This window comes from Mangrovibacter sp. MFB070 (genome assembly GCF_000705335.1).
In the GTDB taxonomy this organism is placed as follows: domain Bacteria; phylum Pseudomonadota; class Gammaproteobacteria; order Enterobacterales; family Enterobacteriaceae; genus Mangrovibacter; species Mangrovibacter plantisponsor.
In genome coordinates this window covers 173,015-230,685 of record NZ_JJMI01000050.1, presented here as the reverse complement: position 1 = coordinate 230,685, position 57,671 = coordinate 173,015, and the positions used below count along the sequence as shown (strand labels likewise).

Annotated in this window: 60 protein-coding genes and 1 riboswitch (2 of these 61 running past the window's edge); of the genes, 30 read left to right on the top strand and 30 right to left on the bottom strand. The window is 49.7% G+C overall.

What is annotated here, in order from left to right:
• From DT73_RS22035 to DT73_RS21955, 17 genes are all read right to left on the bottom strand, one after another.
• A protein-coding gene (locus DT73_RS22035; protein WP_036115343.1) for an energy-coupling factor ABC transporter transmembrane protein crosses the window boundary here: on the bottom strand, positions 1-349 show its 5' portion. 329 nt of this gene lie to the left of the window's left edge; the window shows 349 of its 678 coding nt (coding positions 1-349); it begins with the start codon at positions 347-349; its stop codon lies off the left edge, out of view.
• Positions 336-617 (bottom strand): energy-coupling factor ABC transporter substrate-binding protein, encoded by a 282-nt coding sequence (locus tag DT73_RS22030; protein WP_036115251.1) that lies wholly within the window; start codon positions 615-617, stop codon positions 336-338. Before DT73_RS22030 ends, DT73_RS22035 begins: the two co-directional genes overlap by 14 nt.
• A complete protein-coding gene (gene cbiM, locus DT73_RS22025; protein WP_036115249.1) occupies positions 614-1,351 on the bottom strand; it encodes a cobalt ECF transporter S component CbiM in 738 nt (245 codons plus the stop codon). Before cbiM ends, DT73_RS22030 begins: the two co-directional genes overlap by 4 nt.
• Positions 1,336-2,067: a cobalt-factor II C(20)-methyltransferase gene (locus tag DT73_RS22020; RefSeq protein ID WP_036115246.1), complete on the bottom strand. Its 732-nt coding sequence runs from the start codon at positions 2,065-2,067 to the stop codon at positions 1,336-1,338. The genes cbiM and DT73_RS22020 overlap by 16 nt, the downstream gene beginning before the upstream one ends.
• Positions 2,064-2,861, bottom strand: coding sequence for a sirohydrochlorin cobaltochelatase (locus tag DT73_RS22015; protein WP_036115242.1), 798 nt, complete (start codon positions 2,859-2,861; stop codon positions 2,064-2,066). Before DT73_RS22015 ends, DT73_RS22020 begins: the two co-directional genes overlap by 4 nt.
• Positions 2,858-3,682, bottom strand: a complete 825-nt coding sequence (locus DT73_RS22010; protein ID WP_051691513.1) for a cobalt-precorrin-6A reductase — start codon at positions 3,680-3,682, stop codon at positions 2,858-2,860. The genes DT73_RS22015 and DT73_RS22010 overlap by 4 nt, the downstream gene beginning before the upstream one ends.
• Positions 3,679-4,404 (bottom strand): precorrin-3B C(17)-methyltransferase, encoded by a 726-nt coding sequence (locus DT73_RS22005; RefSeq protein ID WP_036115239.1) that lies wholly within the window; start codon positions 4,402-4,404, stop codon positions 3,679-3,681. The genes DT73_RS22010 and DT73_RS22005 overlap by 4 nt, the downstream gene beginning before the upstream one ends.
• Positions 4,404-5,459, bottom strand: coding sequence for a cobalt-precorrin 5A hydrolase (cbiG, locus tag DT73_RS22000; protein ID WP_036115234.1), 1,056 nt, complete (start codon positions 5,457-5,459; stop codon positions 4,404-4,406). Before cbiG ends, DT73_RS22005 begins: the two co-directional genes overlap by 1 nt.
• A complete protein-coding gene (locus DT73_RS21995; protein ID WP_036115231.1) occupies positions 5,440-6,207 on the bottom strand; it encodes a cobalt-precorrin-4 methyltransferase in 768 nt (255 codons plus the stop codon). Before DT73_RS21995 ends, cbiG begins: the two co-directional genes overlap by 20 nt.
• Entirely contained in the window at positions 6,200-6,769 is a 570-nt protein-coding gene (locus tag DT73_RS21990; RefSeq protein ID WP_036115226.1) for a decarboxylating cobalt-precorrin-6B (C(15))-methyltransferase, read from the bottom strand. The genes DT73_RS21995 and DT73_RS21990 overlap by 8 nt, the downstream gene beginning before the upstream one ends.
• Positions 6,762-7,364 carry a precorrin-6y C5,15-methyltransferase (decarboxylating) subunit CbiE gene (gene cbiE, locus DT73_RS21985; RefSeq protein ID WP_036115222.1) on the bottom strand — a complete coding sequence of 201 codons (603 nt, stop codon included), beginning with the start codon at positions 7,362-7,364 and terminating at the stop codon, positions 6,762-6,764. The genes DT73_RS21990 and cbiE overlap by 8 nt, the downstream gene beginning before the upstream one ends.
• Complete coding sequence (gene cbiD / locus DT73_RS21980; RefSeq protein WP_036115219.1) at positions 7,361-8,497, bottom strand: cobalt-precorrin-5B (C(1))-methyltransferase CbiD; 1,137 nt, start codon at positions 8,495-8,497, stop codon at positions 7,361-7,363. The genes cbiE and cbiD overlap by 4 nt, the downstream gene beginning before the upstream one ends.
• Positions 8,490-9,125, bottom strand: coding sequence for a cobalt-precorrin-8 methylmutase (locus tag DT73_RS21975; protein ID WP_036115218.1), 636 nt, complete (start codon positions 9,123-9,125; stop codon positions 8,490-8,492). Before DT73_RS21975 ends, cbiD begins: the two co-directional genes overlap by 8 nt.
• A gap of 15 nt (positions 9,126-9,140) precedes the next feature.
• Positions 9,141-10,112, bottom strand: a complete 972-nt coding sequence (cbiB, locus tag DT73_RS21970) for an adenosylcobinamide-phosphate synthase CbiB (protein ID WP_036115332.1) — start codon at positions 10,110-10,112, stop codon at positions 9,141-9,143.
• The gene (locus tag DT73_RS21965; protein WP_036115216.1) at positions 10,112-11,494 is read right to left on the bottom strand and encodes a cobyrinate a,c-diamide synthase; all 1,383 of its coding nucleotides are present in this window, start codon (positions 11,492-11,494) and stop codon (positions 10,112-10,114) included. The genes cbiB and DT73_RS21965 overlap by 1 nt, the downstream gene beginning before the upstream one ends.
• A gap of 92 nt (positions 11,495-11,586) precedes the next feature.
• Positions 11,587-11,759, bottom strand: a riboswitch (cobalamin riboswitch).
• 536 nt (positions 11,760-12,295) lie between these two features.
• The gene (locus DT73_RS21960) at positions 12,296-13,198 is read right to left on the bottom strand and encodes a PocR ligand-binding domain-containing protein (RefSeq protein WP_036115214.1); all 903 of its coding nucleotides are present in this window, start codon (positions 13,196-13,198) and stop codon (positions 12,296-12,298) included.
• Between the two features lie 836 nt (positions 13,199-14,034).
• Positions 14,035-14,847 carry an MIP/aquaporin family protein gene (locus tag DT73_RS21955; protein ID WP_036115210.1) on the bottom strand — a complete coding sequence of 271 codons (813 nt, stop codon included), beginning with the start codon at positions 14,845-14,847 and terminating at the stop codon, positions 14,035-14,037.
• A gap of 614 nt (positions 14,848-15,461) precedes the next feature.
• On the opposite strand from DT73_RS21955, the gene pduA reads away from it, so the two are divergent.
• The 23 genes from pduA to yjjJ all read left to right on the top strand — a co-directional run bounded on the left by pduA (position 15,462) and on the right by yjjJ (position 34,676).
• A complete protein-coding gene (gene pduA / locus DT73_RS21950; RefSeq protein WP_036115207.1) occupies positions 15,462-15,749 on the top strand; it encodes a propanediol utilization microcompartment protein PduA in 288 nt (95 codons plus the stop codon).
• A complete protein-coding gene (pduB, locus tag DT73_RS21945; RefSeq protein ID WP_036115206.1) occupies positions 15,746-16,558 on the top strand; it encodes a propanediol utilization microcompartment protein PduB in 813 nt (270 codons plus the stop codon). The genes pduA and pduB overlap by 4 nt, the downstream gene beginning before the upstream one ends.
• Positions 16,559-16,575: 17 nt before the next feature.
• On the top strand, positions 16,576-18,240 hold the full coding sequence (gene pduC / locus DT73_RS21940) for a propanediol dehydratase large subunit PduC (RefSeq protein WP_036115202.1): 1,665 nt from the start codon (positions 16,576-16,578) through the stop codon (positions 18,238-18,240).
• A 10-nt stretch (positions 18,241-18,250) separates the two neighbouring features.
• Positions 18,251-18,931, top strand: a complete 681-nt coding sequence (locus DT73_RS21935; protein WP_036115199.1) for a propanediol/glycerol family dehydratase medium subunit — start codon at positions 18,251-18,253, stop codon at positions 18,929-18,931.
• Between the two features lie 11 nt (positions 18,932-18,942).
• Positions 18,943-19,473, top strand: coding sequence for a propanediol dehydratase small subunit PduE (pduE, locus tag DT73_RS21930; RefSeq protein WP_036115196.1), 531 nt, complete (start codon positions 18,943-18,945; stop codon positions 19,471-19,473).
• Between the two features lie 17 nt (positions 19,474-19,490).
• The gene (locus DT73_RS21925; RefSeq protein ID WP_036115194.1) at positions 19,491-21,317 is read left to right on the top strand and encodes a diol dehydratase reactivase subunit alpha; all 1,827 of its coding nucleotides are present in this window, start codon (positions 19,491-19,493) and stop codon (positions 21,315-21,317) included.
• The gene (locus DT73_RS21920) at positions 21,314-21,655 is read left to right on the top strand and encodes a glycerol dehydratase reactivase beta/small subunit family protein (RefSeq protein WP_036115191.1); all 342 of its coding nucleotides are present in this window, start codon (positions 21,314-21,316) and stop codon (positions 21,653-21,655) included. The genes DT73_RS21925 and DT73_RS21920 overlap by 4 nt, the downstream gene beginning before the upstream one ends.
• 30 nt (positions 21,656-21,685) lie before the next feature.
• Positions 21,686-21,961 (top strand): propanediol utilization microcompartment protein PduJ, encoded by a 276-nt coding sequence (gene pduJ / locus DT73_RS21915; RefSeq protein ID WP_036115188.1) that lies wholly within the window; start codon positions 21,686-21,688, stop codon positions 21,959-21,961.
• Positions 21,962-21,984: 23 nt separating this feature from the next.
• Complete coding sequence (locus DT73_RS27110; protein ID WP_036115186.1) at positions 21,985-22,572, top strand: BMC domain-containing protein; 588 nt, start codon at positions 21,985-21,987, stop codon at positions 22,570-22,572.
• Between the two features lie 11 nt (positions 22,573-22,583).
• Entirely contained in the window at positions 22,584-23,213 is a 630-nt protein-coding gene (locus DT73_RS21905; protein WP_036115183.1) for a phosphate propanoyltransferase, read from the top strand.
• On the top strand, positions 23,210-23,770 hold the full coding sequence (gene pduM / locus DT73_RS21900) for a PduM family microcompartment protein (RefSeq protein WP_051691512.1): 561 nt from the start codon (positions 23,210-23,212) through the stop codon (positions 23,768-23,770). The genes DT73_RS21905 and pduM overlap by 4 nt, the downstream gene beginning before the upstream one ends.
• A 3-nt stretch (positions 23,771-23,773) precedes the next feature.
• Complete coding sequence (locus DT73_RS21895; protein ID WP_036115181.1) at positions 23,774-24,049, top strand: EutN/CcmL family microcompartment protein; 276 nt, start codon at positions 23,774-23,776, stop codon at positions 24,047-24,049.
• Positions 24,050-24,066: 17 nt separating this feature from the next.
• Positions 24,067-25,119, top strand: coding sequence for a cob(I)yrinic acid a,c-diamide adenosyltransferase (locus DT73_RS21890; RefSeq protein WP_051691511.1), 1,053 nt, complete (start codon positions 24,067-24,069; stop codon positions 25,117-25,119).
• A 20-nt stretch (positions 25,120-25,139) separates the two neighbouring features.
• On the top strand, positions 25,140-26,531 hold the full coding sequence (locus DT73_RS21885) for an aldehyde dehydrogenase family protein (RefSeq protein WP_036115179.1): 1,392 nt from the start codon (positions 25,140-25,142) through the stop codon (positions 26,529-26,531).
• 14 nt (positions 26,532-26,545) lie between these two features.
• A complete protein-coding gene (locus DT73_RS21880) occupies positions 26,546-27,658 on the top strand; it encodes a 1-propanol dehydrogenase PduQ (RefSeq protein ID WP_036115176.1) in 1,113 nt (370 codons plus the stop codon).
• A complete protein-coding gene (locus DT73_RS21875) occupies positions 27,655-29,028 on the top strand; it encodes a 4Fe-4S dicluster domain-containing protein (protein ID WP_036115174.1) in 1,374 nt (457 codons plus the stop codon). The genes DT73_RS21880 and DT73_RS21875 overlap by 4 nt, the downstream gene beginning before the upstream one ends.
• 3 nt (positions 29,029-29,031) lie before the next feature.
• Positions 29,032-29,589, top strand: coding sequence for a BMC domain-containing protein (locus tag DT73_RS21870; RefSeq protein WP_036115172.1), 558 nt, complete (start codon positions 29,032-29,034; stop codon positions 29,587-29,589).
• On the top strand, positions 29,589-29,945 hold the full coding sequence (gene pduU / locus DT73_RS21865) for a propanediol utilization microcompartment protein PduU (RefSeq protein WP_036115168.1): 357 nt from the start codon (positions 29,589-29,591) through the stop codon (positions 29,943-29,945). Before DT73_RS21870 ends, pduU begins: the two co-directional genes overlap by 1 nt.
• 2 nt (positions 29,946-29,947) lie before the next feature.
• The gene (locus DT73_RS21860; RefSeq protein ID WP_036115166.1) at positions 29,948-30,382 is read left to right on the top strand and encodes a EutP/PduV family microcompartment system protein; all 435 of its coding nucleotides are present in this window, start codon (positions 29,948-29,950) and stop codon (positions 30,380-30,382) included.
• A gap of 3 nt (positions 30,383-30,385) precedes the next feature.
• The gene (locus tag DT73_RS21855) at positions 30,386-31,606 is read left to right on the top strand and encodes an acetate/propionate family kinase (RefSeq protein WP_036115163.1); all 1,221 of its coding nucleotides are present in this window, start codon (positions 30,386-30,388) and stop codon (positions 31,604-31,606) included.
• On the top strand, positions 31,603-32,355 hold the full coding sequence (cobA, locus tag DT73_RS21850) for a uroporphyrinogen-III C-methyltransferase (RefSeq protein ID WP_036115162.1): 753 nt from the start codon (positions 31,603-31,605) through the stop codon (positions 32,353-32,355). The genes DT73_RS21855 and cobA overlap by 4 nt, the downstream gene beginning before the upstream one ends.
• A 44-nt stretch (positions 32,356-32,399) precedes the next feature.
• Positions 32,400-33,263, top strand: a complete 864-nt coding sequence (locus DT73_RS21845; protein WP_036115327.1) for a GHMP kinase — start codon at positions 32,400-32,402, stop codon at positions 33,261-33,263.
• A gap of 108 nt (positions 33,264-33,371) precedes the next feature.
• Positions 33,372-34,676 carry a type II toxin-antitoxin system HipA family toxin YjjJ gene (yjjJ, locus tag DT73_RS21840; RefSeq protein ID WP_036115159.1) on the top strand — a complete coding sequence of 435 codons (1,305 nt, stop codon included), beginning with the start codon at positions 33,372-33,374 and terminating at the stop codon, positions 34,674-34,676.
• A gap of 138 nt (positions 34,677-34,814) precedes the next feature.
• On the opposite strand, the gene DT73_RS21835 is transcribed toward yjjJ, so the two are convergent.
• From DT73_RS21835 to DT73_RS21825, 3 genes are all read right to left on the bottom strand, one after another.
• On the bottom strand, positions 34,815-35,687 hold the full coding sequence (locus tag DT73_RS21835) for an NAD(P)-dependent oxidoreductase (RefSeq protein ID WP_036115156.1): 873 nt from the start codon (positions 35,685-35,687) through the stop codon (positions 34,815-34,817).
• A 332-nt stretch (positions 35,688-36,019) separates the two neighbouring features.
• Positions 36,020-36,766: an alpha/beta fold hydrolase gene (locus DT73_RS21830; protein WP_036115153.1), complete on the bottom strand. Its 747-nt coding sequence runs from the start codon at positions 36,764-36,766 to the stop codon at positions 36,020-36,022.
• 108 nt (positions 36,767-36,874) lie between these two features.
• Positions 36,875-37,390 carry a hypothetical protein gene (locus DT73_RS21825; RefSeq protein ID WP_036115150.1) on the bottom strand — a complete coding sequence of 172 codons (516 nt, stop codon included), beginning with the start codon at positions 37,388-37,390 and terminating at the stop codon, positions 36,875-36,877.
• A gap of 560 nt (positions 37,391-37,950) precedes the next feature.
• Here DT73_RS21825 and DT73_RS21820 point away from each other — a divergent pair.
• Positions 37,951-39,009: a fimbrial protein gene (locus DT73_RS21820; protein ID WP_160173989.1), complete on the top strand. Its 1,059-nt coding sequence runs from the start codon at positions 37,951-37,953 to the stop codon at positions 39,007-39,009.
• 48 nt (positions 39,010-39,057) lie between these two features.
• Here DT73_RS21820 and DT73_RS21815 read toward each other — a convergent pair whose 3' ends face one another.
• Positions 39,058-40,047: a hypothetical protein gene (locus DT73_RS21815; RefSeq protein WP_152552561.1), complete on the bottom strand. Its 990-nt coding sequence runs from the start codon at positions 40,045-40,047 to the stop codon at positions 39,058-39,060.
• A 334-nt stretch (positions 40,048-40,381) separates the two neighbouring features.
• Positions 40,382-41,353: an acyltransferase gene (locus DT73_RS21810; RefSeq protein WP_072007003.1), complete on the bottom strand. Its 972-nt coding sequence runs from the start codon at positions 41,351-41,353 to the stop codon at positions 40,382-40,384.
• A gap of 744 nt (positions 41,354-42,097) precedes the next feature.
• Here DT73_RS21810 and DT73_RS21805 point away from each other — a divergent pair.
• From DT73_RS21805 to DT73_RS21780, 6 genes are all read left to right on the top strand, one after another.
• Positions 42,098-43,126 carry a glycosyltransferase gene (locus DT73_RS21805; RefSeq protein WP_036115139.1) on the top strand — a complete coding sequence of 343 codons (1,029 nt, stop codon included), beginning with the start codon at positions 42,098-42,100 and terminating at the stop codon, positions 43,124-43,126.
• 304 nt (positions 43,127-43,430) lie between these two features.
• Positions 43,431-44,495 (top strand): dTDP-glucose 4,6-dehydratase, encoded by a 1,065-nt coding sequence (gene rfbB / locus DT73_RS21800; protein ID WP_036115136.1) that lies wholly within the window; start codon positions 43,431-43,433, stop codon positions 44,493-44,495.
• Positions 44,496-44,510: 15 nt separating this feature from the next.
• The gene (rfbA, locus tag DT73_RS21795) at positions 44,511-45,377 is read left to right on the top strand and encodes a glucose-1-phosphate thymidylyltransferase RfbA (protein WP_036115133.1); all 867 of its coding nucleotides are present in this window, start codon (positions 44,511-44,513) and stop codon (positions 45,375-45,377) included.
• Between the two features lie 27 nt (positions 45,378-45,404).
• A complete protein-coding gene (gene rfbD / locus DT73_RS21790; RefSeq protein ID WP_036115131.1) occupies positions 45,405-46,295 on the top strand; it encodes a dTDP-4-dehydrorhamnose reductase in 891 nt (296 codons plus the stop codon).
• 11 nt (positions 46,296-46,306) lie between these two features.
• Positions 46,307-46,855, top strand: a complete 549-nt coding sequence (rfbC, locus tag DT73_RS21785; protein ID WP_036115127.1) for a dTDP-4-dehydrorhamnose 3,5-epimerase — start codon at positions 46,307-46,309, stop codon at positions 46,853-46,855.
• A gap of 139 nt (positions 46,856-46,994) precedes the next feature.
• Entirely contained in the window at positions 46,995-47,975 is a 981-nt protein-coding gene (locus DT73_RS21780) for an acyltransferase family protein (RefSeq protein WP_036115124.1), read from the top strand.
• A 37-nt stretch (positions 47,976-48,012) separates the two neighbouring features.
• On the opposite strand, the gene wzzB is transcribed toward DT73_RS21780, so the two are convergent.
• The 8 genes from wzzB to DT73_RS21740 form a co-directional block, all read right to left on the bottom strand.
• Positions 48,013-48,978, bottom strand: coding sequence for an LPS O-antigen chain length determinant protein WzzB (wzzB, locus tag DT73_RS21775; RefSeq protein ID WP_036115121.1), 966 nt, complete (start codon positions 48,976-48,978; stop codon positions 48,013-48,015).
• A gap of 206 nt (positions 48,979-49,184) precedes the next feature.
• The gene (gene gndA, locus DT73_RS21770; RefSeq protein WP_036115118.1) at positions 49,185-50,594 is read right to left on the bottom strand and encodes an NADP-dependent phosphogluconate dehydrogenase; all 1,410 of its coding nucleotides are present in this window, start codon (positions 50,592-50,594) and stop codon (positions 49,185-49,187) included.
• 122 nt (positions 50,595-50,716) lie between these two features.
• Positions 50,717-51,883 (bottom strand): nucleotide sugar dehydrogenase, encoded by a 1,167-nt coding sequence (locus DT73_RS21765; RefSeq protein WP_036115115.1) that lies wholly within the window; start codon positions 51,881-51,883, stop codon positions 50,717-50,719.
• Positions 51,884-51,899: 16 nt separating this feature from the next.
• Positions 51,900-53,336, bottom strand: a complete 1,437-nt coding sequence (gene wbaP / locus DT73_RS21760) for an undecaprenyl-phosphate galactose phosphotransferase WbaP (RefSeq protein ID WP_036115114.1) — start codon at positions 53,334-53,336, stop codon at positions 51,900-51,902.
• A 45-nt stretch (positions 53,337-53,381) separates the two neighbouring features.
• A complete protein-coding gene (locus DT73_RS21755; protein ID WP_235234573.1) occupies positions 53,382-54,563 on the bottom strand; it encodes a glycosyltransferase family 4 protein in 1,182 nt (393 codons plus the stop codon).
• Complete coding sequence (locus DT73_RS21750; protein ID WP_036115111.1) at positions 54,541-55,740, bottom strand: glycosyltransferase; 1,200 nt, start codon at positions 55,738-55,740, stop codon at positions 54,541-54,543. Before DT73_RS21750 ends, DT73_RS21755 begins: the two co-directional genes overlap by 23 nt.
• Before the next feature lie 10 nt (positions 55,741-55,750).
• On the bottom strand, positions 55,751-57,244 hold the full coding sequence (murJ, locus tag DT73_RS21745; protein WP_036115108.1) for a murein biosynthesis integral membrane protein MurJ: 1,494 nt from the start codon (positions 57,242-57,244) through the stop codon (positions 55,751-55,753).
• Positions 57,245-57,251: 7 nt separating this feature from the next.
• Positions 57,252-57,671 carry the 3' portion of a glycosyltransferase family 4 protein gene (locus DT73_RS21740; RefSeq protein ID WP_036115106.1) on the bottom strand. It continues 732 nt past the right edge of the window, so the window shows 420 of its 1,152 coding nt (coding positions 733-1,152); its start codon lies beyond the right edge, outside the window; it ends in the stop codon at positions 57,252-57,254.

Below are 57,671 nucleotides of genomic sequence, written 5' to 3'. Positions count from 1 at the left end.
AACCACTTTGCCAGGCGAGCGCCAGCCCGGGCTGGCTAACCCCAAAAGACACGCTCCCAAGGTGAATACCCCACAGAACCCCGGCTGGCTCACGGGTAACCGTTAATGCCAGCGCCAGCGACGCCACCAATAAAAATGACAGCGGCAGGCTCATCCAGCGCAGCCAGCGCCAGAGTGAAACCTTTAATAACCAGCAGGTTAGTGCCGCCAGCACCACCAGTTCAATTAACTGGCCGGCAGGTGGCAGGGCCATTGCCAGCACAATAAACACCAGCCAGCCCAGAAACTTGGCAACCGGGTCTTTGTCGCGCCAGCGGCTCTGGTAACTTAACCGGTCAATCCCGCTCAGCACGGCTCGCCTTCCCTTTCCAGTAACCGAGGATGTAAAAAATGACTGCTGTGCCCAGCGCACCCTGCAAAGTAAATAACAGGCTTTCTATTTCACCGCTGGCGGGTTCATACAATGGCTGAAACCAGGGGTGATACGCAGGGTCTATCACTTTTATTTGTTCTTCCGCCTGGTTATCCGAACCGCCATATTCACCGCCATGGTTAATAAAGAACGGCATCACCATGAGCGCCACCACCAGCACAATCAACGTCACTGTTTTTTTCATTGCAGTGCCCCCCCTGATGTAATGAGGTGGCGTTTGGTGAGCTGGTCATAAATCAGTACCGTCAGGAACCCTTCGGCAATGGCAATAGGAATTTGAGTCAGGCAGAAAATGCCCATAAATTTCAGTGTGGAACCGGCCGCGCCATTTACCGGGTCCGGGAAGGCCACCCCAAGCTGCACTGAAGTAACAAAATAGGTCACTAAGTCTGCCACCACGGCACACAGGAACACCCCGACGTCGTTACGCAGCCCGGTTTTACAGGCAAGCCGCCACACCAGCCAGCCCGCGAACGGCCCGACCACCGCCATGGAGATCCCGTTTGCCCCAAGCGTTGTCAGCCCGCCGTGAGCCAGTAACAGCGCCTGGAAGAGCAGCACAATGGCCCCCAGCAAGGACACAACGCCGGGCCCAAACAGAATGACTGCCAGCCCGACACCAGTTGGGTGTGAGCAACTGCCGGTTACCGAAGGGATTTTGAGTGCCGAAAGCACAAAAATAAACGCGCCGCACAACGCCAGCAGCACTTTCTGGTGGCTGTCCTGGCTGACAATCTGGCGCAACCGCACCAGCCCGTACCACAGGCAGGGTAAAAACAACACCCACCAGGCCAGCGCCCACAGTGGCGGTAAAAAGCCTTCCATGATGTGCATGGCAAAGGCCTGTTCCGGGGCCAGCAGCATCAGAATGCCCAGCGCCAGGCCACTAAAAGACAGCCGTTTTAACTGTTGTTCCATGATTCACTCCTGATATCCCACTGCTTATTGACCAGAATGGTCGAAAAGTAGGGAAGCGGTTCATCGTCCGGCACTGCAGACAAGTCACGCCAGCAACGCTCACCCGGCAAGGTGGCTTCGGCCATCATCACTGCATGGTCAATCACGCCGCAGGACTGCAACAACGCTTTAATTGCCGGGAAGCGCCCGTAAACTTTCATCATTACCACGCAATCGTGGCGCTCCAGGGTGTCGCGCAGGTGTTGTTCACTGGCGTTACAGGCAACAATGGCCAGTGACTGCTGGTCCATTGCCAGCGGCAGCGCGGCGGCAGAGGCAATGGCTAACACCGATGTCACGCCAGGGACAATTTCCAGCCAGTCCGGGCGGCCAAGGCGTGCCAGTAACCACACCCAGGTGCTGAACAGCATGGCATCGCCCAGAGTAATAAACCCTACCTGTTTACCCGCCTGAACTTCGCGCGCCAGCGTGCCAGCCACTTCATCCCATACCGCAGCTTTGGCATCGTTATCTGCACTCATCGGGAAATGGCAGGTGTGCACTTCGGTGGTTTCACTCAGCCAGGGGCGCACAATGCTCAGCGCCAGGCTGTCTGCGCCTTTACGCCCTGCCGGGGCATACAGGCAGTCCAGCTTGCCAAGAATGCGTGCGGCCCGCACAGTAATCAGGTCGCTGGCGCCAGGACCGGTGCTGATGGCATATAACCGCCCACTCATGCCGCCACCTCCTGAGTACCCGCTGCCAGAGCCTGCTGCAAATGGGCAACAAACCGGCTGCGAATCGCCGGGTTTTCCCCCAGCCCTTGCAGGCACACTTGTGCTGGAATGCCTGCCGCGGCAAAACAACTTTTCCATGAATCGGGCGCATCAGAAGCCATATCGTTAATGGCATGGTCACCGGCCACCAGCATCAGCGGCATCAGAACTACCCGGCGTACCCCTTGCTGTTGCATGCTGTGAACCAGTTGCCCCACTTCCGGGTAACTTTCCACCGCGCCAACCCGGGCAGGGAAATGGCAGGCCTGCATCATATGATCCAGGCAGGCATAAGCCGCAAACGCATGATGACTGGCGCCATGCCCCATAAACACCACTTGTTCGTCGTCAGCTAATGGCGGCATCTGGCTGCGCAGTGCCAGCATCAGTTGCTGGTAATCTTCAAAAGTGCTGAGCAGTGGCGTGCCAAGCGACAGGCGGGCGAAATGCCCTTGCCAAAGTGCGGCATCCCGCACCACTTTTTCGTATTCGTCGCCATTAATGATGTGCAGCGACTGAATGGCGACATCCTGGTAGCCTTGCTCTGCCAGTTGTTGCAAGGCCTGCGCGGGTGACGGTATCACCAGCCCGTCGCGCCTTGCCAGCTTGCGGATAATCATGCCGGAGGTAAAAGCACGCAACAGCGTGCGGTCCGGGCAACTGGCCGCCAGCGCCTGCTCACAGGCAACAATATTTTTCTCCAGCGTATCGTGGTAGCTGGTGCCAAAACTCACCACCAATAATGCTTTTTTCATACTGTTGTTCTCCTGTTACTTAGCGCACTGTGTTGCGGGTTAAACGGTGATGCCAGCCAGTCCTGTAACTTGCGGGTAAAGGCCTCCGGCCCGCCCAGCACCTGGGTTTCCGGCACGCTTTCCTGGGGCCGGGTCACCACAATGCAGGGGATGGCGGCCTGAAGAGCCGGTACAATTTTGTCGAGGTAGCCGCCCTGAATGCCGGATTCTTTGGTAATCACCACATCCGGGGAGCAAAACTGATACAGCGCCTGGTTAAATGCCGCGTTAAACGGCCCTTTCATGGCAAAAATATTCTCCGGGCCAAGGCCCAGTTGCTCGCACTGGGCAATGACAGACGCCACGGGCAGAACACGCACCAGCCAGGTTTTGCCCGGCAGCCCTGCCTGCCAGCGGGCCAGGTCTTTACTGCCTGTGGTTAACAACACGCGCGGGCCCAGTGCCCCGGCGATGCCACAGGCTTCTTCAATATTTGCCACCTTGTGTAATAACGGGTGGGAAACGCAATCCAACTGGCTGGGGCGGCGATAACGGCTGTAGGCGATACCGGTTTGCTGGCAGGCCTGCCAGGCATTACGGCTAATTTCCTGGGCATAGGGGTGGGTGGCATCAACCAGCCAGTTAACCCTGAGGCTTGCAAGTAATTCAGCCAGTTGCCCGGCATCCAGCCGCCCGCACAACACGGAACCTTTGCGCACCTGAGCCAGCCGGGCTCCGGCTTCTGTCGCGACAGACAGGGTGTAAGGCACCGCCGCCATTTCCAGTTGCTGGCAAATCGGCGTGGCATCGCTGGTGCCGCCCAGAACCAGGACATGGTTCATAGCCGGTAACCACGCGGTGTTATCATCAGCCCGTCTTTTACATAGGTAGTGGCATTTCCCACCACCACCAGGCTGGTCATATCGACCGGGTCATAATCCATATCCGCAAGCGTTGTCAGCCATTTTTCTTCTTTCTTGCGCCCGGCGGCTTTCACCACACCAACCGGAGTAGCCGGGTTTTTCACCGTCATCAGCAAATCAAAGGCGCGCGCCAGGTGGCCCTCACGCCCGCGGCTGCGCGGGTTATAAAAACAAATCACAAAGTCTGCTTCCCCGGCGGCAATAATGCGTTTTTCAATTACTGGCCAGGGCGTGAGTAAATCGCTCAGGCTGATATGGCAAAAGTCGTGCATCAGGGGGGCGCCGAGCAACGCAGCAGCAGCGATGCTGGCAGTCATTCCGGGCACGACCCGCACTTCAATACCCGCCTGTTGCTGGCTCACCAGTTCTAAAATCAGGCCAGCCATTCCGTAAATACCGGCATCACCGCTACTGACCAGAGCCACGTTGTGGCCTTCTTTGGCAAGGTCAATCGCCGTTTGGCAGCGCTCGATTTCTTTGCACATACCGGTTTTAATCACCTGTTTATCGCCAGTAAACGCTTTCACCAGGTGGGTGTAGGTTTTGTAGCCCACGATAATATCTGCCGCCGCCAGCGCTTCAGTGGCTTCGACGGTCATCATGGCCTGGGAGCCCGGCCCTATTCCGATTACGGTTAACATCAGTGCACAACTCCTAAAGTCAGGGTAACGCCTTGTTCACGCAAGGTTTCCCCAAGTAAATGACCACCACTCATCAGCCAGGCGACCGGGCCGGAAACACTGCCGACCCCGGCAACCTCGCGCACAAACGCCGAAACAGGGAAATGCGCTTCGCCAGGTTGTAGTTCGTTAGCGGAAAAAATTTCAAATGGCACCTGGTAACATTGCGCAAGTGCCTGCAGGCCAGGTTCGTCCTGCTTCAAATCGATACTGCCAATGGCGCGTAATGCGAGTGAATCCAGGCGGCGGGCCTGCAACTGTTCAGCCACCAGTTTGTGCAACACAGTGAAAGGCGTATTCCGGCGGCAACCAATACCCGCGACAATGCGGCGGGGAACCAGTTTAAAGACCGGGCAGTTAACTTCTGGCAGGGTATCGCGCAGCGTGACGCACACCAGCGCATCGAGCCGGGGTAACGCGCTCAACTCAGCCACGTTGATAAACCCGTCAGTGGTCACCTGGTGCTGTTGGCTGGCAAAGTCATCATCCCACCACAGCCCCACCCGCTGCCCGCTCACCAACATTTGGTTGATGGTTTTTACCCCTTCACGCAGGTTTTCCATACCGGCGTCCAGTTGGCTTGCCAGGGTGTCCAGAGCCGCCAGACCATTCACATCTGTTGCCGTGGTAATTACCGGGTCTGCCCCCAGTACACCGGCAAGGTAGCAGGCCAGAGCATTCGCCCCGCCCATATGCCCGGAAACCAGGCTAATCACATGCTGGCCGCGCTCATCAATAACCACTACCGCCGGGTCAGACATTTTGTCTTGCAGAAGTGGCGCTATCATGCGCACCGCAATGCCCGTCGCACCGATAAAAATTAATGCGGAATGCACCGGGAACGCGTCTTTTACGGTTTGAGCGAAGCTGGTCATAAACGGGCGAAACCCCGTTTTCAGTAACCGTTCACTGGTAAAACAGGTTATTGGTAATACAGCCCGCAGCCGTTCTGCCAGTGCCACGCCACCAGGCGTCAGGCAGAACAACACCAACGATTCAGGCCTGACGGTATTCATGGCTAAACCCGGCATCATAAAGTTTGGAGTAGTGGTATTCCTCGCCCAGAAACGCCCCCACCAGTATTAGTGCGGTTTTGCGTATTCCGGCGGCCCTTACTTTTTCGCTGATATCTGCCAGCGTCCCCCGTACTACCAGGCGCTCCGGCCAGGTGGCTTTGTACACCACAGCTACTGGGGTTTCTGGTGGGTAACCGCCCTCTGTCAGGCGCTCCGCCACCCGGTTAATTCGCTGCACGGACAAGAAAATCGCCATGGATGTCTGGTGGGCGGCAAAGCTCTCCAGTTGCTCTTTCTCTGGCACGGGTGTGCGCCCTTCCAGGCGAGTGATTATCAGGCTCTGGGAAACTTCCGGTACGGTGTATTCCACACCGAGATCTGCGGCGGCACCCAAAAAGGCACTGACCCCGGGCACCACTTGCCAGCTAATCCCCCGCGCAGACAGCATTTCACCTTGCTCGCGCACCGAGCCATAGAGTGATAAATCCCCGGTTTGCAGGCGAACCACACACTTGCCATTGCGCACACCGTCTTCCATCAGGCCAATAATGGCTTCCAGCGCCAGGCTTGCGCTGTCGTGACATTGCGCCTGCGGGCACCACTCAAGCAGTTCCGTATTAATTAACGACCCCGCATAAATGACGATGTCGGCCTGCTGTAACAGCCGGTAGCCTTTCAGCGTAATCAGCTCTTTGTCGCCAGGGCCTGCGCCAACAAACCAGACGCCCGGAGATGCCAGTTCAGACATGGTTGCCCTCCTTCAGGCAGGAAATCACAAAAGTTGGATTGTTCGGTTTGAAATAGTGCCCTTCACCCAGCGCCACCATAGATGATGCCTGGATCTGAACGCACTCCAGCGCACTGACAGGCAGGTTGCCAAGCAGTGTGAATGCCTGCATCAGGTTTTCATGCAGAATAAAGGTCATGACCAGGCGGCCACCGGGAACCAAATGTTCCAGTGACCAGTGCAGTAAGGACGCCAGTTGGCCACCACTGCCGCCAATAAAAATGGCATCGACCTGTAAATCGCAACTGACCGGTGCCTGTGCCGCTATGACCTGCACATTTTCACAGGCGAAATGGCTGCGGTTGGTGTGCAACAGCGCCAGCGCCGCTGCATCCCGTTCAATAGCAATCACCTGCAACCCGGGCCAGGTCATCGCGGCTTCCAGCGATACACTGCCAGTGCCTGCGCCCACATCAATAAAGGTTTCCGCACTGTGCAGTTGCAGGCGGGAGAGAACCAGCGCCCGCACCGGCTCTTTGGTCATGGGCACGCGCTCACCGCGCAAAAAATGGGCATCATTCATTGAGGATCACCACAACGTTCATATCAAAGTCTCCGGTTACCACAGATGCGGGCAACCGCCGGATACGCTCATTCTCCAGCGAGAGGTTTTCACCAATGATCATGGTGCGGTGCCCTGCGCCCCAGGCTACCAGGTGACGGGCGATTTGCGCCGGGCCATTGTTGCGGTCTGTTACCATGGCCACTTTGTTGTGGCGCAGCAGGTTTTCGTAATCCACTTCCCGCCCGTGGCTGCTGGTCAGCCAGATGTCGTTCATGTCCACTCCGGCTTTAGCACACAGGTATTGCATGGCGCTTACTCCGGGGATCACATCAATATTTTCACGCCCAAAATGGCAACACAGGCGCTTACCAATCCCGAACAACATTGGGTCGCCAGACGCGAGCAGCACGACATCCTGCTGCTGTACGCCTTCCAGCCACGCCACCAAAGCGGCGATATCTGCCGTGAGCAGGTGTGTTTCGCCTTCAAATGCTTCAAACAATTCGAGATGCCGCCTGCCGCCGACCAGCACGTCTGCACAGGCGATGGCCTGGCGTGCCTGTTGTGTCAGCAATGCAAGGTTACCAGGCCCAATGCCCACGACAGTAATCATTGGAATGCCTCCTGAATCACCGCCAGAGGGCGGCTACTGCCAAGCAGTTGTTGTTCAAACGAGAAAAGAATGGCGTCGCACTGCGGGGGAGACTGGGTGAAGCGCAACATGTCCTGGACCCGGGCACAAACCCGTTGTGCCAGCTCAGGGTAAATCCGTGTGTAACCCGCGCAGTCAATCAGTGGCAGCGCGGCTTCTGTGGTGTCGCATTCACTGACTGCACGCAACAACGCCAGCGGCGCGCCCATCAGCGCAAGGTGGGCGACCAGCACCTCCATCCGGGCATCGGCAATATGGCTGTGGGTATGAAAAATACCGGCGGCGACTTTGATCAACTTGCCCGGGTGCCCAACCAGCAAAACGCGTTTAAACCCCAGCCGCACAGTTTCCTGAACCATGTAGCCAACAAAGTTGCTCATGGTGACCACCATACCCGGGTCCAGGTGCAGGCTTTCCCGCACAAAGCGCTCGCCATGGTTGCCCGGCACCAGAATGACATTCTCCCGGCCTTCTGCGCGTTTTTGCTCCAGCTCAATCACCAGCGCCCGTTTCCAGCTCTCTTCAGACATCGGCGTGACTATGCCCGTCGTGCCAATAATGGAAATGCCCCCCTGAATACCGAGCCGGGCATTCATGGTTTTCTTTGCCCGGTCTTCCCCTTCCGGTGCGAAAATTTCAACTTCGGCCCCACGTTGCGGCCCAATGACTTCACGCACCGCGGCTTCTATGGTTTGCCGGGGTGTGCGGTTAATGGCTGGTTCCCCCGGCGCCAGGCCAATTCCCGGGCGGGTAACCACGCCGATGCCTGCGCCGCCTTTCAGCGTGATTGCCCCCGAGTCATTCAGGCTAACCCGGGCAAAAATCAGCATACCGTGGGTGGCATCAACATCATCGCCCCCGTCTTTACGAATGGCGGCGGTGGCCTGCTGGCCTTCAATTACCGGCAATTCCACATTCAAGTGCAGGGTGATACCAGACGGCGTGGTAATAGAAACCTGGTTAATTACCTGCTGGCGCAGCACCATTAACGCTGCAACCCGGGCGGCGGCGGTTGCGCAGGAACCGGTGGTATAGCCTTTGCGCAAGGCTTTCCCGTTGTGCCAGACAGTATCGGCCAGGCTGAAATCAGTCATCGCCCGCCTCCATGGTGTAGAGCACGGCGTTAACAATGGCCGCAGCCACATTGCTACCGCCTTTGCGCCCACGGGCTGCAATGCCCGGCAGGCCACTGTCTATCAGGGCCTGTTTGGATTCAGCCGCCCCCACAAAACCCACCGGTACGCCAATGACTGCGGCAGGTTGTTCACCACTTTCCAGCAGGCGGAATAGCGCTGTGGGCGCATTGCCAAAAACAAAGATTTTCTCGCCCGGCATAGCCAGAGCGACATCAACCGCTGCCATTGAGCGGGTAATACCTTTTTCTTTTGCCACTGCCGCCACTTGTGGGTTGCTGATAAAACAGTGGCTGGCAACATGGTGCCGGGCAAGGCGGGTCTTGTTGATACCGGAGAGCGCCATGGTGGTGTCGGTAAACAGCGTACAACCGCGGCGCAGGGCGGCATCCAGCACAGTAATGATTTGTGGTGAAAACCATAAGGTTTCCAGCCAGTCGAAATCTGCCGTGGTGTGAATAACCCGTTTGATAACCGCTTCCTGGCGTGGGTCACTACACTGCCAGCCGGGGTGTTCAGCGGCAATTATCTCGCTGATTATCTCGAAGCTGCGGCTTTCAATGAGCAAAGGTTGTTGAATGTAGTCCATTGGGTTCTCCTGCCATCACACCGTGAGCGTGAAGGCGATACGGATAAGGGCAAACAGCACCAGTGCCAGGCCGGAAGCGACCATCAGCATGCGCACGGACGCCGGGATGTCATCCGGGGTTATTTCGCGCAGGTTTTCGCCAATCCAGGGTTTCTCTACCCGTTCGCCAAAATAGTTATTTGGCCCGCCAAGGCGCACCCCCAGAGCCCCGGCCACCGCGCCTTCAGACCAGGCGCAATTCGGGCTGCTGTGCTGTTTTCTGTCGCGCCAGCCAATACGCAACGCGCTAAGGCCATTGAACTGGCAGAGCCTGGCTGCCGCACTCAGCAACAGCCAGCCAATGCGTGCGGGCAGGTAATTGGCCACGTCATCCATACGTGCAGACACCAGGCCGATATCTTTGTAACGTGCGTTTTTGTAACCCACCATGGAATCCAGGGTATTCACGGCTTTGTACGCCATTGCCAGCGGCGCACCGCCCAGCATCAGGAAAAACAGGGGGGCGATAACACCATCAACACTGTTTTCTGCCACCGTTTCGACCACTGCCCGGGTAATTTGCGGTGGCTGGAGTTGCGAGGTATCACGCCCGACTATCCAGCTCAGTTTTTCCCGGCTCAGCGGTAAATCCCCTTTGCGCAGAGCCTGCTCAACTTCCCCGGCACTTTCAGCCAGGCAACGCCCGGCCAGCAGGGTAAAGATCATCCAGGTATTGACCACCCAGCCGAGCAGTGGATGAACACGTTCTGCCAGAACCAAAACACCCCAGCTGACACCACCCGTAACCGCCACCACTACCAGCCACATCACACCGCCCCCCCAGCGCAATGCCCGGGGTGAATGGCAAACATGGCGGACAGCGCGCTGCAGCAGGTTAACCAGGTTGCCCATCCAGCGCACCGGGTGAGGCCAGTGGTGCGGGTCACCCAGCCAGTAATCCAGCAGAGCGGCAACACACCAGGCGGAAAGCCAGGAAAACAGTGACATCATTGCAGGCTCCTTGCGGTAGTGAACCAGCGGTTAAGCATGGCCGGGCGCTGGGCAAAATGGAGGTGCAGGTAACTGGCAAAGGTGTTGCCCTGCTGCCAGCCGCCTTCCCACTGGCGCACCACCTGGCCGTCGCGCACTTTGCGGCACTGTTGGCGGGTGGGCAGTGAAGTGGTGAATTCAGAGTAATGAAATTCATGGCCGCGCAATGTTTCACCTGCTGCGGCGAGCAGGGTGTCGTGGCTTGCAGTTGCTTCGCAATACCCAAACCGCCTCAGCCGGTTACCCATGGTGCTGTGCCCGGCCAGCACGCCGCACATGGGGTGCGTTTGCCCGTCTGCATCTGCCAGTGAGCCACCCAGGTACATTAACCCGCCGCACTCGGCATACACGGGCACCCCGCGCGCCGCTAGCTGTTTAACGGAATCCCGCATTGCGCTATTCGCCGCCAGTTGGCTGGCAAACATTTCCGGGTAGCCGCCCCCCAGCCACAGCATGTCACAGGCGGGCACTTGTGCGTCTTCCACCGGGCTGAATGGCACCAGCCGGACGCCTGCCTGTTCAAGAATGTCGAGGTTATCCTGGTAGTAAAAGTGAAAGGCATCATCCTGCGCAATGGCCATGGTCAGCCCGCCGGCCAGGGCCTGGTCCGGGAGTGATAACGGTGCGCAGAGCTGGCTTTGCAAAGGGCGGCAACAGTTAAGCAGAGCCGGGAGGTTAACCGTTTTTTCCAGCACGGCAGCCAGTTGCTGCCAGGGTGCCTGGCTAACCCCTGAAGCAGACGCGCCCACTAACCCCAAATGGCGGGATGGCAGGTGGAGTTCAGGCAGTTCAGGAACATAGCCCAGCACCGGTACGCGGCAATAACGGCCAAGCGCGGCACTAAGCTGGCGGAAGTGATTATCGGTATTGACCCGGTTGATTATGACCCCGGCAATGTTGACGCCCGGGGCAAAATCACAAAAGCCATTAAGGGTTGCCGCCAGAGAGGTGGATACGCCTTTGCCATCCATCAGCAAAATGACAGGAACACCCAGTAAACGCGCAATACCTGCGGTTGAGGCACAAAACGGGTCAAGGCCCAGGCCATCGAACAGGCCCATAACCCCTTCGATCACCCCAAGTGAGGTGGTTTCCATGGCCCGGCTGAACAATGCCCGAACGGTATCATCCGGCAGCATCCAGTTATCCAGATTGCGTGATTTCCGGCCAGAAATGGCGCTATGCCAGGTGGTATCGAGGTAGTCAGGGCCAACTTTGAATGGCTGGGGAGCAAAGCCTTGTTGCCGCAAAAGCGCCAGCAAGCCAAGGGTTATGGTGGTTTTACCACAACCGCTTGAAGTGCCCGCCAGAATAAATGCCTGTTTTGCGCCTGTTGCCATTTTTACTTCCTTTTTGGCGGGAAATGGGCGCAACAAGCCAGGCGCATTCCCCTCAGGGCAATACGAGGCTGTAGACGCCCTTCCCTCCGAAGGTGTCATTTGCATCATCAGGCCGGTCTTCTGGCTTAGCGTCTTTCTTGCCCGCCCTTCCCAATCAGTCGATCAGTGGTATTGCGGGGTCGTCAGCATCACAGCAGCGGGGGCTGCGAGGGGTTTGCACCCTCTTCCCTACCTGTCAGGTAAAACCTGATGATGTCGGTTAAACTTTTTCGTACTGCACTACTTTTATGTACTGCGCTTCTTTCTGCGTTCTGTACTTTTTATGTACTGCTATTTACTGCGCTTTGGTGCGCAAACTCAGCGCCATCACGCAATCACACTTCGCTCTGGTAAATATCTCACTCAGGTAAATATCTGCCGAAAAAAGTGCTTTTTTACTGTCACTGACTATACGCCACTGAAAAAATAAAAACTGGTGCAGTTTACGGCTGTAATAACAAACAATTGTTGAGCTATAACAAATTATTGCCAGTTCTGTCAGACATATCTTAACAACAATAAGTACTTAACCAGAAAAACCCAGCCATGCAGGCAACAAAATATTGCTACCGTTAAACGTTGCTGGCTCACAGAATTTATACCTGGCAGGTGAAATAAACCCTGCGTGATCCACCCAAATATTTACTGGCAATTTATGGGTAAAAAACAGGTACAGCACCACATTACCCACATAAAACTATTGTGCCGGATATTAGCACCACACATTTACCGAATATGGGTTAACCAGACACTGAATACCGGTTAATCGGCCTCTTCTATTGCAAGGGAACGAAACATTTGTGGTGTTACCTGGTAAGTCTGGCGGAATACTTTGCAAAAATAACTGGTTTGGGAAAAACCCACATTTCTGGCGATACTGGCAATGCTCCAGTCACTGTGGCGTAGCATTTCTTTGGCATGTTCCATGCGCTGGCGGTTAACCCAGGCGTTAAAGCCAATCCCCTGATATTTTTTGAACAGCTTGCTGAAATAATAAGGGCTCAGGTACACGTGTGCAGCCACCTCTTCCAGGCGCAGTTCCTGTGACAAATTCGCTTCAATGTAGCGCAGCGCTTTTTTCATTTTGCTTTCATGGGGGTTTTGCGCACGGCTTCTGCCTGCTGAAGGTGGTACGTCTTCGTTATCGGTAATCACCAACAAACTCAGTTGTTTTTTCAGGCAGTTTTCTACAATCAAACGTAATAAGTCAGCAGATGCCGTTAACCGGGCATAATCCATTTCAGGTACTTTTTTGTATTCATTCACCAACTCAGGGTCTGTGCGCCAGTGGTCATCAACCGGGTGCAGGATATCGACCATTTCAATATCATCCGGAACACGTACTTGCCCGCACAGCACAAAACCCACCAGGTGACCGGCAATAACCAAAGGTATGGAAAAATCCGTCAGCCCGGCATGGCAACGATAAATACAAGGGTTACTGCTTTTAGATGCTTCAAGGCCGCCACAGCGGTCACTCATACGGCAGCGGCTGTGCCGTTCAGGGTCCTGGCGCATCAACTGGCAAAACGGCGTGAAGTTGAAGAGCTCAGAGATCTCTTCACCGTGGATATTAACCACCACAACCGCTAAATTTGTTGCCTGTGCAAAATCCTGGGCAATTTTATTGATGAGCTCTGAGCTAAGCACACTGGCAGAAATCATGATAAAACCCTCAGTCGATTCAGTCCGTTTATCTTCCGTGATTAAGCGCCTGCCCTGACAGGCGGGTTATGTGCCCTTTTGGGCCTGTTCTGTATGCACCCCATGTACTGCGCATGAGTTTTTCATACTTCATACATCACACTTCATATCGCTGGCATACCGATATTCTGGTTCACAGGCTTGCCTGACTGTTATGCGCACAACTAATTCGCACAATTAATTCACACAACTAACGTCGTACAACTGATATCGCACAACTACCTGTGGTGGCTCTTCCTGGCGGCGCACTTAACAACCCCCGGTTAAACGGTTCCAGCCCCAATATTATCCGGCGACGCTATTAGCAGGCCCCAGGTAGAAAGTTACATTTTAGTTAATTAAAATTAGCCAAAATGTTTCACCCTAAGTATTTTTTACTGCCCGACTCATTACGTGCAGTAAATTCCTTGCAAGAGGTAGTCTCATTCTCAAATGGAATACCTCCGGCCGCCATAACAATGGTTGATAATATCAGTAACAGGCAACCTCGTAGTGGCCTGTATGTCACAAAAAACAGTAACTTTTTACATACTGAAAATGAAACTGTTCAGCAGTTTAGAACTATTTTGCTAATTCCTTTTCATTACTCAACTCGTTAATTAGCGTGACTAATAAAAACTGAGGTATTAAAAATGCGTATTACTGCTTTTGCTTGTGTGGCTGAAAACCCCCAGGAGGGAGCCTGCTTAAACATAACAGGCCACCTGGTTACCTGGGAGAAAAAATCTCAATTACATGAAAACGGATCACAAAATATTTTATAAAATTTCACCAGTTACGTTTTTTTTGCGAGCCGCTCAGACCGTTTTCTTTTCATCCGTTTTACAGGTATTACAGGGCAGGTTTTTCCCTATGAGGTAGCTATAACAGGCAGCGCCCAGGCAGGCACCCACCACAGGGGCAATAATCGGAATAAAAAAGTACGGGATATCACGCCCGCCGGTCATTGCTATTTTCCCCCAACCCGCAAAAAAGGTGAAAATTTTCGGGCCAAAGTCACGCGCGGGGTTCATGGCAAACCCGGTTAGCGGGCCCATAGCGGCACCGATAACCGCCACCAGAATACCAATCAGCAGTGGCCCCAGTGCACCACGCGGCACGCCGTTACCGTCATCGGTCAGCGCCATAATCAGGCACATTAAAATCGACGTAATCACCACTTCCACCAGCGCGGCCTGCCAGACACTGATGTCTGCCGCCGGGTAGGTACTGAAAATGCTGGCAAGTTGCAGGCTTTCCTGGCTACCACGCACCATTTGGTGGGCGGCTTCATAATCCAGGAACATGTTACGGTAGAGAAAATATGCCAGTGCCGCGCCACAGAACGCCCCGGCAATCTGGGCTATGCTGTACGGCAGCACTTTTTTACCGGGGAAACAGGCAAACAGCCAAAGCGCAACGGTAATTGCCGGGTTCAGGTGCGCGCCGGAGATCCCGGCAGTGAGGTAAACCGCCAGGGAAATACCCAGCCCCCACACCACGCAGATTTCCCACAGACCAAAGCTGGCGCCAGCCACTTTTAATGCACAAAGGCAGCCAGCACCAAAGAATAAAAACAGCCCAGTTCCCAGAAATTCAGCAATACACTGTACCTTTAGTGAATCATTCATAATGTCACCTATTTTTTACCGGATGTTTCACCGGCGTATCACTACGCCAGGCAGGGTAACTCGCTATACCGCTTTTCACTGCGACACCAGGTGCCATGCAAAATAGCAAGAGGACAACGCGTTGAACTATAGAAATGCCGGGCCGGAAAGTGTTGGCTATCTGTGATACGGGCAAGCGCAAAAATTAGCCAGGGCATAACAAATTTTTGCTCATACTTTTTTAACCATACCCTTACTGGCCTGAGATATAACGCTATATCGCCAGTTGAAATAACAACATTATTTTGCGAATAAAATATAATTTATTTGCAGCCTCCCTCTCATTTATTCGCCATGTTTAATCGGCATTTCCTTTCACAGGAGGATATTTTTGCGAGAGGCATCTCAAATATAAAAAATACAGAATAAAAATTGTAAACCTGCAATGTTAAAAACGAATAAATACTATCACAAAAAATAAATAAAACTCAATAAAATCAAAATAATATAAAATTTAATGGCAATTTTTTATTATCGCCATATTAATAATTTTCCTAATAAATACCCAACACAGCCATTATTTTCAGTTGCTTATTTGTATAGTCAGAAAATTGTAAAAGTTTGCCGAGGTTTATATGCAACAAGAAGCGCTAGGAATGGTTGAAACAAAAGGATTAACCGCCGCCATAGAAGCCGCTGACGCCATGGTTAAATCCGCAAACGTTGAATTAATTGGCTACGAGAAAATTGGTTCCGGTTTGGTCACCGTCATGGTTCGTGGCGATGTTGGTGCCGTAACCGCAGCAACCGATGCCGGTGCAGCAGCCGCAGCAGCGGTGGGCGAAGTGAAATCCGTTCATGTTATTCCCCGCCCTCACTCAGAAGTCGAAAAATTCCTACCCAGCAAGGGAGTTAGCCAATGAGTACCAATGATCTGGTGGAACAAATCATGGCGCAGGTGATTGCCAAAGTGAACCACCTGGCATCACCGGCATCTCCCCCTGAATCACAAGAACCGAGAGGAAAGGCTATGGCCGAAAAGACCTGTAGTTTAACCGAGTTTGTCGGTACGGCCCCCGGTGACACCGTTGGCCTGGTTATCGCAAATGTTGACAGCGCGTTGCTGGAAGCAATGAAGCTTGAAAAGCGTTACCGCTCAATTGGCATTCTGGGGGCACGTACCGGTGCCGGGCCACATATTATGGCCGCAGACGAAGCCGTAAAAGCGACAAACACTGAAATTGTCAGCATTGAACTGCCGCGTGATACCAAAGGCGGTGCGGGTCATGGCTCACTGATTATTCTTGGGGCAAATGATGTCTCTGACGTAAAACGCGCCATCGAAGTTGCCCTGAAAGAGCTGGAACGGACATTTGGCGATGTCTATGCCAACGAAGCCGGTCATATTGAATTGCAGTACACCGCCCGCGCCAGCTACGCGCTGGAAAAAGCATTTGGTGCTCCGGTGGGTAAATCATGCGGTGTCATTGTTGGCGCTCCGGCGTCCATAGGCGTGCTGATGGCAGATACCGCGTTGAAATCAGCCAATGTGGATGTGGTTGCCTACAGCTCCCCTGCTCATGGCACAAGTTTCAGTAACGAAGCCATTCTGGTGATTTCCGGTGACTCCGGCGCAGTACGCCAGGCCGTTATCTCTGCCCGGGAAATCGGCAAAACCGTGCTGGGTACGATGGGTGATACGCCCAAAAATGACTTCCCCTCATATATTTGATATCAGGTGAGGCACTCATGAAATCAAAACGCTTTGAAGCGCTGGCGAAACGCCCTGTAAACCAGGACGGCTTTGTAAAAGAATGGATCGAGGAAGGCTTTATTGCCATGGAAAGCCCGAATGATCCCAAACCCTCCATTACCATTCAAAACGGCGTTGTCACCGAACTGGATGGCAAACCGCAGGCTGAGTTTGATCTGATTGATCACTTTATTGCCCGTTACGGCATCAATCTTGACCGTGCAAAAGAAGTGATGGCAATGGATTCCGTCAAACTGGCCAACATGCTGTGTGACCCGAATATTAAACGCAGCGAGATTGTCCCCCTTACCACCGCCATGACTCCGGCAAAAATTGTTGATGTGATGTCGCAAATGAATGTGGTGGAAATGATGATGGCGATGCAGAAAATGCGCGCCAGACGCACCCCTTCCCAACAAGCGCATGTCACTAACGTAAAAGATAACCCGGTACAAATTGCCGCCGATGCCGCAGAAGGTGCCTACCGCGGGTTTGATGAACAGGAAACCACTGTTGCCGTCGCCCGTTACGCGCCTTTTAACGCGATTGCGCTACTGGTGGGTTCACAGGTTGGGCGCCCGGGCGTACTCACCCAGTGTTCACTGGAAGAAGCTACCGAACTGAAACTGGGTATGCTGGGCCACACCTGCTATGCCGAAACCATTTCAGTTTACGGCACCGAACCCGTCTTCACCGATGGCGATGACACGCCCTGGTCTAAAGGGTTCCTTGCTTCATCCTATGCTTCCCGTGGGTTAAAAATGCGTTTTACATCGGGCTCTGGCTCGGAAGTGCAAATGGGTTATGCGCAGGGTAAATCCATGCTGTACCTGGAAGCACGCTGCATTTACATCACTAAAGCTGCAGGTGTGCAGGGGCTGCAAAATGGCTCAGTAAGCTGCATTGGTGTGCCCTCTGCTGTGCCATCCGGTATTCGTGCAGTGCTGGCCGAAAACTTAATTTGCGCCTCGCTGGATTTGGAATGCGCATCCAGTAATGACCAAACCTTTACTCACTCAGACATGCGCAGAACCGCGCGCCTCCTGATGCAGTTCCTGCCCGGCACTGACTTTATCTCTTCCGGTTATTCCGCCGTGCCGAACTACGACAACATGTTTGCGGGTTCCAATGAAGATGCCGAAGATTTCGACGACTACAACGTCATTCAGCGGGACCTGAAAGTAGACGGCGGGTTACGCCCGGTGCGGGAAGAAGATGTAGTTGCGGTCAGGAATAAAGCAGCGCGCGCCTTACAGGCGGTATTTGCCGGTATGGGCCTGCCGCCAATTACCGACAACGAAGTGGAAGCCGCCACTTACGCCCACGGTTCCAAAGACATGCCTGAGCGCAACATCGTCGAAGACATCAAATTCGCCCAGGAGATCATCAATAAAAACCGTAATGGCCTGGAAGTGGTTAAGGCACTGGCTCAGGGCGGGTTCCCCGATGTCGCCCAGGACATGCTGAATATGCAAAAAGCCAAGCTCACCGGTGATTACCTGCACACCTCCGCCATTATTGTTGGCGACGGCCAGGTGTTGTCTGCGGTTAACGATGTCAATGATTACGCTGGCCCGGCAACAGGCTACCGGTTGGAAGGCGCTCGTTGGGATGAAATCAAAAATATCCCGAATGCGCTCGATCCCAATACGCTGGGTTAAGGGGAAAAACATGGAAATCAATGAGCAACTACTGCGGCAAATAATTGAAGATGTGCTGAAAGATATGGGAACCACAGAAACCCAGGCGTCTTTTACTCAACCTGCGGCTTCTTCCTCCAGTGCGTCAACCGCCCCTTCACAACCTCAGGGTTCATTCCTGACTGAAACCGGTGAAGCCCGGCCTGGCACCGCGAAAGATGAAGTGGTGATTGCGGTTGGCCCGGCATTTGGGTTGTCGCAAACCGTAAATATTGTGGGGATCCCGCACAAAAGTATTCTGCGTGAAGTTATTGCCGGCATTGAAGAAGAAGGCATCAAAGCCCGTGTTATCCGCTGTTTTAAATCTTCCGATGTGGCATTTGTGGCTGTAGAAGGCAACCGCCTGAGTGGTTCCGGCATCTCGGTGGGGATTCAGTCTAAAGGCACCACGGTAATTCACCAGCGTGGTTTACCGCCGTTGTCTAACCTGGAACTGTTCCCCCAGGCACCGCTGTTAACCCTGGAAACCTACCGGCAAATAGGCAAAAACGCCGCGCGCTATGCACGCAATGAATCACCACAACCAGTGCCAACCCTCAATGACCAGATGGCGCGGCCTAAATACCAGGCGAAATCCGCCATTCTGCACATTAAAGAAACCAAATACGTAGTGAATGGCAAAAATGCCCAGGAACTACGGGTGAGTTTATGAGGGAGAACAGGATGAACGCTGAAGCAATTGAAACCATGGTGCGCGACGTGCTTAGCCGTATGAATAACCTGGCTGAACATGCTCCGGGCACGTCTGCGCCGCCTTCAGGCAGCGCGAACCCCCAACAGCAGGCGCGTGTCAGTGATTACCCACTGGCAAATAAACACCCGGAATGGGTGAAAACAGCCACCAATAAAACGCTGGACGACATTACGTTACAGAGCGTGCAGGCCGGGCAAATTACCGCCCAGGATATGCGTATTACACCAGAAACTCTGCGTATTCAGGCGGCCATTGCGCGTGATGCCGGGCGTGACCGGCTGGCAATGAATTTTGAGCGGGCCGCCGAACTCACTGCCGTACCGGATGACCGTATTCTGGAAATCTACAACGCACTACGCCCTTACCGCTCCACCAAAGAAGAGCTGATAGCCATTGCTGACGACCTGGACCACAGTTACCACGCAAAAACCTGTGCAGCATTTGTGCGGGAAGCGGCTGAGTTGTACGTACAGCGCCGCAAACTCAAAGGTGACGACTGAACAGTCAGAGGGTATTTATGCGCTATATCGCAGGTATTGATATTGGCAACGCCTCTACGGAAGTGGCACTGGCCTGCCAGCAGAGCAGTGGTGAACTGCGTGTTGTAGCCAGTGCCCTGGCGGAAACCACAGGAATAAAGGGCACATTGCGCAATGTGTTTGGTGTGCGCGAAGCCCTGGAGCAGGCAAGCCAAAAAGCCGGTATTCCCCTGAGCGATATAGCGCTGATCCGTATCAATGAAGCCACACCGGTAATTGGCGATGTGGCGATGGAGACCATCACCGAAACCATCATCACTGAATCCACCATGATAGGGCACAACCCCAAAACCCCGGGTGGTGCCGGGTTGGGTGTGGGCCTGACGATTACACCGGATGAACTGATGTCGCGCCCGGCAGACCAGAATTACATTCTGGTGGTTTCCGCCGGGTTTGACTTTGCCGATGTTGCACAAATCGTTAATTCTGCACGGCGGGCAGGCTACGCCATCACTGGCGTTATCCTGCAACGCGACGACGGCGTTCTGGTCAGTAACCGGTTAGAGCACCCTCTGCCTATTGTGGATGAAGTGCAGTTTATTGAACGCATTCCGTTAGGCATGCCCGCCGCAGTTGAAGTTGCCCTGCCCGGGCGGGTGATTGAAACATTGTCTAACCCCTACGGTATCGCCACTGTTTTCAGCCTGAATGCCAAAGAAACACAGAACGTGGTTCCCATGGCACGGGCATTAATTGGCAACCGCTCCGCCGTCGTGATTAAAACCCCGGAAGGCGATGTCAAAGCGCGCACCATTCCCGCCGGCCACCTTGAGTTACAGGCCGCCGGGCGGACTGCCCGGGTTGATGTTGCCGCCGGTGCCGAAGCAATTATGCAGGCGGTTAATTCACTACCGGCACTGGACAACGTAACAGGTGAAGCCGGGTCCAACATTGGTGGCATGCTGGAGCATGTGCGCCAGACCATGGCAGAGCTCACCAATAAACCAGCCAGTGAAATTGCCATTCAGGATGTACTGGCCGTAGATACCGCCGTACCGGTCAGTGTGACTGGTGGGCTGGCAGGAGAATTCGCCCTGGAACAGGCAGTGGGCATTGCTTCAATGGTGAAATCAGACCGGCTGCAAATGGCCCGGATTGCCCGCGAAATTGAGCAGACACTGCATGTCGAAGTACAAATTGGCGGAGCGGAAGCAGAAGCCGCCATTCTGGGCGCGCTGACCACCCCCGGCACCACTCGCCCACTGGCGATTCTTGACCTGGGCGCTGGCTCTACTGATGCCTCAATTATCAATGGCGAAGGCGACATCATTGCTACTCACCTGGCAGGCGCGGGGGATATGGTCACCATGATAATCAACCGCGAACTGGGTCTGGATGACCGCAACCTGGCCGAAGAAATCAAAAAATACCCGTTAGCAAAAGTAGAAAGCCTGTTTCACTTGCGCCATGAAGACGGCAGTGTGCAGTTTTTCCCCTCACCACTTTCGCCAGATGTGTTTGCCCGCTTATGCGTGGTGAAACCTGACGAACTGCTCCCCCTTCCCGGTGACCACTCACTGGAGAAAGTGCGCCAGATACGGCGCAGCGCAAAACAACGGGTATTTGTGACCAATGCGCTACGGGCGCTCGAGCGTGTCAGCCCCGGAGGCAACATTCGCAATATTCCTTTTGTGGTGCTGGTAGGCGGCTCTGCGCTGGATTTTGAAGTACCGCAACTGATTACCGATGCCCTGGCCCATTACCGACTGGTTGCCGGGCGCGGCAATATCCGTGCCTGTGAAGGCCCGCGCAACGCGGTTGCTACCGGGTTGATTTTGTCGGGTAACCCGGGAGGTCACTTATGACCCTGGCAGAAGAGAGCCCGGCCATTGTGGTGTTTGGTTCACAAACTACCGAAGCCCACTGGCAGGAAGTGTTGTGGGGCATTGAAGAAGAAGGCATCCCCTGGGTCTGGTACCCCACAGAGGAAGAAAGTGCGCTGGCGGAATCTGCCTGGCAAGCCGCCAGCCAGTCACCATTACGGGTTGGCATTGGCTGCAACCCACAGCAACTGTTCGTGCATTACCAGCATCTGGACGCAGCCACCCCGCTGTTCCGGCTGTTAACCACAGATTCACCAGCTGAGGCCAGGCGTACCGGCCACAATGCTGCCCGGCTGGTTAAAGGGTTACCGTTTAAGTAACCCATTGATTATCAACAGGAGAAATGCAGCATGAATAACGCACTGGGTCTGGTAGAAACAAAAGGTCTCGTTGGGGCCATTGAAGCGGCAGATGCCATGGTCAAATCGGCCAATGTGCAACTTGTCGGCTATGAAAAAATCGGGTCGGGGCTGGTCACCGTAATGGTACGCGGTGATGTTGGCGCCGTGAAAGCCGCCGTGGATGCAGGCTCTGCCGCCGCCAGCGCAGTTGGCGAAGTGAAATCAAGCCATGTTATCCCGCGTCCACACAGTGATGTAGAAGCCATTTTACCCACATCAGCCTGATCTGGCAGGTAAGGGAGAACACCGTGAAAGCATCTTTGGGGTTACTGGAAGTGAGTGGTCTGGCACTGGCAATTAACTGCGCAGATGCCATGGCGAAAGCGGCCAGTGTTTCACTGGCCGGGCTGGAGAAAGCCCGTGGTGGTGGCTGGACAGTGATCAAACTGTTAGGTGATGTCGCCTCTGTTCAGGCGGCCATTACAACAGGTGCAGCACTGGCTCGCCAGCACCAGGGCCTGGTATCCAGCAAGGTCATTCCCCGCCCGGCGGAAGGGTTAGCCATTTTTATCCCCACGCCTGGCACCCCTAAAGCCCCTTCACCGGCAGGAACGCCACAACCCGGTTCAGCCCCTGTCGCTCCCCAGGCACCAACGGATGCCGGGAGCGGCACAACTGAACCTGAACCCCCGGTCTCAGGCAGCGCACTCAACACCCTGGCTGAACCGCCGCAAACCGGCACACTCAGCCAGGAAGCGCCCCCAACCGTTGGTGGTGACGTACCTGTACAGGGAGACTCGCCCCCGGCACCAGCAACCTGCAATTTATGTGCAGACCCGCTTTGCCCACGGCACAAAGGTGAGCCCCATGCACAGTGTATTCATTACTCAAAATAAGGCATAGCAGGATGGATAAAGCGAACCTGGAAAAAGTTGTCACTCAGGTACTGGATGAAATGCGGGTACGCCCGCTTCCTGTGGGTGTATCCAGCCGTCATCTGCACCTGTGCCAGGCCGACTACGAACGCCTGTTTCCCAATGAGCCGTTGTCGGTCAAAAAGAACCTGCTGCAACCCGGGCAGTTTGCCGCCACGCAAAGTGTCACGCTTACCGGCCCGAAAGGCAGCCTGGAGCGGGTACGGCTACTGGGGCCATTGCGCAGCAAAAGCCAGGTGGAAATTTCACGCAGCGACGCTCGCCTGCTCGGAATTGATGCCCCTGTGCGCCTTTCCGGTGATATCGCTGGTACACCAGGCATTCGACTCTCCAGCCCTTATGGTGAAGTGATGCTGGCACAAGGCGTAATTGTGGCGAAACGCCATATTCATATGTCGCCCCTCGATGCCCTGGTAATGGGGGTGGTACATGGCCAGGCCGTCAATGTTGCCGTGCAAAGTGCCGGGCGGTCTCTGGTATTTAGCGACGTAATGATCCGGGTTTCGGAGGCCATGCAGCTTGAGTTCCATATTGATACCGACGAAGCCAATGCCGCTGGCGCAGACCAGCCCGGCTGTGTGGCAAGGCTGGTGCGTCCATGAACCTGCCACTGCCAGGCAACCCCTCGCCAGAAAACAATACTGGCAGAGAAGTGCTTGCGCACACGCCGGATGCCCGTTGGGTTGCCAGCGTGGTTGCCGAGGTGGTTGCCCGCCTGGCTGCCCGGGAGAACCAGGTTTTCACCACCACCGCGCAGCAACTGGCTCCAGGCCTGGCACCGGCAGATTTCACACGTTATGCCGAAGTGCATATTCGCCATGCGGATAACCACTTTCTGGCGCAACTGGCAGGGCAAAGCGGCGGTTCGCCCGCCATACAAAGCGTCTTAGGGGCACTGGCCTGGGGGCTCAGGGTACAGATTTCTTTGCACCCACAATTGCTTCCCAGCCTGCCCGTTAAAGCGCTGGCAAGAATGCCTGTGTCATTCAGTGATCTGGAAGGGCACACCATTTGGTTGTTGCCACAGGCCCTGATTAGTTACCGGGATATCGCCACCAAAAAACAGGGCTGGGTGGTGGTTTCCCGCCAGGCGCACCTTACCCCTCTGGCAAAAGAAACACTGGCACCTCACCAACTTCAACTGATCAGGCAGGAGTGAAATATGCAACTGGCAAGGGTTACGGGTTCTGTAGTGGCGACACAAAAATCGCCGTCCCTGACAGGGAAAAAACTGCTGCTGATCCGCAGAGTTACCCCCGAAGCACCGTGGCAGGCAGACCAAACGCAGCGTGAAGAAGTTGCAGTGGACTCCGTTGGGGCCGGTGAAGGCGAACTGGTTCTGGTTACCGGGGGCTCCAGCGCCCGGCATGTTTTTAGCGGCGCGAACGAAGCCATCGACCTGGCGATTGTCGCCATTGTTGATACGGTTTCGCGCTAAACAGGCGGGAAACAGATATGGCTATTTACACACGCACAGGTGACCACGGCGATACCGCGCTGTACACCGGCCAGCGGGTGAGCAAAAGCCACCCCCGTGTTGAAGCGTATGGCACGCTGGATGAACTGAATGCCACGCTCAGTCTGTGTTGGTGTGCAACCGTGCGTGAAGAAAACAAAGCGCAACTTACCCGGTTCCAGCAGCATTTGTTCTGGTTAAGTGCGGAGCTTGCCAGTGAGGCCAGCGACCCCGTTGCGGGGCGGCGTTATATCAGCAGTGAAGATATCAGCGAAATGGAACACACCATTGACCGCTGTATGGCGGCGGTCCCGGTCATAAAAAATTTCGTTCTGCCCGGGCGCTGTGAAGCAGCCAGCCGCCTGCATATTGCCCGCACGCTGGCAAGGCGGGCAGAGCGCCGCATGGTCGTGCTGGCCGGGAGCGTGCCCGTGCGCCAGGTTGCCATGCAGTACATCAACCGTCTTTCAGATTGCCTGTATGCCCTGGCAAGGGACGAAGACCACCTGGCGGTGATAAACCAGGTTACCCAGACCATTTTGCAACGCTACCAGCAGGCACTGGCAACCAGCGCCACAGAAGGTACGCCTGCTACTGCCCCAGCGCAGTGCCCGGCCCCCGGCATACTGGCATTTGGCGTGATTCACCAAATGGCCTGCGCTGCAATGGGTGCTGCAAAAGAAGCCGGTGTTCCTGTGGTATTCAGCCTGGTGGATTCCCATGGCAATTTACTGTTTACCTGGAGAATGCCTGGCGCACTGCTGGTCAGTTGCGAGCTTGCGCCCAAAAAAGCCTGGTCTGCAGTGGCACTGAAAGCCCCCACTCACACACTCGGTACTGCCACCCAACCCGGTGGGCCACTGTATGAACTGGCCAGCAGTATGGCTGGCAAAGTTGTGACTTTTGGTGGCGGCTACCCGTTATGGCAGGCAGGCACGCTGCTTGGCGGGCTGGGGATTAGCGGCGGTACTGTTGAACAGGATATGGCTATTGCACGCGCGGCTCTGGTCTGTGCGCATTTCAGTGATGAAACCGCGCCCGGCCAGCAATAAATGGCGATGAGGAAAAACGAATGAACAATACAGAACTGGAAACCCTGATTCGGGCGATTGTCACCCAGAAGTTATCGGGCAGTGAAGCACCCTCGCCCGCCTGCAATGGTGTTTTCCCTGATGTGGGCAGCGCCGTTCAGGCCGCACACCAGGCATTTTTGCGCTACCAGCAATCACCCCTGAAAACCCGCAGTGCCATTATTCGTGCATTGCGCAGTGAACTGGGCCCACAGCTGCAACATTTTTCCGACGCCGGTGCCACTGAGACCGGTATGGGGAATGCTGCAGATAAATACCTGAAAAACAAAGCCGCGCTGGAAAACACCCCGGGAGTGGAAGACCTGACCACCACTGCGCTCACCGGTGATGGCGGCATGGTGCTGTTTGAATACTCACCGTTTGGCGTGATTGGCGCAATTACCCCCAGCACCAACCCGACAGAAACCATTATCAATAACAGCATCAGCATGCTGGCTGCGGGCAACAGTATTTATTTCAGCCCTCACCCTGGCGCCAAAGAAGTTTCGCTTGAACTAATAAGCCTGATTGAGTCTGTGGCATTTAAATGCAGCGGTATTCGTAATCTGGTGGTAACCGTAGCAGAGCCCACCTTTGAAGCCACCCAGCAAATGATGCGCCATGAAAACATTGCCTTGCTGGCGATTACCGGTGGCCCGGCCATTGTCAGCATGGGGATGAAAAGCGGCAAAAAAGTGATTGGTGCCGGTGCTGGCAACCCACCCTGCCTGGTAGATGAAACCGCAGATATCGTTAAAGCTGCGCAGGACATTGTGAGCGGTGCTGCATTTGACTACAACCTGCCCTGTATTGCTGAGAAAAGCGTGATTGTGGTGGACTGCGTGGCAGACCGGCTGGTTCAGCAAATGCAGGCCTTTGATGCCCTGCTGGTTACCCCTGAACAGGCAGAAAAGCTCAAACATGTGTGCCTGGTGCCAGATGGCGGCGCCAATAAACAACTGGTGGGTAAAAGCGCCGCAGCGCTGTTAACCGCAGCGGGTATTCCGGTGCCCGGCAAAGCCCCGCGCCTGCTGTTGGCGGAAGTTGCCGCTGATGACCCACTGGTAACCACCGAGCAACTGATGCCTTTGCTGCCTGTGGTGCGCGTACCTGATTTTGATGCCGGGCTGCAACTGGCACTGAAAGTGGAACACGGGCTGCACCACACAGCCATTATGCACTCTGAAAATGTCTCGCGGCTCAACCTGGCAGCCCGCCTGTTGCAAACCTCTATTTTTGTTAAAAACGGCCCGTCTTATGCCGGGATTGGCGTGGGAGGCGAAGGCTTTACCACGTTTACCATCGCCACCCCCACTGGCGAAGGCACGACATCTGCCCGCACTTTCGCCCGCTCACGGCGCTGTGTGTTAACCAATGGTTTTTCAATCCGGTGAGTGAGGCCGCCTTCATGAACAGCTTTTTTCTGCAAACGCGAATTATCACGGGAGAAGGCAGCCTGCAAGCGCTGGCACGTTTTCACAACAAGCGTATCTGGGTGATTTGCGACCGCTTTCTGGCTACTTCGCCATTACTGGATTTACTCCGTGATGCGTTGCCCAATGACAACCAGTTAAGCGTGTTCAGCGATATTACGCCAGACCCAACCATTCAAACGGTAACCGCCGGGATTGGGCAGATGCTTGAACTGAAACCGGAAATCGTCATTGGGTTTGGCGGTGGTTCAGCCATGGATGCCGCCAAAGCCATTGTCTGGTTTTGCCGCCAGAAAGGCACCGGGATTGAAACCTGCGTTGCCATTCCCACCACCAGCGGAACTGGCTCGGAAGTGACCAGCGCCTGTGTTATCAGCGACCCGGCGCGCGGGGTTAAATACCCGCTGTTTGATGATGCCATCTACCCGGATATTGCCATTCTGGACCCGCGCCTGGTAGTCAGTGTGCCTGCGGCTATCACCGCCAACACCGGCATGGATGTGCTGACGCATGCTCTGGAAGCGTGGGTTTCACCACACGCCAGCGACTTCACCGATGCGCTGGCAGAAAAAGCCGTTCGCCTGGTGTTCCGCTACCTGCCCACGGCCTGCCACAAAGGTGAGTGCGTTATCACCCGCGGCAAAATGCACAATGCCTCCACACTGGCAGGAATGGCTTTCAGCCAGGCCGGGTTGGGCCTGAACCATGCCATTGCACACCAGTTGGGCGGGCAATTCCATATTGCGCACGGGCTGGCGAATGCCCTGCTGATGATCCCGGTGATCCGCTATAACTGTGGTGATCCACGCGCTGCGAAGCGTTATGCCCGGCTGGCGCGGGAGTGCCAGTTATGCCCGGAAGGCCATTCTGACACTGCTGCCATTCACGCGTTGCAACATGCGATTGGGCAGCTCCAAAAACAGTGTGCCATTCCCGGTATCCGCGATGTTCTGGGTAAGCAGGCCGCGCAGTGGGAAGCAAAAATTCCGGAAATGGTGCAGGCGGCGCTGGCTGATGTCACGTTGCGCACCACACCCCGCCCGGCCAGCGGCGAGGCGATTCAGGCTTTACTGGAGGAACTGCTATGAATGCACTTGCCTTAGCAGGCACTGAAACCGCTACCCGGTTGCAGTGCACAGACCCGGCAGAAATCCGCGCCAGAGTGCAGCAGGCTGGTGTGGTGGGTGCTGGCGGGGCGGGTTTCCCCACTGCCGTTAAATTACAGGCGCAGGTGGATACTTTTTTAGTTAACGCCGCAGAATGCGAGCCCCTGTTGAAAGTGGACCAGCAACTGATTCCCTGGCAGGCAGGCCGCCTGATACGTGGGCTGGGTTACGCGATGGTGGCAACCGGTGCGCGCCAGGGCATTATTGCTCTGAAAGCCAAATATCACGCGGCTATTGAAGCACTGGAGCCTCTGTTACCAGACCATATCCGTTTGCATATTCTGCCCGATGTCTACCCGGCCGGAGATGAAGTGATCACTATCTGGCAGGCTACTGGCCGCCGGGTTCCCGCAGGTGAACTGCCCATGAAAGTGGGCGTGGTAGTGAACAATGTGCAAACACTGCTCAATGTTGCCCGTGCAGTAGAACAACAGTGGCCGGTAACCCGCCGCACACTGACCGTGAACGGCGCTGTGCACCAGCCAGTAACGTTAACTGTTCCCCTGGGTATGCCACTGCGTGAAGTCCTGGCCTGTGCAGGCGGCGCAACGGTTAACGACCCGGGTTTTATTAACGGCGGCCCAATGATGGGTAGCCTGCTGACCGACCTTGACAGCCCGGTGACCAAAACCACCGGTGGGTTGCTGGTGTTACCTAAAAACCACCCATTGATTCAGCGGCGCATGCGCAGTGACCGGGACATTCTTGCCATTGCCCGGACCGTGTGCGAGCAGTGCCGTTTGTGCACCGAACTCTGCCCGCGCCATATTATTGGGCATGAACTCTCGCCGCACTTGCTGGTGCGCGCGGTGAATTACCCGCAGGTGGCCACGCCCCAGGCACTGGCAAGCGCCCTGACCTGTTCCGAATGCAATGTATGTGAAAGTGTCGCCTGCCCGGTAGATATCTCCCCCATGCGCGTTAACAAGCTGCTCAAACAACAACTCCGTGCTGCCGGGATGCGTTACCAGGGGGAACTGCATGGCGAAGACCCATTAGCGAACTACCGCCTGGTACCCATTCAACGGTTAATACAAAAACTGCAACTGACTGAGTGGTACCACCCAGCCCCTTTGCACTATGAGGAGCCGCAACCACAACAAGTCACACTGCTGTTACGCCAGCATATTGGCAGCCCGGCCAGCGCCTGCGTGCAGGAAGGGGAACAGGTTGAGCGCGGGCAGTGCATTGCCCAGGTACCTGAGGGTGCATTGGGTGCACCGGTGCATGCCAGCATCAGCGGCACAGTACAACAGGTTACTCCCCAGGCCATTACGCTTTTACGAGGTTAAAACATGTCGCAATCCATTGGTATTCTGGAATTGACCAGCATTGCAAAAGGCATTGAGCTGGCGGATTTAATGCTAAAAAGCGCGGGCGTAACCTTACTTGCCAGCAAAACCCTGTGCCCGGGGAAATACCTGGTGATTCTGGGTGGCGATGTTGGCGCAGTACAACAGAGTATTGCCAGTGGCACACAACAGGCTGGCGATACTTTAGTGGACAGCATGGTGATCCCCCGCCTGCACCCTTCTATTTTACCGGCAATAAGTGGGCTGACACCGGTAGATCAGCGCCAGTCTGTCGGGGTGGTAGAAACCTGGAGTGTCGCGGCCTGTGTGGAAGCGGCCGATGCCGCCGTCAAAGCCGCCAATGTTACGTTGATGCGTATTCATATGGCGTTTGGTATTGGCGGCAAATGCTACATGGTGCTGGCTGGTGAGGTTTCTGATGTGCGCAATGCGGTACAGGTTGCCAGCGACGCCGCAGGCGCTAAAGGCCTGCTGGTTAACCGCTGCGTGATTCCCCGCCCCCATGATGCCCTGTGGCGCCAACTGGTGCAGGAGGCATAATGGCAGACACCCATGAACATACCCCGGAGCGGATGATTCAGGAATATGTGCCCGGGAAACAGATAACCCTGGCGCACCTGATAGCCAACCCTAACCACAGCCTGTACAAAAAACTGGGCCTGGATGAACACGCCAGCGCCATTGGTATTCTCACCATCACACCCAGTGAAGCCGCCATTATTGCCTGTGATGTCGCTACCAAATCTGGCGCGGTCGAAATCGGTTTTATTGACCGGTTTACCGGTGCCGTGGTTCTGACTGGCGATGTTTCCGCAGTGGAATACGCCCTGCGCCAGGTTACCCGGGCGCTGGGGGAAACCCTTCATTTCACCACCTGCCAACTTACCCGGAGCTGACTATGCGACGCCGCCTGATGCTGATTGGCCCAAGCCGCTGTGGCAAAACCTCGCTGTTACAGGCGCTGGAAGGTATTTCCCTGCACGACCAGAAAACCCAGGCTATTGAGTGGCGCAGTTCAGCAATAGATACCCCAGGTGAATACCTGGAAAACCGTTGCCTGTACAGCGCCCTGATGACCACCGCCTGCGAAGCCGATGTGGTGGGGCTGATGCTGAATGCCGATGCCAGCCAGACGCCCTACGCCCCGCGCTTTGCACAGGTGCTGAACCGCCCGGTGATTGGCATTGTCAGCAAAGCAGACCTGGGCAACGCCAGTGATATTGCCCGCGCCAGCGAATGGTTGCGTGAAGCGGGTGCGGGCCGGGTCTTCGTCACTTCGGCGCGTTGCCATGAAATTCCGGATGGCTTTATCCCTTTTTTAGCGGAGGCGTAACCCATGACTGTAAATATAATGGCGATTAACGCCGGCAGTTCTTCTTTAAAATTCCAGTTACTGGCAATGCCCGAAGGCCAGGTCATTGCCCGGGGTGTTGTGGAACGCATTGGCATGGCCGATGCCATTTTCCAGTTAACCAGCAGCAACCAGAACATTAGTGAAACACAACCAGTGGCAGACCACCGTGAAGCGGTGACATTACTGCTCGACAAACTGCTGGCGCTGGCAATTCTTCCGGGGTTGCAGGCTATTCAGGGTGTGGGGCACCGGGTTGCCCATGGCGGGGAGTGCTTCAGCGATTCCGTGCTGATAACCGATGAAATCATGGACCAGATTGAGCAACTCAGCCCACTGGCGCCATTGCACAACCCCCACAATGCCATGGTGATTCGCCTGTTTCGCCAGCTCCTGCCCGGCGTGCCAATGGTGGCGGTGTTTGATACCGCCTTCCATCATGGCCTGGAAGAAAGCGCCTACATCTACCCAATTCCGTGGCATTACTACAGTGAAATGGGCATTCGCCGCTACGGGTTCCATGGCACCAGCCACAACTATGTGAGCCATACCCTGGCTCAGTCTTTGGGGGTGCCTCTTTCTGCACTGCGGGTTATCTCCTGCCACCTGGGCAATGGCTGCAGCCTGTGTGCCATCAAACATGGTCACTCAATTAACACGTCCATGGGTTTTACTCCCCAGGCGGGGGTAATGATGGGCACCCGCAGCGGTGATATTGACCCGTCGATTCTGCCCTGGCTTGCCGTGAATGCCGGGAAAACGCCGGAAGAACTCAACACCATGCTGAACAGTGAATCTGGCCTGTTGGGGGTTTCCGGGGTTTCCCATGATTACCGGGATGTAGAACAGGCTGCTCAGGCCGGGAACCCCCGCGCCGCGCTGGCATTGCAGTTATTTGCCGAACGGGTGCGCGCCACCCTTGGCAGCTACCTGGTGCAAATGGGCGGGCTGGATGCACTGATTTTCACCGGGGGTATTGGCGAACATGCGGTTGCTGCGCGCAGTGCGATTTGTGCCGGGTTGCAGTTTATTGGGCTGGAGATAGACGAAGAGAAAAACCGCCATGGCGCGCCGTTTATTCAAAGTGACCATTCGCTGGTGAAAGTGGCTATCGTCAACACCAATGAAGAGCTGATGATTGCCCGTGATGTAATGCGTATAACTCACCCTGAATATCAGGCAAGCCAGGTGGAGGCGGCATCATGAACACAGGCAAAGTCTGGTTAGTGGGTGCCGGGCCTGGGGATGCCGGGTTAATTACGGTAAAAGGGCTGGCATGCCTGCGCGAAGCCGAAGTGCTGGTTTTCGACCGGCTGGTAAACCCTTCATTACTCAATGAAGCCCCGGCTCACTGCCAGCGTATTGATGTGGGCAAACAGGCAAACCACCACCCGGTGCCACAGCAGGATATTAACCAAAAAATTATCAACTTTGCCCGCCTGGGGTACAACGTGGTGCGGCTCAAAGGCGGCGACCCATTTGTGTTTGGCCGCGGTGGCGAAGAGTGCCAGGCACTGCATGCCGCCGGTATTGCTTTTGAGGTAGTGCCCGGCGTAACTGCAGCCATTGGCGGGCTGGCCAGTGCCGGTATTCCGGTTACCCACCGGGACTATGCTTCCGGTTTCCATGTGGTTACCGGGCACCTGCAGGATGGTAAACAACCCCAGGACTGGGCTGCGCTGGCACGGGTTCCCGGCACACTGGTGGTGTTAATGGGGATGACCCAACTGGGCTCCATTTGCGATGCCCTGATTTCCGGCGGTAAACCCGCCACCACTCCGGCGGCGGTTATCAGCCAGGCAACAACCCCACAACAACGGGCTGTTTATGGTACGCTGAGCGACTTACCCGTACTGTGCAATGCCGCCGGGCTGTGTGCTCCGGGGCTGATTGTGATTGGCGATGTAGTACAACTGCACCACCTGTTTACACTGAATGCTGTGCCTGCTGGCTGACCTCTGCTGGCCCCGGCAGGCAGCACCACATCAAGGAGACGAAACTGGCCGAAGCACGCTGCCCTGCCTCTTGCGGGGAACTCCTGCAGGGCTGGATCCTGGGAGGCGAAAAACTGGTGTCCTGTCCGGTAGACTGGTTCAGTACTGTCTGTGTGGTGGACGGCACGCCCCTGCCTTCTGAACGCCCGTTAATGCGTGCCGCGCTGGGTGCTGTGTTGCGTTATGCCGGTCTCCCTGCACAGCGGGCAGGCACGCTGCGCATAACATTCGACTCCACTATTCCGCTGGCAAAAGGCATGGCAAGCAGCACCGCAGATATTGCCGCAACAGCAGTTGCCACCGCCCGCCACCTGGCAATCCCCCTGCCCGTAGAAGCACTGGCAGCACTGTGTGTGAGCCTGGAGCCTACCGACAGCACCCTGTTCCCCGGCCTGACACTGTTTGACCACCTCACGGGCGGAACAACCGTGCCTTGTGGCGGGTTACCGGGCTGCGAGATCTTGCTGCTGGAAAGCCCAAACCAGCTGCGAACGGCAGATTTCCACCAGCGCGACCTGCGCGCTATTTTGCAGGAAAGCGCCCCGGTACTGAACCGCGCCTGGCACCTGTTGCAACAGGCCTGTAAAACCAATAACCCCTGGCTGCTGGGCGAGGCCACCACACTGAGCGCCGTCGCCAGCCAGCAATTCCTGGCAAAACCCGGCTTCGACACACTGCGCAACATTGTGGAAGGCAATAATCTCTACGGTATCAACGTGGCCCACAGTGGCTCGGTCGTGGGTTTATTACTGGACAGCCACCACCATGATGTAGAAAAAGTTACCTGGCAGATCACCAACCATGCAGCACTCGCTCACCACTGGCCGCGGCACTATTTGCTGCGCCTGATTGCGGGTGGCGTGGAGTAGTGTTGGGAAAGTAGTGGCTGACAATTCGGTTGCCAGGCGCTTCATCCACTTCTATATTTACCTATTCAAATATCTATTCATTTATCTATTCACCCGGTGGTTAACGCGATGCCAGTCAGTTCCGAAGAATTACGCCGTTTACTCAGCCATGGGCCGGCAACAACAAGGCAACTTACTGAAAAACTAGAGGTTAGCCAGCCAACCCTGTCCCGTGCGCTGAAAAAACTGGGTGACGAAATCGTGCGGACAGGTGCCGGGCCATCTATTCAAAATACCCTGCGCGATAACCACCGGGGATTCAGTGCCGCCCCTATTTACCGCATTACCGAAGAAGGCCAGGTAAAAAAACTGGGGGAACTGATCCCTGTGTACCCGGACGGGTTTGTGATGGTGCAAACCAATAACGCCAGCATTCATAGCGATAGTTTACCCTGGTGGTTGTTCGATATGCGCCCGCAGGGGTACCTCGGGCGGGCATGGGCAACGGTATGGGCTCCCGGGCTCGGCCTGGACACCAACCCGGAACAATGGGCCGATGCAGATGTTGTGCGGGCGTTACTGATGTACGGGCACGATGCCACGGGCAACCTGCTTATTGGGGAACGGGCCAGAAACCATTTTCTGGAAATGCCCGCCCCCACGCCGGTTGAACGCGCAACAATGTTCCCGGTACTGGCAAAAGCTGCTGGTGCAGGTGAAACGCCTGGGTCATCTGCCGGGGGTGAGCAACCGAAGTTCTGTACCTTTACAGAGCGGGGGCATGTGTTAGTGAAGTTTTCGGCACAAGACGACAACCCGGTGAGCGAGCGCTGGCGCGACCTGCTACTGGCTGAACACCTGGCGCTGGGCGTGCTGGGTGTGCAGACAGAGGTATTTGATTTTGCCGGGCAGCGTTTTCTGGAGATCCCCCGTTTCGACCGGGTGGGGCAACTGGGCCGGGTTGGCGTTATTTCACTACGGGCGCTGGATGCGGAGTTTGTTGGTAAAGCCAGTTCCCCCTGGCCCGTGCTGGTCGAAAACCTGGTTAATGCGGGGTATGTGCACCCGGATGCTCTCCCTGCCACTGCCCGGTTGTGGGCATTCGGCAAGCTGACTGGCAACACAGACATGCATAACGGCAACCTGTCGTTTGTCAGCAGCCATGGGCGCCCGTATCAACTGGCTCCGGCATACGACATCCTGCCCATGGGGTTCGCCCCCAAAGCAGGAGGCGCACTGGCAAACGAACTTCGGCCAGTGGCCCTTTCAGAAGTGGTTACCGCAGAGGCCTGGCGGGAAGCACTGGCGCTGGCAGAAAAATTTCTGGCCGTAGCCCGTTGTTGCGAAGGCTTTTCCGCGAACTTTGCCCCCTGCATTGAAGCCTTACACCACCATATTGGTGAAGCCAGGGAGCGCATTGCCCGGCTGGGGTAAACCGCTGGCTGTGTAAGGCCGCCAGGCGAGCTCTGCCCCCTGAATTCGCCACCTGAAACCAACGTGGCGAACGCCCACAGGTAACCTTTACAGCAGCACAAAGCCCTGCCCCGGTGGGCGCGGGTTCAGGCTTGTGTATCAGGCAGGTGTTTTTTGCAGGAATGCAAATACAGCCGCAAGGTCCTGCTCGCCATACCCTGCATCAACAGCCTGTTGCCACAACGACGCAATGTTTTCCAGCCCCGGCATTGCCACACCGGGTGCCGCCTGTAGCGCCAGCCGGGCATCTTTCAGTGCCAGGCTGAGCTGCATTTGCGGTGTGTAATCACCACTGGCAATCATGTTTAACTTCCCTTTGGCATAAGGTGCCGCCAGCGGGCCGCCTTCCAGCACCTGCCACAAATCGTCTGTGGAGAACCCCAGTTGTTTTGCCAGGCTCATGGTGTCTGCCAGGCTTTGCATCATGCCTATCAGCCAACTGTTTACCACCAGTTTCATGCGTGAACTGGCTCCGGCCTCACCCAGCCATTGCTGCTGTTTACCAATGGCGGCAAATACCTGCTCTGCCGCCTGTGCTTTACTGCGGTCGCCACTTGCCATCACTAAAATTTGGGCGTTTTCCGCCGGGGCTTTGGTTCCGGACACCGGTGCATCAACATACACCACATCCGGCCTTGCCTGGGCTAACTGGTAAATCAGCTTTTCGGTTGCCGCCACACCTATTGTGCCCATTTGGCACAGCACGGCACCCGGCTTCATGGTTGCAAATACCGGTGCCAGCACAGTGTGTGTTGTGTCGCCATCGGTTAATACACTCAGCACCACATCCGCGCCATCTACTGCCTGCTGCGCCGTGTTGCACAGAGCCAGCCCGGCACTGACCAAATCTTCCCCACGGCTGGGCGAACGGTTCCAGCCACGCACGGTGAAGCCATTTTTTAACAGATTTGCGGCAAAAGCATGCCCCATAGCCCCAAGACCAATAACGGATACAACTGGCAATTGCGCCATAATCCCTCCTCCCCGTTTGTGCACCAAAACCGGGGTAGCTGAAAAGTAATGATTGGGTTAGATACTCACGTTGCAGGCAGGCGACCACCCGGCAGTTAACAGGCTGGCCATGAATTCAGGCGAACGTAACAGACCCGGGTCAAACACGCTGTTGATTGCTTGTTTCCACAAGCCAGGCACACAAGTAGCGGCGTTAAGCAAACACAGCCACCGCACCGGCAAGGGGAAATATGGTGAGTACAGACTGCCAGACATCATACGAAATAATGCGCAGGCAAAGGGTAAACAACATGAATTTCAACAAAAAATAATAACCAGAAATATTGGCCTGCTTAGTGGCAGAATGCCGCCAGCGCCGCCGCCAGTGCACCCGGGTTTTCCCAGGACATACAATGCCCGCACTCTGGCAACACAACGGTTGAAACCCCGGCATTCCGCAATGCGGTAAAATCGTTATCTGGCAAAGAATGCTCGCCAAAGACCAGTTGTTTTGCCACGGGTAAAGCCAAAAACCGTGCAAACCAGTTACTGCCACTGACCAGGCTGGACGCCCCACGCCACACGGCCCAGGGCGCATCTGCCGCCAGGCTACCTGCCCAGGGGCTGGTTTCCTGCTCCACCATTTGCTGCCATGCGGTGCTTACAAACTCGCCTTCGCTGTAACGGCAAATTTGCTGGCTGAAGAAGCCACCACCAGGGTGAAAATTGGGTTCAGACACCACAAGGCCGAGCAGGCGCTCGCCCAACAGTTCTGCGGCTTCAATACTGATACTGCCACCCATGCTGTGCCCGTACACATAGCACTGGCTTAATCCCAAATGCGCAACCAGTTCGGCAACCACTTTTGCCTGGTCGCTAATGGAGTAGCTGTAATTCTGAGGTTTTTCGCTGTAACCGCAACCGGGTAAATCCAGCAAAATGGCGCGCATCCCGGTAAACAGCGGGTCTGCCACCACGCGAGGGTATTCATAAGATGATGCACAGCCCAGGCCATGCACAAAAACAACCGGCACACCACTGCCCGGCAAATCCTGAAAGCGCACACAGCAGCGCGCTGTAGATGAATGGAAACCTTGCATGCTTATGACTTCCTTTGTTCCTTCCCATTTTCTCGCCATAACCTGGCGAAACAGAATTGTGTCAGCAAGAAGGCAGCAGGCAGTGATACCTGCCTGCCGCCAGTATAGTTAAGCCGGGACTGGTTCAGTAGCGCGTAACTCTTGCACTAACAACGCCACCAGTTCATAAAGCAACCCCACTAACCCGGAAACATGTTCACCGCTACTGTTGCGCGGTAACAACAGTAACTGGCTGGCAAGTGTTGCGCAGTAGTGGCACAAACTTGCTGTTTCTGGCTGCCAGCCAGGTTCAGGCAGCACAAGTATTGCGTCACCAATGGGTATAGCGGTGGTTGAGGCCATAGCCGGGTCACGGTCTGCATTTTCCTGGGTTTTATCCGCAGCATGTTCACCTTCAGTGGTATTACCCGGTGCAGACATGCTTACCAGTAACTGGTAATGAAGGGTATCCAGATAAGCCAGCATGCCACGCAACACAGAGTGCGCTTCTGCCAGGCCTTCGCTGTCCAGAAGAATTTCACTGAGCAGTTCACAACGCTGTGCCAGAGCCAGTGGGCCAGGTGTGCCGTGGTTCAGTTCGGTATAAAGAGGAAGATCGTAAAGCGGAGTATGCTGTTCGTCCATTTCGTAGTCCCTGATGTGGTAATGAAATCTTCCTTGCTGTTGGTCTGTTGCAGTATGCGGACCAGACAATACAAGGCAAGTTAGTTAGGGCGTGGTGTTCGGGCAAACTTAAACGCGAACATGCAACACACCGTGATTTGCACCTTGTATTTTCAGGACGCCAATCCTGGCAATGCGTTACATTGCCAGTGAAGTGTACTGTCTGCATAAACAGTAAAACAAGCGCGATATGCAGATTTACGACACTGCTCGCAAAGAACAACTCAACCTTAGATACATTACAGGGGAAAATTGAGGCGGGTTCAGGAAGTGGGCAGAAGTGAGAGCCCAAAAGTACAATTACGGGGCTTATAAAAATTTAAATATGAACATCATTACCTTCTCTCACTCGCTTAGGATAAGTACATACCCCATTTAACCATCCAGCCTGTTCGTATATTATTCGAGCAAATTAACGAACATCATCAACTTGTTCTTTATAAATACTATCTTGTTGAAACACATTCTCATTACTCATTTGACCGCCAGCTACTAAGAGACAGGTTATGCAAGGCTGCTTTATGGCACTAAAAAAAATGATGAAATACTTTGGCGTTATCTTGCTGCTTTCCTTGTCAAAACCCGTACTGGCGGACACCTCAGAAACCATCTCCTGCATTCCAGGATCATCTGGTTTTATTGGGAACCAGTCTGTTGATTTATCGCCCCTTTTCATTGGACGAAACCAAGTGACTGCCACATTTAACACTAACTGGAGCGCAACTGTTTCTTGTACTGGTGAAGTCAAAAACCGCACTCTACTTTTCTTTTCAGCTTTTGAAGAGCCGGTTTATATCAAATTTACTGACAGCACCTCAGCAGATACATTCTGGGTAAAAGTTACCGCAGTGCCGCTTACCAGTAAAACTTCCGTATCAACTTCTGGTGCCAGCTTCAGCATGGCCGACTACCAAACCGCTATGGCACTCACCGCTGAACTGACCACCGACCCCGGTGATGGCGTAGATATGATTGCAGCAGATAATAATACGGCGAATATATACCTTGGAGCGACCACTCCCCTTACCTCAATGACAGCAGGTGAAGTGCGAGAGTTTGCATTAACAAACCCAGCGGCGCTGTCGCGCTTTTTATTTGGTGGGGTTCAAAAAGTGGCGCTAAGTTATACCCCGAGCACAATGACATGCAATGTCCCAAACCAAAATATTACGTTACCCACTATAGGGCTTAACGCCCTGAAAACTGGTAGCAGCTCAGGCAAAAGCAACATCGAGATACCTTTCAACTGCTCGTCGGATTCCGGAAACGCGGAGTACAACATCCATGCCTGGCTTGCCAGTAATGATATTGTAGATAGTGCTAATAAGGTTATTCGTAACGAGGAGTCTACTTCTAAGGGGATTGGGATCAGCCTGCAGACACAAGCTGGTGAGGATGTAGTGTTCTCCACCTCAACCGATACAGAGAACGCCACAGATATTTTCTCAGTTGCCAAAGGTGAAAACCTGTCAACACGAAATCATGTAAGCCTGGCGGCTTATTATTCAGTATATGACAACAGCCAGATGTCACCCGGAACCGTAACAGCAACGGCTTCGGTGGTGTTGAGTTATGATTGAGAGGGGTTCAGGCGTTGTGTAGTCTGGGACGATAATCATGGATAAATATTATACAATGTGAGAGATTGCTAACCTATCTTTAACAATACGCTCAATCATGTAGTCAGCAGTGTAATTATCAATCAAGGGTTTAACCTCATCATTGAATGGAGATGACAAGAATTCTGATAAACCTGACAAATCATCTTCCCCCCAAATAAATATATTACTCGATGAGTAAAAGTCACAATGTATGATATCTCGGTTAGTTGTAATAAGTTTTTTACCAAAGAAAAGAGCTTCAATCGCACGCAGCGTAATACCTACCTGCTCTGGTCTATTAATTTCAAGCACAACCCCAGATCTTCTAACTTTATTTATATTTTCCGCATAAGACAATGAGCAATTAATAAAGCGAGAGTTAATATTTAATTTTTTATCTTTAGACACCAAATATACTTCACCAGCAATATCACGAGAATCGAATTCAATTAGCATCTGAGAAAGAATATTTTCACGATATGTGTCGTAAGCACCCACATAAAAAAATCCATTTAAGTTATCTGTAGTGCTTTGCTCTTGACCCAACTGATATCTGGAAGAAGTAAAACTTAAAAAAGGATTAAGATACGTCAATTGGAAATTTTTACAGCCAGACTTATCGAATGTATAGATTTTATCAAACACAGGTCTAACACGAGAAAGATAATGCTCACCATTATTTAAAAATCCTTTTTCGGTCATACTCACATTCAACTTCTCAACTGTATCACGAAGGATCAATATCTTATAATTGTTAATCTGGCTAACTAGATCAATATTTTTTAAGATACTATAGCCGTTACATATAACAGTATCCTTTCGCTTCACACCTCGAAGCTTGATAAACACATGTAGTTTTGCATGTGCTTTTTTTAGAGCATTTGAAATAAGTAATTTATTTATTTTTTTGAAATGACGATTAAATCTATTTATTTCTTTAACTTCCCTTATCATAGACAAGTTAGCTATCATTAATTTGGCATAATCAGTTGCCCAGTCTATAAATATTATTTTCAATTCAGATTAATCGCAAAAAAGACGTATACAGGAAATACTATAGCAGTGTAAAAACAAAAACAATGAAAAGTTCACTTCATCTAACAAATCTGAGACCAGAGAATCACTTTTATAACGTTCTCTACTAAAAGCCTTTACTGTGTGCATTATAAATTCTATGCAACAGATTACACAGCATCATAAGGACAGCCTAATGAGCTACAAAAAAATGGATGACGCTATCAAACACGCTCAACAAGTAAATCAAAGAATGCCAGTTAGCGATCTTCTGGCACAGAATCTGGCACACCATGAAATACAGAGAACAAGGCTACAATGCCCCTGCGCTCTCATTTTATCTCACACCAATCCCATTAAGCTTTTTATAAAAAACTGGAATAAAATTCTTCAATACCCAAAGAATAGAAACAGATAATATAAAGCAAAGTATCAATTTAAGAGATGAATTATTTGCAATAGTACTTCCTACATCATGAATGGCAATATAAATTAAAAAGGGATGTATCAAATAAACGCCAAGAGAATAATCTCGTCCGATCCGTGATGCAATACCTTCTTTTATATTTGAATTAACCCCAATAATCAAAAGAGCAATAGCCACAGGGACGCTCATTATAGGGAGTTGTCTTTCATGCATATCAGCACCAGCATATGCATGGAGAAAATAAACTTCCAAAACCATTAAAAGCACACCAAACAGAAATATAAACATAGCAACCTTGTTACTAATTTTATGTATCAGGTTCCCTTTTGCCATAATGTATCCGATGTAGAATAAAGAAAAAGAAATCATCGTTCTAAGTGCGTAAAATACCCAAATTTCATACCCCAAAGATTTAACCACGTCACTAGCCCAGCAAGCGATAATTATCCCTATGGCTATAAAAAATGATTTTTTAGCACTTACATTCTTTAACATATAATTTGTTAAAACAACACCAAGAATGAGTGCATTTATAAACCATAAATGAAAGGAAGTACCACCATGAAGAGTATCACCAGATATAATCTTATTCAGTAAACTTGTAAAATCCCCATGAAGCATTCTATACATAATAGGGATATATAAGATAGATGCATAAAAAAGAATTGAAACTAACTTATTAATTTTTTTACCTACATCAAATTCATGAGATATCCCAGAAAGGTATCCAGAACATAAAAAAAAGAAAGGAAGAGCCCATCTTGACGCAACCCTTATGAAGTCACCAAATGGAGATGGTAGCTCGGAAAAATTGCCAACATGCACAATCATTATACCAATGCACCCTAAGAATTTAGCTACATCCAGGCCGTTTTCTCGCATTATAAATCACTCAAAAATAAAATCGATTTATAGATGCTACAAACATTTAAACCTGATATCAACCGAATATGTAAATAGCAAAGCAAATGGTAGATAACTTAAAGGGAACTAAGTTCAGACCAAGCATTCTGACCAATCGACAGTAATCAAAAATTATCAATCGGGCTGAGCGATATTGATTGCAGAACAGGTCGCTTGTCAGTGATGTCGCCTGGACACAGTGATGAATGCGTTCCTAAATCGGGTGCTACCTTAACCTAGTTACACAATCTGGAACTGAAGATCTGATCATTTTTCTCCTGCGGGGCAATACCTGAAAGGAAGACTTTGAACGTTCTGTAAGTGGCACTATGGTAACAAGAGCGACAGGGAATGATTGTTTTTTATACAATACCGTAACAGGTGTTAATGAAGTAACGTAACTTGCATGAATGCATAGCCTTGGTTACGGTAACACCCGTGAATAATGCTATGCAAACTCACCGAAAATGGAATGCCCCACGAAGAATACCTTATAAGTCATGATAATAGTGAGGATAATGCTATTAATTTTACAAAGCACGACTACAGGCGTTATTGCCGTTACAGTATCTGCTACGGTCTAAGTCCGAAACAATTGGGAAACGAGATATCACTGAAAACTGTGTCAACGCTGCATTGATTGCATCACTTATCGATTACTAACCAACTTAGTGGTATAATACCAATATTTAATGTCAACATAATAAAGGCATGACAATATAAATGAAAGCATTTGTTTTTGTAAATGATAAAGCGTCAGCATATAAGCGCTATAAAAAAGGTGATATTCCAGCACAATTTGTTTATGGGATTTCACAACTGGAAAAAATGGGATATGAAATAAAAGTAGGCGAAGGAAAATTACTAACTGATTTAATAGCATTTTTCCGATTTAAACCAAATTTATTTTTTATGCCGTTTACCAAGCGCAAAACAATTGCTTTTTACGCTCTATCAAAGCTTTTTTTATTTAAAACAAAATTTGCTGGCTGGCTACATCTTGACATATTCAGTCAACCGAATGGACGAATTAAAAAAATAATACACTCTATATTTCTTCCAATACTAAAAATATATCTCCGCAGCATAGATCGATTATTTTTCCTCTCTGAAAAAACAAGAATGGAAATGATCGCTAATTACCATTTCAGTGAAGAAAAATGTCACTTCATTCCATGGGGTGGAGACAAGAATTTTTATTTCCCTTTTTCTAAAGAAGAATGCACAGGAAACATCATCTCTACTGGACGAGAAAACAGAGATCTCCCATGCGTATTCAAGTCAATTGACAATTCGAATGTTATTATTGATATATACACAAGTGACCGTTCACTACCAGACACATACAAGAATAAAAACGAAGAGATTAAAATAAATAAAGGTTTCTGGCCATATAAAGAGTTACTAGAAAAAGTTAGTTCAACCAAGTGCATGATAATCCCTTTAAAAAAAGAAAAAATTGACTATTGCGTTGGTCTTTCCTCACTCATTGAGGCCATTTCATTAGGTAGGCCTGTTATTGCCACATATAACCCATATTGGTACATAGATATAGAGAAAGAAGGTATTGGATATTTTATCTACGAAAACACACCTGATGAGTGGAATGTAGCTTTAGAGAAAATAGAACAAGACCATAATATGGTTTCAAGCATGTCTCAACGAGCCAAATATATCTTTAATAAGAAATGTGATTTTTCTATTACGGAAGAACTCATAGGTAAACACATCACAAATCTTTTTACTAATTAAAACAAGAGTATGAAAAGGTTTTATATAAATGAATGTATAGAACCTTTGTTTAAAAAGCGCACAAGTCTGGAGGTTTTGACAATAACTCGCCCTATACAAGCCACCCACGACGAAAAAACAACACGTAAAAACAGATAGTTTAACTTATCAGACGCCTCCACTACCTTTATACTACTCTCATTGACTGGTTGCGCTTATACCTTAGATGGTTTACATGTTGTGAATCAGTTCGCCGCAAGCGGCGAACAAAGAGGCGACAAGCTATCCATTGTTTATATTCATCATAAATAAAATGAGATAAATCATGAAGATTCTAGTTACCGGCGGAGCCGGATTCATTGGCTCAGCAGTGGTCCGACACATCATTAGCAGTACCCAGGATCAAGTACATGTTGTTGATAGCTTGACATATGCTGGCAATCTTGAATCTTTGTCCTCTGTAGCTGAAAATGCTCGCTACTCTTTTTCAAGAGCGGATATCACTGATGCCGCCCAGATGGATGAAGAATTCAACAATTTCAAGCCCGATATCGTTATGCATTTGGCTGCAGAAAGCCATGTAGACAGATCCATCGACGGGCCATCAGCTTTCATAAACACTAATATATTGGGTACTTATAATTTACTGGAATCCGCCAGAAAGCATTATATTTCACTAAGCGATACGAAAAAATCAGAATTTTGTTTTCATCATATTTCAACAGATGAAGTTTATGGTGATTTGCATGGTACTGATGATTTTTTCACCGAAAAGACGCCATACTCACCCAGCAGTCCTTATTCAGCATCTAAAGCAAGCAGTGACCATCTTGTCAGGTCCTGGCACAGAACTTATGGTCTTCCAACCATTGTGACCAATTGCTCAAATAATTATGGTCCATACCATTTTCCAGAGAAATTAATTCCACTCACTATTCTTAATGCTCTTTCAGGAAAACCATTAACTGTTTATGGTAATGGTGAGCAAATAAGAGACTGGTTATATGTAGAAGATCATGCGAGAGCACTTTATCTTGTCGCAACCAGCAGAAAAATAGGCGAAACTTTCAACATTGGAGGTCACAATGAACGGAAAAACATTGAAGTTGTGCAAACAATTTGTTCAATTTTAGATAAATTAATTGTAGAGAAACCAAACGGCATTACTAACTTTTCACAATTAATTACGTTCGTTGCAGACCGACCTGGACATGACCAAAGATATGCTATTGATGCAACGAAAATACAACATATTCTTGGCTGGGTACCAATGGAAACATTTGAAAGTGGTATTGAGAAAACGGTCACATGGTATCTCAATAACCATAATTGGTGGGAGCGAGTAATGGATGGTTCCTATGCAGGTGAACGCCTTGGTCTCTCAAAATAACAGGGGTTACGAAAAATGAAAGGTATTGTCCTTGCTGGCGGCTCTGGTACACGCTTATATCCACTAACATTAGGGGTGTCGAAACAGTTACTGCCTATTTACGATAAACCAATGATCTACTATCCAGTATCCGTTCTGATGCTGGCAGGAATCCGCGATATTTTGATCATAACAACCCCCGAAGATATGCCCTCTTTCCAACGTTTATTGAAGGATGGTTCCCAGTTTGGTGTTAATTTTTCATATGCTGTCCAACCCTCTCCAGATGGGCTAGCACAGGCATTTATCATTGGTGAAAAATTTATAGGTAATGATAGTTGTGCCCTGGTGTTAGGGGATAACATTTTCTTTGGCCAAAGTTTTGGTAAAAAACTGGAATCTGCAGCTAATAAACCTTCAGGTGCAACTGTTTTTGGCTATCAGGTTTTAGATCCTGAAAGATTTGGTGTCGTAGAATTCGATAAAAATTTCAATGCACTTTCTATTGAAGAAAAGCCATCTCTCCCGAAATCTAACTGGGCAATAACTGGATTATACTTTTACGATAATGAAGTTGTAGAACTGGCAAAAAATGTGCAACCTTCTGCACGCGGGGAGCTTGAAATAACCAGTCTCAATCAAATGTATATGGATTCAGGAAAGTTATCTGTAGAAGTGTTAGGGCGCGGGTTTGCCTGGCTGGATACAGGTACACATGATAGTTTGATTGAAGCATCTCAATTCATTAATACGATCGAGAAAAGACAAGGAATGAAGGTTGCCTGCTTGGAAGAGATTGCTTTCCGCAACAATTGGATGACAACAGAAGATGTAATACGACAGGCAGAAAGATTCAGTAAAACTGATTATGGTCGCTATCTGAACATGTTGGTAAAAGAGTAATTATTGTTTCTTTGAAGAGTTTTAAATATGAAAATATTGCTTGTTGGTAAGAATGGTCAGGTAGGCTGGGAGTTACAGCGCTCACTATCAACATTGGGTGAGGTAGTTGCTGTTGACTTCTTTGATAAGTCACCTTGTGGTGATTTATGCAATTTAGATGGTATAGCACAAACAGTAAGAACAGTAAAACCTGATGTTGTTGTTAACGCTGCTGCACATACAGCTGTAGATAAAGCTGAAGAAGAGATAGCACTATCAAAACTGTTAAATGAACAAGGAGTTGAGGTTCTAGCCAGAGAGTCAGCACGACTTGGTGCTCTGATTGTTCATTATTCAACAGATTACGTTTTTGATGGTTCAGGAAACCACTTCAGAACCGAAGATGAAAAAACTGCGCCACTGAATGTTTATGGTGAAACAAAGTTAGCTGGTGAAATAGCCATTAGAAAGAACAATCCAAGACATTTGATCTTACGTACCAGTTGGGTTTATGCAACTCGCGGGCAAAATTTTGCCAAGACAATGTTACGTCTTGCAACTCAAAAAGAAATACTTTCTATTATCAATGATCAATTTGGTGCGCCGACAAGTGCTGAATTACTTGCTGATTGTACAGCAATTGCAATACGTGAAGAAAAAGAAAATCAAAAAGTGTCAGGAACTTATCATCTGGTCGCCAGTGGAGTTACATCCTGGTTCGACTATGCAAACTACGTTTTCAATATTGCTAAAAGTTTAGATACCGAATTAACAATCAAATCAGTAAATGGAATCCCAACCTCAGATTACCCAACACCGGCAAAACGGCCTCTTAATTCTCGTCTTTCAAACATGAAATTCCAGAGTACATTCGGTGTGACCTTGCCCGAATGGCAAAATGGCGTTGAGCGTGTCATTACTGAAGTGTTAGGAAAATAAAGAGTTAAAAAATGAATATTATTGATACTGAAATACCTGATGTAAAAATCATTGAGCCCGTTGTTTTTGGTGACGAGCGTGGTTTTTTTATGGAAACCTGGCAACAAGATAAATTTTCAAACTTTGTTTGTGATGTTAATTTTGTTCAGGATAATCAATCCAGGTCAGAGAAAAATATTCTTCGTGGATTACATTACCAATCAGTTAATACACAAGGAAAACTCGTTCGTGTAATTCGAGGTGAAGTATTCGATGTTGCTGTTGACATGAGAAAGTCATCACCAACATTCGGTAAGTGGACAGGTGTTTTACTATCAGAAGAGAACAAGCGACAGCTATGGATCCCTGAAGGCTTTGCTCATGGATTTTATGTGATATCGAATGACGCAGAGTTTGTCTATAAATGCACAGATTATTATAATCCAAAGCATGAGCATACTCTTGCGTGGAACGATGAGGCAATTGGCATTACATGGCCTATACCTGAAGGGGAACATCCAATACTTTCTCAGAAAGATAAACAAGGAAAAAGTTTTTCTGAATCATATCTATTTGATTGAGTTTCTGCATTTATATAACTTATACCCACTGGGAAATTAAACTTCAGTGGGTGGTAATGCATAAATTTAAGTGATAAGTTAGTTCCGTTATATATTAAACTTCATATGGCATTAGCGTTGATAACCAGAGTGAGTGCAAATGGAAACAAATAATAAAAATATACAGTGGATCACTAATACCAAAGGTATCGCAATGCTTTTTGTGATTACTGGTCATATTGTTGGCGGTGTAGTGACATCAACAATCTTCCTATTTCACATGCCATTCTTTTTCATCTTATCTGGAATGCTATACTCAAATAAAAACACATTTAGGAAATACTTTTCACACAAAGCATTAAAGTTCTTCATTCCCTACATTGTTTTCACTTTAATTTTTATTTCATTCGAGTTTATAAAACTAATCGACACAGGCAACTTTTCTTTAGTTTCAATGAGAGATATTACGTATAAAAATATTTATGGCGGTCCGTTACTAAGTGGATGGCAAAGTGTTTTCTGGTTTATTCCTGTATTTTTCATAAGCCAACAAATATTTTCATTTTTAATTTCTAAAACGTCGAGAATAAGCCAATATGTTGTTATTACTAGCATGCTAATACTAGCTTATCTGGATTCTTATTTCTTCAGGGTATCTACACCATTCGATACGGCAGTTTGTCTATTTGCCGTGCCTTTGATTTGGTTTGGGTATATGTTAAGAAATAAAATAGCCAATTTTAACTCATTACTATGTATATCTATTCTTTTATTTTCAGTGCTTACTAATTACCTCTATCCTTCGACATTAAAACTCGACATGAAGTATTCATTCTTTGGCTTCCCTATCGTAGGGATAATCATATCTTTGTGTGCTACTAGTCTAATAATAAAAATTTCAAAAACAACATATTCTTGCAATGACCTGATTAGTGTTTTTGGCGAAAGATCAATGCTAATTATGTATATCCATCAATATATAATCATTAGCATCATAGGTAACTCAATCAAAACTCCAGAATTTAAAGTAGCTATCACAATAGCCATCTGCTATCTGTTCGCTAAAGGAATTAAATGTTATGAAGCATCTAACTTTGAAAAAAACAAAATCATTCTTACATTAATAAAAAAAGCTTTCTAAATAACAACACACAGATGTGTGTTGTTATTTATCTGACCTATTTCCTTTTCAAAAGAACAACCCCAGCCCCAAGAGCCCCACCGATTAGTATAGATAACACTAAAATCACTAATCTCTTAGGGCTGTCTTTTCTAACAGGGAGAGTTGGTTTCATTATATAGCGGAATGTTGATATAACCCGTTTATCATCATCTAAAGACTGTACTGCTAATAGATTCTGTACAGTACTATAATAATCTACATTATGAGGCAATGGAGCATCATTATAGTTTTGAATCATAGCTGATAAGGCATCACTACCTAATGCAAAGAGAGTATCATTTGTCGTAACAGATGAATTATCCAGTGATGGTTTTACAATTTGAGACTGCTTTGCAATAGCAAGAGCTTGATTTAAGACTTTCAGATGATCATTTTTTTTCTCTTGCGCTACTTTTTCTAATGAACTTATCGATGCTTGTAATTCTCTTTTTCTGGCATTGATATTTGCGTCCAGATCGCCACCAATATCAGTGACAATATTTCTATCTATAGTCTTAAGATATTCTGTTAATTTTAATTCTGCTTCTTGAGGTGTATTACCTGTATACATTATTTTCAACTGATCGGGTCTTTCTTTAGATAAGGGTTCACTGGTTAAAATCTCACTTTTGTCCTGATTCTGTAATTGCAGAGATTTAGCGGCTAACCCGCCCTGAAAACGATTAAAAAAACTTGATTGAATGTCACCAGCTAAAGAAGGAGTGTTCGGATACAACACATTTTCTGCCTGAGTATAAGCTGATACCTGCCCGGAATCTGGAAGAGTCACGATAGCAGTTGATGACCATTTTTCTTGTGCAGTAAAGGCATAGGTAGCCCCTAAAATCAGGCAGATGACAACAAAAAGGGAAATGATTTTTTTCCCTGCCCATAACTGCTGGATGATATCGATTAAATCAATCTGCTCAGATTGTGTTCGCTCATTACTGCCGGGAACTGCATTTGTATCTTTGCTCATCATTGCTTTTCAGCTCGCTTAAAAAAACACCAATTTCTATGGGTGAGATCCTTCAGAACTGCACAGTAAACACCGATTAATTTAAAGAATCCATCAGGAAAATACTGAAAATAAACAACAGATAACAGTGTAGATATGATTTATAGATTATGCCTGCAAAAAAGCCCGGCAAACCGGGCTTATCAGTAAAACGTATTACCTGGTGCGGATTAATCCAGCCATTCGGTGTGGAAGATGCCGTCTTTATCAATACGTTTGTAGGTGTGTGCGCCAAAGTAATCACGCTGAGCCTGAATCAGGTTAGCTGGCAGTACTTCTGCACGGTAGCTGTCGTAGTAAGCAATTGCTGCAGAGAAAGTTGGGGTTGGAATACCGTTCTGCACTGCGTAAGCCACTACATCGCGCAGCGCCTGCTGGTAGTCGTCTGCTGCTTTTTTGAAGTAAGGCGCCAGAAGCAGGTTAGCAATAGACGGGTTCTGTTCGTAGGCATCGGTAATTTTCTGCAGGAACTGGGCGCGAATAATGCAGCCAGCACGGAAAATTTTCGCGATTTCCCCGTAATTCAGATCCCAGTTGTATTCTTCAGAAGCCGCACGCAACTGAGAGAAACCCTGAGCATAAGAAACGATTTTACCCAAATACAGAGCACGGCGAACTTTCTCTGCGAATTCTGCTTTATCGCCACTGAAGGTTTTCGCCTGCGGGCCACTCAACACTTTAGAAGCAGCTACACGCTGTTCTTTCAGGGAAGAGATGTAACGGGCAAATACAGATTCAGTGATAAGAGACAGCGGTTCGCCCAGGTCCAGAGAGCTCTGGCTGGTCCATTTACCGGTACCTTTGTTTGCTGCTTCATCCAGAATGACATCTACCAGGTAGTTACCGTCTTCATCTTTTTTGGTGAAGATATCTTTGGTGATATCAATCAGGTAGCTGCTCAGCTCGCCTTTGTTCCACTCAGTAAAGGTGGTGGCCAGCTCTTCGTTAGACAGGTTCAGGCCCTGTTTCAGCAGTGAATAGGCTTCAGCAATCAGCTGCATATCGCCGTATTCAATACCGTTGTGAACCATTTTCACATAGTGACCAGCGCCGTCTGCACCAATATAGGTAACGCAAGGCTCACCATCTTCGGCTACAGCAGCAATTTTGGTCAGAATAGGTGCTACCAGCTCATAGGCTTCTTTCTGGCCGCCAGGCATGATGGAAGGGCCTTTCAGCGCGCCTTCTTCACCACCAGACACACCAGTACCAATGAAGTTAAAGCCTTCAGCAGACAGTTCACGGTTACGGCGAATGGTGTCCTGGAAGAAGGTGTTACCGCCATCAATAATGATGTCGCCTTTATCAAGGAACGGTTTCAAAGATTCGATAGCCGCATCTGTGCCAGCGCCAGCTTTAACCATCAACAGGATACGACGCGGAGTTTCCAGAGATTCAACGAACTCTTGCACGGTGTAATAAGGTGCCAGTTTTTTACCCGGGTTCTGGGCAATCACTTCCTCAGTTTTTTCACGTGAGCGGTTGAAAACGGAGACGGTATAACCACGGCTTTCAATGTTGAGCGCCAGGTTGCGCCCCATAACGGCCATACCGACCACGCCGATTTGTTGTTTGGACATTACAAACTCCTGTCTTGGGGATAATCACTGCGGTGCAATGCAGCTGAATGTATCTATGATGTTAACTCAAGCCTGCCGCTTGTGGATAGCCTTTGGTGCGCTTACCTTACGGCAGTAGTCGTTCAATCGTTACCAAATAAATCTCTTGTATAAACTTTATCCATAACATCGCTGAGCTCTGCCGACATACGGTTGCTCACAATGACATCGGATTGTTGCTTGAAAGCCGCAAGGTCGTTCACTACCTGCGAGTTAAAGAACGCTGGTTCTTTGAGCTCTGGCTCGTAAACAATCACAGGAATACCTTTGGCCTTAATACGCTTCATGATGCCCTGAATAGACGATGCCCGGAAATTATCAGAACCACTCTTCATGATAAGGCGATACACACCCACCACCTTAGGATTACGGGCAATAATAGAATCAGCAATAAAGTCTTTACGGGTACGGTTGGCATCTACAATTGCACTAATCAGGTTGTTCGGCACAGAATCGTAGTTTGCCAGCAGTTGCTTGGTATCTTTTGGTAAGCAATAACCACCATAGCCAAAAGACGGGTTGTTGTAGTGGCTGCCAATACGCGGGTCCAGCCCTACTCCCTCTATGATTTGGCGAGAATTCAGCCCCATTGATTCTGCATAGCTGTCCAGCTCATTAAAATATGCCACCCTCATTGCAAGATAGGTGTTGGCAAACAGCTTAATGGCTTCTGCCTCTGTGGCATCGGTATACAGCACCGGCGCATCTTTTTTAATTGCCCCTTCAACCAACAGCCCGGCAAAAGTCTCTGCTCGTTGTGAGCGCTCGCCAATAACAATGCGCGACGGGTAAAGGTTGTCGTACAACGCTTTACCCTCGCGCAGGAATTCTGGTGAGAAGATGAGGTTATTCGTGCCAAAACGTTGTTTGGCCTCTTCAGTAAAACCAACCGGAATTGTGGATTTAATGACCATCACCGCATCCGGATTGAACTGTAGTACATCCTTGATAACAGACTCAACGCTACTGGTGTTGAAGTAGTTGGTGACCGGGTCGTAATCTGTTGGCGTGGCAATGATGACAAAATCCGCGCCTTTGTAAGCAGTTTCTTTATCAGTTGTCGCGGTAAAATTTAATGCTTTATTACTCAGGTATTCCTGTATTTCTTTATCCGCAATAGGAGACTGCTTTTGATTCAGCAGATTTACCTTTTGCTCAACAATATCCAGCGCAACAACTTGATGGTGCTGCGAAATTAAAATGCCGTTTGAGAGGCCAACGTAGCCAGTACCTGCAATTGTGATTTTCATAACTATCTCTTAAAACTCAATACGCACCTTTTCTGAATAAGACAACACTGACAGTCTTAAACAAAATGACAATATCATTCCACAGTGACCAGTTTTTTACATACCACGAATCAAAATAAACCCTGGTCGTATAATCAACATCATTACGCCCACTCACCTGCCAAAGTCCGGTCATACCTGGTTTAACCATCAAATAGTAATCGACATCGTCAGAATAGCGTTCCAGCTCTTCCTGGATTACGGGCCGGGGGCCAACCAAACTCATTTCGCCTTTAAGTACATTAAATAACTGAGGCAATTCATCTAAACTAGTTTTGCGGATAAAACGGCCAATAGGTGTTATACGCGGGTCATCTTTTAGCTTAAAATCTTTATCCCATTCTTCGCGTGCTGCGGGGTCATTCTCCAAGAGTTCTTCAAGAACTTCTTTGGAATTCATAACCATAGAACGGAATTTATAGCAGTTAAATGCCTTGCCACGCCGGCCTATACGGCTATGAGCATAAATTGCTGGCCCACCATCACGCGACACTTTGTACCACAGATATAAGAAAAGCGGCGATGCCACAGCCATAATCCCCAGAGTGCAGATAATGTCAAAAGTACGCTTAATTACTCTGGAAGAATTCTTCGACAGGTTATTATGCACTTGTAGCAGTAATACTTCATGACTGAAAATAAATGACATACTTGTGCCATATAGAGGAAAGCCACGTAGTGAAGGAATAATCGTCACATTTCTGCATTTGTGTTTCGCAAGAAAACGCAACCAGTTTTCAAACTTCTCTTTTTCATCAAAATCACAGGCAATAACAAATTGAGTGGAATACGAATTAAACCGAACCAACAGTTGTTCAGGATCACGAATAACAGGCCGTTCCTCTAACTCGGTCAATTCAGAATCCACATCACAAAAGGCATCAATTTTAAACCCCGATGCTTCTTCACTTTGTAGTGCATAATATGCATCACGTGCGTTTTTTCCAGCGCCCAGTATAACTGTGCGTTTCTTCCAGTACCCCATTTTATCTAAAATATGTTTAGTCACCTCCCTGAAGAGAGGAACTAAAATAATTGCATACACCCAGCAATAAGCCCATACATAACGGGAAAAATGCCATTTAGAGAATGCAACCAGGGCAAGGTCGAATATTGAAAAAATAACGATGGTTCTGAGAGTTTCTTTTAACTCAGACCAAAATGGTTTTTTCTGCGCGTAGTGGCGAAGACGAACCCAAAACCAAAGCACACACAGAGTAGTCAGAATAACATGCGAGAGGATCCGCACATCAATTTGAATCATCGGCATAAAGGTATTGAGATCGCCGAGGAACAGAACCACGGTTAAAAACGAGAGGCCCAGAGCAATATTTAACCAGATAAAATCTGACAACATTAGTGCGCTGCGGCAAATAAACTCTCTCTTATGGTCGTTAAATTGGCTACTTTTCATTGATTGTTCCCTGGCACGAACAAGGAGACTCGTGCCTGATGCTGTCTACTTTCCCGAATTAACGTACATGTTCTGTGTGTTTTTAGCCTGGGTATTAATTAGTCCATCTGAGAAGTCATGCCAGGCCGTTTCCACAAAATTCTGGATCTCAGTACGGAACCGTTGTTCAGAAAAGGTTAGTGCATGTTCCCGACAATCTGCCGGGTTAATCACGTTACTATATGTTTCAAAAGCATTAACGGCTTCGCATATTGCATCGGCCGTTTGCTCAAAGAAAAACACACCTGTTGGTTTTTCACTACCCAGCGGCTTCACCGTTTCCAGGCAGCCACCTTTGCCATAAGTAATCACTGGGGTTCCACTGGCTTGTGCTTCTACAGGAGAAATTCCAAAGTCTTCCTCAGCAGCAAAAACATAGGCCTTCGCACGTTTCATGTAATCAACAAGTGAAGCATCATCCTGGTACCCCAAAAGCGTTACATTTGGTGTTGCGAGCTTTTTGATCTTTTCCATTTCAGAACCATCGCCAATCACTACCAGTTTTTTATCCGGCATTTTGGCAAAAGCGCTCACAATAAGATCAACTCGTTTGTAGGGTACCATGCGGCACGCTGCCAGGTAGAAATCCTCTTTCTGGTCATTATATTCAAACTTATCTGTATTCACTGGCGGGTAGATAACATCGGCTTTTCGCCCATACACCTTGTTGATTCGGCGGGCAATAAACTGTGAGTTACCAATAAAGTGGTTAACTCCCGCAGCAGTACGATAATCCCAAATACGAATTTTATGCAGCAAATATTTTGCCACCCACCCTTTCAGGCCTTTGCTCAAACCTGCTTCACGCAAGTATTGGTGCTGAAAATCCCAGGCATAGCGAATTGGAGAATGAACATACGATATATGAATCTGGTCAGGGCCAGTAATAACCCCTTTAGAAACAGCATGGCTGCTGGAGATAACGACATCATAAGCAGACATATCCAGTTGCTCAATAGCAAGTGGCATCAGGGGTAAATAGCTTTGGAACTTTTTGGCAGCCTTCGGAAGGCGCTGAATAAATGTTGTGGTCACTGGCTTGTTTTTCAGAAAGCCACGCTCTTCGGGTGTTAAGAAATCACAGACTGCGAAAAGATCTGCATCCGGGTAACAGTTCAAAAATTGTTCAACCACCTTCTCGGAGCCCGCATAAGAACTGAACCACTCATGTACGATCGCGACTTTCATTACGTTTCTCATTAATCAAATTAAACATTTTTTCTGTGCGGGACTGATAGGTATATTGCTGTGCCAGCTCCTGGCATTGCTCAACAGAGATACGCTTTCCGGAAGTGATATCTTCAAGTGCAGCTATAAATTCTTCTGGTGTATGGCCTATCCGGGCATAGTCTTTGACATCACAAAGAGAAGGCAAGTCTACACTGACAACTGGCTTACCTGCGGCAAGATACTCAAAAAACTTCATAGGAAACATTGATGCTGTGTACTCGTTCAAATTATTCGGCAGCAATGTTGCGGCGAACCCTTTAAGGTACCCCGGTAAATCCTGGTAAGATCTGGCCCCAATCAGGTGGATATTATTGTGCCGGGTTAGTTGTGAAGCATCCGTATTAGGATCCCCTTCCCCTACATCCCCAATCATTACAATTGACCATTCCGGGTGCGCGACAGCAATCTCTTCGACCAGCGAAAAATTCACTTTATAACCACTAATGGCACCAATAAAACCAATTCGTGGCTCTGCTATTTCCGCAAGGTCTGCTGGAATGACCGTATCTGCCTCAAGTGCCTTAGAGAAGTGGTTGTAATCTGCTACGTTGGAAAAATAATAGACTTCGTCACTCCATTGCTTACGTGTTTTAAGTAATGTCAATGATGTAACAAAGTTAATATCCGCATTGCGTACTAAATCTTCTTCCGCTTCTTGCAGGATATCCACTGGCATTCCTGGCTGTGCTTTAATTTCATCCACACAGTGGTAAACTGTATAAATAAAATTTTTCAATGCCAGAAAGCGTGTTGTAAGTGGATTGTATGTCCACAATGTTTTATTACTAAACCCAAGCCGCCAGCACCAAAAATTTAGTGCCGTAGTTAAGATAAATTTATTCAATTTACGCACGAACGCGTAATTATTAAATGGGATAGAAATAGGTGACCACACCCAGATATTATCTCTAACCTTACGCGGAGCTTTTACTGCTTTAATTAAACGCCGAAAAATACGCGATAGATCCTTTTTATTAACACTGGGTCTGCGCAGCCCCAGAGATTCAATATAAAGCACCCGGTGCCCACGTTTAGCCAGTTCCAGAGTAACATGTTGTTTATTCGTCCAAAAAGGGTTATCCCAGTCTGCTGTTGATAAAACAACGATATCTTTAATTTCTTTTTTTCTATTCATGTAAGTATATTTATCTCAGTCCTTTTTTGGTTATCAGGGAAACGACTCCATTCCTATATAAAGGGAATAACATAGCCCACAAAAAAGCAAAAACAAAAAAGACCACTCCATGAGCAATTAAACGAGCTACAGATGTGTTAAAGTGACTAAATACATCCCCTATCGAATAACAAAGAAGCACATACAGAATAATCCCAGAAAAAACCTTTAGAATAGTGGGGAGCAATACATTAGATATTTTTAAATACCAAGAACTGAGAAGCATCATCGCTATTCCGTATATAGAGTTCCCAAGCCCTAAACCAAATGCCCCCCAATACTTATACGAAGCTAAATTAACCAATGCATTACTCAATAGTGCAATAGCCATTACTACTAAAACTTGTTTATTTTTCAGATGCGAGCTTAATGCTTTTATAAATATGTAACCAACAACCTGCGCCCACAAACCAATAGCCATACCTTGTACAATATGAGTTGTAACAACAACCGATGTTTCATTAAACTGTCCACGCATAAATAGAAAAATCACTAAATCACGCGCATAGAAAAAAATAAAAAAAGACATATTAATGACAAGCAGAGCCAACCAACAATATAATTTTGATATTTTTTTTCGGATAATATCAAGTGATTGAGAAGGCCATTCAGAGAGACCAGCGAAAGCAATAGGAACAGACAAAATGAAAACCACAGTGTCTGTTATAAACTTGGCGTAGTCAAGCGCGGAAACCACATCTATATTTATAAGTGAGGCCAACGCACGCTCTAAAGTTATATTACCTTGAAGTATTAACGGAAGTAATAACAAAGGTCGCAATGTAATCCAAAAGCTATTCATTACAAGCTTAACTTCTGATAGACGTATTACTTTAGGTAAAATTAATACACTACTTTTTCTCGCTCTAAAGAATATCCATACACAGAAAAAAACATAGCTTCCTGTAAACCCCCAGGCCAGATATAAAAAATTGTCATAGTAAAATGCACATAAAACACCAATAACCATTCCAATATTTTGCACTGATGCCCGCATAGACATTGGCTTATAATCGCCATGAGCCATCGATATATAATTGAGCAAAGCTGATATGAAATAGAATGGGCAGCAAAGAGCCATTAATTTTAATAAATGCACAGCCATAGAAAATGACTGTTCCCCAAGGCCTGGGGCCATTACTTTCACCCAATACTCCGAATGAAAATATAGAACAAAGAGTAGTAAAAAAGAAATCGTGGTAAAAAAAACAAACATGCAAAACTTGAATGTTAATGCAAGCTGTTCATTTTCTACAAGATATTTTTTATATAATGGGATTAAAGCAGAGTTCAAACTATCACTGGTCATAAAATTAATAGGAACCAGCGTACCTGTTTGCGCTATTCTGTAGGCACCATTAATATCTCCAGTACCAAAAAATTTTGCCATCAAAATTTCACGGAGTAACCCTAGCGCTTTTGATAACATGTTACCACTAAGTATCTGACCAATTGCTTTTTTCATTTAATTATCATCTAAAGAGCGAAATGTAACTTTCGACAGAAAACTTAAGCGTGTTTCTCTGTGGTATATAACTCTCTCTTCTTCCTGATTCATTCAGAAATTTTAATACCGGTTCAGCTTCAGCTTTATAAGGACTACACTTAAAAATTTTTCTGTTTGCATCGAAATATAAGTGATCAGATATAATAATTGGCAAACCTGCACTCATTGCCTCTAGCAGGTTTAATGGCAACCCCTCTACTCGCTTTGTCAAAAAGAGAAATGCATCTGCACATTGCATCAATTTTGCAAGTTCAGGCCTTGTTTTCGAACCAGCAAAAATAACATCACCACTCAAAGCCAAACGTGCAACATCGTTGCGTAAATTATTTTCATATGGGCCATCGCCACAAACAATATACTTAACGTTATTATGTATTTCCTGCAT

Coding starts and splice junctions, on each gene's coding strand:
- DT73_RS22030 (WP_036115251.1), bottom strand. CDS start 617: ATGAAAAAAACAGTGACGTTGATTGTGCTGGTGGTGGCGCTCATGGTG.
- cbiM (WP_036115249.1), bottom strand. CDS start 1,351: ATGGAACAACAGTTAAAACGGCTGTCTTTTAGTGGCCTGGCGCTGGGC.
- DT73_RS22020 (WP_036115246.1), bottom strand. CDS start 2,067: ATGAGTGGGCGGTTATATGCCATCAGCACCGGTCCTGGCGCCAGCGAC.
- DT73_RS22015 (WP_036115242.1), bottom strand. CDS start 2,861: ATGAAAAAAGCATTATTGGTGGTGAGTTTTGGCACCAGCTACCACGAT.
- DT73_RS22010 (WP_051691513.1), bottom strand. CDS start 3,682: ATGAACCATGTCCTGGTTCTGGGCGGCACCAGCGATGCCACGCCGATT.
- DT73_RS22005 (WP_036115239.1), bottom strand. CDS start 4,404: ATGTTAACCGTAATCGGAATAGGGCCGGGCTCCCAGGCCATGATGACC.
- cbiG (WP_036115234.1), bottom strand. CDS start 5,459: ATGAATACCGTCAGGCCTGAATCGTTGGTGTTGTTCTGCCTGACGCCT.
- DT73_RS21995 (WP_036115231.1), bottom strand. CDS start 6,207: ATGTCTGAACTGGCATCTCCGGGCGTCTGGTTTGTTGGCGCAGGCCCT.
- DT73_RS21990 (WP_036115226.1), bottom strand. CDS start 6,769: ATGAATGATGCCCATTTTTTGCGCGGTGAGCGCGTGCCCATGACCAAA.
- cbiE (WP_036115222.1), bottom strand. CDS start 7,364: ATGATTACTGTCGTGGGCATTGGGCCTGGTAACCTTGCATTGCTGACA.
- cbiD (WP_036115219.1), bottom strand. CDS start 8,497: ATGACTGATTTCAGCCTGGCCGATACTGTCTGGCACAACGGGAAAGCC.
- DT73_RS21975 (WP_036115218.1), bottom strand. CDS start 9,125: ATGGACTACATTCAACAACCTTTGCTCATTGAAAGCCGCAGCTTCGAG.
- cbiB (WP_036115332.1), bottom strand. CDS start 10,112: ATGTCACTGTTTTCCTGGCTTTCCGCCTGGTGTGTTGCCGCTCTGCTG.
- DT73_RS21965 (WP_036115216.1), bottom strand. CDS start 11,494: ATGGCAACAGGCGCAAAACAGGCATTTATTCTGGCGGGCACTTCAAGC.
- DT73_RS21960 (WP_036115214.1), bottom strand. CDS start 13,198: ATGATTTCTGCCAGTGTGCTTAGCTCAGAGCTCATCAATAAAATTGCC.
- DT73_RS21955 (WP_036115210.1), bottom strand. CDS start 14,847: ATGAATGATTCACTAAAGGTACAGTGTATTGCTGAATTTCTGGGAACT.
- pduA (WP_036115207.1), top strand. CDS start 15,462: ATGCAACAAGAAGCGCTAGGAATGGTTGAAACAAAAGGATTAACCGCC.
- pduB (WP_036115206.1), top strand. CDS start 15,746: ATGAGTACCAATGATCTGGTGGAACAAATCATGGCGCAGGTGATTGCC.
- pduC (WP_036115202.1), top strand. CDS start 16,576: ATGAAATCAAAACGCTTTGAAGCGCTGGCGAAACGCCCTGTAAACCAG.
- DT73_RS21935 (WP_036115199.1), top strand. CDS start 18,251: ATGGAAATCAATGAGCAACTACTGCGGCAAATAATTGAAGATGTGCTG.
- pduE (WP_036115196.1), top strand. CDS start 18,943: ATGAACGCTGAAGCAATTGAAACCATGGTGCGCGACGTGCTTAGCCGT.
- DT73_RS21925 (WP_036115194.1), top strand. CDS start 19,491: ATGCGCTATATCGCAGGTATTGATATTGGCAACGCCTCTACGGAAGTG.
- DT73_RS21920 (WP_036115191.1), top strand. CDS start 21,314: ATGACCCTGGCAGAAGAGAGCCCGGCCATTGTGGTGTTTGGTTCACAA.
- pduJ (WP_036115188.1), top strand. CDS start 21,686: ATGAATAACGCACTGGGTCTGGTAGAAACAAAAGGTCTCGTTGGGGCC.
- DT73_RS21905 (WP_036115183.1), top strand. CDS start 22,584: ATGGATAAAGCGAACCTGGAAAAAGTTGTCACTCAGGTACTGGATGAA.
- pduM (WP_051691512.1), top strand. CDS start 23,210: ATGAACCTGCCACTGCCAGGCAACCCCTCGCCAGAAAACAATACTGGC.
- DT73_RS21895 (WP_036115181.1), top strand. CDS start 23,774: ATGCAACTGGCAAGGGTTACGGGTTCTGTAGTGGCGACACAAAAATCG.
- DT73_RS21890 (WP_051691511.1), top strand. CDS start 24,067: ATGGCTATTTACACACGCACAGGTGACCACGGCGATACCGCGCTGTAC.
- DT73_RS21885 (WP_036115179.1), top strand. CDS start 25,140: ATGAACAATACAGAACTGGAAACCCTGATTCGGGCGATTGTCACCCAG.
- DT73_RS21880 (WP_036115176.1), top strand. CDS start 26,546: ATGAACAGCTTTTTTCTGCAAACGCGAATTATCACGGGAGAAGGCAGC.
- DT73_RS21875 (WP_036115174.1), top strand. CDS start 27,655: ATGAATGCACTTGCCTTAGCAGGCACTGAAACCGCTACCCGGTTGCAG.
- DT73_RS21870 (WP_036115172.1), top strand. CDS start 29,032: ATGTCGCAATCCATTGGTATTCTGGAATTGACCAGCATTGCAAAAGGC.
- pduU (WP_036115168.1), top strand. CDS start 29,589: ATGGCAGACACCCATGAACATACCCCGGAGCGGATGATTCAGGAATAT.
- DT73_RS21860 (WP_036115166.1), top strand. CDS start 29,948: ATGCGACGCCGCCTGATGCTGATTGGCCCAAGCCGCTGTGGCAAAACC.
- DT73_RS21855 (WP_036115163.1), top strand. CDS start 30,386: ATGACTGTAAATATAATGGCGATTAACGCCGGCAGTTCTTCTTTAAAA.
- cobA (WP_036115162.1), top strand. CDS start 31,603: ATGAACACAGGCAAAGTCTGGTTAGTGGGTGCCGGGCCTGGGGATGCC.
- yjjJ (WP_036115159.1), top strand. CDS start 33,372: ATGCCAGTCAGTTCCGAAGAATTACGCCGTTTACTCAGCCATGGGCCG.
- DT73_RS21835 (WP_036115156.1), bottom strand. CDS start 35,687: ATGGCGCAATTGCCAGTTGTATCCGTTATTGGTCTTGGGGCTATGGGG.
- DT73_RS21830 (WP_036115153.1), bottom strand. CDS start 36,766: ATGCAAGGTTTCCATTCATCTACAGCGCGCTGCTGTGTGCGCTTTCAG.
- DT73_RS21825 (WP_036115150.1), bottom strand. CDS start 37,390: ATGGACGAACAGCATACTCCGCTTTACGATCTTCCTCTTTATACCGAA.
- DT73_RS21820 (WP_160173989.1), top strand. CDS start 37,951: ATGGCACTAAAAAAAATGATGAAATACTTTGGCGTTATCTTGCTGCTT.
- DT73_RS21810 (WP_072007003.1), bottom strand. CDS start 41,353: ATGCGAGAAAACGGCCTGGATGTAGCTAAATTCTTAGGGTGCATTGGT.
- DT73_RS21805 (WP_036115139.1), top strand. CDS start 42,098: ATGAAAGCATTTGTTTTTGTAAATGATAAAGCGTCAGCATATAAGCGC.
- rfbB (WP_036115136.1), top strand. CDS start 43,431: ATGAAGATTCTAGTTACCGGCGGAGCCGGATTCATTGGCTCAGCAGTG.
- rfbA (WP_036115133.1), top strand. CDS start 44,511: ATGAAAGGTATTGTCCTTGCTGGCGGCTCTGGTACACGCTTATATCCA.
- rfbD (WP_036115131.1), top strand. CDS start 45,405: ATGAAAATATTGCTTGTTGGTAAGAATGGTCAGGTAGGCTGGGAGTTA.
- rfbC (WP_036115127.1), top strand. CDS start 46,307: ATGAATATTATTGATACTGAAATACCTGATGTAAAAATCATTGAGCCC.
- DT73_RS21780 (WP_036115124.1), top strand. CDS start 46,995: ATGGAAACAAATAATAAAAATATACAGTGGATCACTAATACCAAAGGT.
- wzzB (WP_036115121.1), bottom strand. CDS start 48,978: ATGATGAGCAAAGATACAAATGCAGTTCCCGGCAGTAATGAGCGAACA.
- gndA (WP_036115118.1), bottom strand. CDS start 50,594: ATGTCCAAACAACAAATCGGCGTGGTCGGTATGGCCGTTATGGGGCGC.
- DT73_RS21765 (WP_036115115.1), bottom strand. CDS start 51,883: ATGAAAATCACAATTGCAGGTACTGGCTACGTTGGCCTCTCAAACGGC.
- wbaP (WP_036115114.1), bottom strand. CDS start 53,336: ATGAAAAGTAGCCAATTTAACGACCATAAGAGAGAGTTTATTTGCCGC.
- DT73_RS21755 (WP_235234573.1), bottom strand. CDS start 54,563: ATGAAAGTCGCGATCGTACATGAGTGGTTCAGTTCTTATGCGGGCTCC.
- DT73_RS21750 (WP_036115111.1), bottom strand. CDS start 55,740: ATGAATAGAAAAAAAGAAATTAAAGATATCGTTGTTTTATCAACAGCA.
- murJ (WP_036115108.1), bottom strand. CDS start 57,244: ATGAAAAAAGCAATTGGTCAGATACTTAGTGGTAACATGTTATCAAAA.